This window comes from Halolamina pelagica, from assembly GCF_900115675.1.
Classification (GTDB): domain Archaea; phylum Halobacteriota; class Halobacteria; order Halobacteriales; family Haloferacaceae; genus Halolamina; species Halolamina pelagica.
Genome location: NZ_FOXI01000001.1, coordinates 159796 through 213552, shown reverse-complemented (window position 1 = coordinate 213552; position 53757 = coordinate 159796). Strand labels below are relative to the sequence as shown.

The following is a 53757-nucleotide window of genomic DNA, read 5'->3' as shown; positions in this document are numbered from 1 at the left end:
CGACCGTCGAGACGCGCCGGGACCCGCGGGGCGACGCGACCTACGAGTCCGAGGCGTGGCAACTGAAAGAGCAGATCCGCAGAGAGGAGGGCGTGCTGAAGCAGCGCCGGAGCTTCTTCAGGGACGCCTACCGCCGCGCGGACTGCCGACTGCTGTTCGTCGACGACGAGCTCGCGGGCTTCGTTTCGGCCCGCCAGGACGGCTACATCCTCTTTCTCGCAGTCTCGCCCGACTACCGCGGCGAGGGGTTCGGCGAGCGGCTCGTCGCCGCCATCGCCGAGGACCACGACTCGGTCACCTGCCACGCCCGGGCGACCAACGACCAGGCTCTGGCGTTCTACCGCCACATCGGCTTCGAGGACGTCCGCCGGATCGAGAACTACTACGAGGACGGCGGCGACGCCTACTACCTCAAACTCGGGGAGGACCGGTCGCTCTCGGAGAAGCTGTCGGAGTTCGTCCGTCGGTAACGGTCCTCACCAGAAGCCAGCGATCTCTCGTTTGCTGCCCGGAACCCTCGATCCCTGTCAGCATGAGCGTCGTCGCCACCCTCACTCGCTTCGCTCGGCCGTGGTGACCAGTGCTCTCCGACCTATGTCCGGACATCCGGACCGATTCAATACAGTGAGCGTTCCTCTCATCACTCACGGATGGTGGCATTTTTCGATTCTTCAGGAAACGCCGGTGCTATCTCCGTTTCGATAATTCGGAACCGAGACCTGTCACGGGAGAGCCCCGTCACACGACTCGAACGCCGTCGGGATCGGTCTCCCGACGTGTTTGTGATTCTGAGTGAAAACTGCAATAGCGAGTCCGCCCGAAGGTTTCCGCATGCGCACTTCGAGGCGGTTCGATCCAACACCCTCCAACCGGCCGCTCGAATCTCCAACTGGCTCTCCGTTCCCGGACCACTACTCGCCCCACTACCGGTCGAAACCGGATTGCTCGACTGCTGTCAACTGGCACGCATCCGACGGAGGGGAAGGTAATGCGTGACACCGTCGCGCTTTCAGGGGTTTCACGCCTCCGTAGCCACATTACCGCGCGGGATGGTCTCGTCGGTGTCTGGATGCTCGGGACGGTCCTCGCGTACTATCACAACTTCCTTTTCCTCCGATCGACGGTGCTCTCCTACCTCTACGCGTTCGTCTTCTATGGGGTCGGAGTGGCGTACGCAACGTTCGACGAAAGAGTTCGCCATCTGCTCGCGATCGGGACGATCGGCGGGGTTCTGGAGCTCCTTGGGGACCACTTTCTGGTCCACGTCGCCGGGACTCTCGTGTATCCATCGGGTTACCCGGTCCTGCTGAGTTCCCCCGCATACATGCCGTTCGCGTGGGCGATCCTCATCTCGTTCATGGGCTATGTGGGGATCCGCCTCCACGAGGAGATCGGCACCACCGCCGCGTACCTCGGGCCGGCAGTGTTCGCGTTCGTGGCCGAGAGCGGGTTCGAATCCCTCGCGAGCCAGGGCGGCGGCTGGATCTACGCGAGCGCGCCGCTGGGGTGGATCGGCCACGCGCCCCTGTTCATCGTCGTCGCGGAAGCCGTGATGTTCGCGTCCAGTTACTACTGGGCGAGACGGAGTGCTCTCGTGGGAGGGCTCGGGATCGGCGTTACGATCAACGCGAGCTACGTCGGCGTCTATTACCTGTTCAGACTGGTCGAGACGCTGGGGTAAGCTCCCCCAACTACTCCAGCGCTTCCTCGAACGCCTGCTCCAGATCGCCCTTCAGGTCGTCGACGTGCTCGACGCCGACGCTCACGCGGATCAGGCCGTCCTTCAGCCCCGCCGCCTCGCGCTCCGCCTTCGGGATCGCGGCGTGGGTCATCGTCGCCGGCTGCTCGATCAGGCTCTCGACGCCGCCGAGCGATTCGGCGAGCGTGAACACGTCGGTCTCCGAGACGACCGTCTGGGCCTCCTCCAGCGTGCCGTCGAGTTCGAAGCTGAGCATCCCGCCGAAGTCGTCCATCTGCTCGGCCGCGAGGTCGTGGTCCGGGTGGCTCTCCAGTCCGGGGTAGTAGACGCGGGCCACCGCGTCGTGGTCCTGCAGCCAGCCCGCCAGTTCGCTCGCGTTCTCACAGTGGCGGTCCATCCGCACCGGGAGCGTCTTCGTCCCGCGGAGGACGAGGAAGCAGTCGAAGGGCGACGGCGTCGCGCCGACGGAGTTCTGGTAGAAGCCGATTCGCTCGTCGAGCTCGGGGTCGTCGACGATCAGCGCGCCGCCGACCACGTCCGAGTGGCCGCCGAGGTACTTCGTCAGCGAGTGGGAGACGATGTCGGCCCCGTGCTCGAGGGGGCGCTGGAGCATCGGCGTCGCGAACGTGTTGTCGACCGCCGAGAGCGCGCCGTACTCCTCGGCGATGTCCGTCAGCGCGTCGATGTCGTTGACGTTCAGCAGCGGGTTGGTCGGCGTCTCGACCCAGAGCAGTTCCGTGTCCTCGGACATCGCGTCTCGCACTGCTTCGTGGTCGGTGGTGTCCACGAAGTCGAACTCCAGGTCGTAGTCCTCGTACACCTGCGTGAAGATGCGGTGGGTGCCGCCGTACACGTCGTCGCCGGCGACGACGTGGTCGCCGGATTCGAGCAGGTTGAGGACGGTGTTGATCGAACCCATCCCGGAGGAGAACGCGCGGCCGAACTCCCCGCCTTCGAGGGCTGCGAGGTTCTCCTCCAGGTCGGTCCGGGTCGGGTTGCCCGTCCGGGAGTACTCGTAGCCGCGGTGGTCGCCCGGCGCGTCCTGCTCGTACGTGGAGTTGGCGTAGATCGGCGTCATCAGCGCGCCGGTCTCCTCGTCCGGTTCCTGGCCCGCGTGGATGGCCCGGGTCTCGATGCGTTCGTCGTCGCCGCGGTCGTCGCTCATACCGGTGCCTCGGGCGGTGGGGGCGTCATAGTTCCGCTTCCGGCGTGGGTCGGTGGGGAGTCCAGTCGGTCCGCCGAGCAGGTCGCAGCCCCGACCCGAGAACGCATCGTTTATACGCCGACCGCCAGTACGCGGGAACAAGACCATGCCTAGCTCCAACGGGCCCAACACTGGCACTCGCGACAAGCTGTCCAACCACCCCCGGGACCGCGGCACGTCGCCGCCCCAGCGCGCCATCGCCGAGTACGACGAGGGGCAGAAGGTCCACCTCGTGCTCGACCCGTCGGTCGAGGACGGCCGGTTCCACGCCCGCTTCAGCGGTCACACCGGCGAGGTCATCGGCACGCAGGGCGACGCGTTCAAGGTCCAGATCACCGACGGCGGCAAGGAGAAGACGATCATCGCCAGCGCCGCCCACCTTCGCGCACAGGAGGAGTAATGACGATCTTCAAAGAGAAGCTCGACGAGGAGTACCTCACGGCCGCGGAGGTCAAGGAGGAGCTCCAGGACGTCGAGGAACAGCGCGCGGCGGAGGACGACCGTGAGCTCCGCTACGAGCTCGCGCGCGCCATCGAGCACGTGAACCGGTTCGCACTCCTCGACGCCGAGGAGTCACGCGAGCTGGTCGAGCGCCTGAAGGAGCTCGACAAGGTCGACGACGCCACCGCCCACAAGATCGCGGATCTGCTGCCCCGCGACCGGGACGAGCTCCGGACGGTGTACGCACAGGAGCGCTACTCGCTGTCGGGCGAGGAGCTCGACGCGATCCTCGACATCGTCGCCGAGTACGCCTGACTCCTCGCGGACCCGGTCCCACACCGGGCAACAGTTTATCCGTCGCGGTGACTTATCAGGGGCATGAGCGATGCCGAAGAGTCCGACACGGCCGAGGACGCGGCCGAGGACGCAGCCGTCGAGCACGCGGTCGTGCTCGACCACCTCCCCTACGGTCGCCCCGACGACGACCGGCCACAGCACCAGAAACCCGAGATCGCCTACGCCGTCGGCGAGGGGCAGTTCGACCTGTTCGAACTCACGCTCGCCGAGGGCGCCGACGTGAGCATCGGCGACCGGATCGTCGTCGCCCCCGACGCCGACCGCGATCTGGTCGATCGCTACCGCGAGATCGACCACGACGACCTCTCCAGAGGCGCCGAACAGGAACTCGAGTACGTGATCGAGGAGATCGTCGACCGCCACCCGCAGCGCTTCCTCGACTACTTCAACGACGCCCAGCCGCTGACGCTGCGGCTCCACCAGCTCAACGTCCTCCCCGGGATCGGCGACAAGCTCCGGGACGACATGCTCGAGAGCCGCAAGCGCGAGGGGCCCTTCGAGAGCTTCGAGGACCTGGAGGAGCGCATCTCCGGGCTCCACGACGCGAAAGGCGTCGTCGTCGAGCGGATCATCGAGGAACTCACCGAGGACGTGAAGTACCGAGCCTTCGTCGGGGAGGAGCAGTAGTTCCCCGCGACTCTGACAGCCGGCGAACAGATCGAACGACGCCGGAACGGGGCTTTTAACGCCGGCGGCACGCTATCGCGGGTAATGACTGGGCCCGACGACCCCCGGGACCCCGACGCCCTCATCCGCCGTGCCAAACGAGGGAACCCGGAGTTCGACCAACACTTCCTCGTCGACGACCGGGTGCTCGACCGGCTCCCGGACTACCTCCCGGAGTCCGCCGACCGCGCACACGTGCTGGAGATCGGCGGCGGGACGGGGGCGCTCACCGATCGACTGCTCGCGGCCGCGCCCGGAGGCGGCGAAGTGACCGTCGTCGAGCGCGACCCGGACCTCGTCGCGTTCTTGCGCGAGGAGTTCGCCGACGCCATCGGGGCCGGCGACCTGACCGTGATCGCGGGCGACGCGCTCGACGTGGAGCTCCCCGACTTCTCGGCATCGGTGTCGAACCTCCCCTACGGCGCCTCCTCGGAGATCGCGTTCGACCTGCTGCCCCGCAAGCGCCCGCTGGTGTTGATGTTCCAGCGGGAGTTCGCCGAGCGCATGATCGCCGAACCGGGCGAGGACGACTACGGGCGGCTCTCGGTCTCGGCCCAGCACTACGCCGACGTGGAGATCGTCGAGCACGTGCCCGCCGAGGCGTTCGACCCGCAGCCGCGTGTCGACAGCGCAGTCGTGCGCTGCACGCCGCGTGACCCCGAGTACGAGGTGGCCGACGAGGAGTTCTTCCTGCGGTTCGTGAAGGCGCTGTTCACGCAGCGCCGGAAGACGATGCGCAACGCGGTCCGCAACACCGCCCACATCTCCGGGCTCGAGGACCCGGACGCGGTGGTCGATGCGGCCGAGGAATCGCTGATGAGCCGGCGCGCGGGGACCGTCTCGCCGGGCGAGTTCGCCGAACTGGCGGCGCTGGCTCGACGGGTGGACCCCGGCGTCGTCGGGGGAGGTGGCTGAATGTCCACGCACTCCCTCCGCGAGCTGATCTGGGCGGCGACGGTGTCGACGGAGGCCCGGATCCTGGCGACGGTCCTCGTGTTGGCTCTGTTCGCGGGCGTCAGCGTCGGGGGCCGGTCGCTCGACGCCTGGTTGAAGCAGTACGTCGACGACGCCGTCGCGGACTCTGTCCAGGCGACCGTCGTCGCGCTCGCGACCGCACTGACGGCGATGTTCCTGGTGACGGTCTGGCGGGCGGGCTGGCTGCTCGAACAGGGGTTCGCCCAGATCGACCCCTCCAGACAGCAGGTCGTCGCGATCGTGCTGAGCGGCGTCATCTTCGTCGCCGCGTACCTGCTGACGCGGTTCACCAAGAACAGCATCCGGCGGCTCTCGAAGGAGCGCGGCGCCATCACCGACCACCAGCAGGAGGTCGCCCACCACATCGTCCAACTGCTCATCTTCGGGCTGGCGGTGCTCGTCGTGCTCGGGATCTGGAGGGTCGATCCGAGCCAACTGCTGCTCGGCGCCGGGGCCGCCGGGATCGTGATCGGTCTCGCAGCCCGGCAGACCCTCGGCGCGGTGCTCGCGGGGTTCGTCGTCCTGTTCTCCCGGCCGTTCGATCTCGGCGACTGGGTCATCATCGGCGACGAGGAGGGGATCGTCACCGACATCAGCGTGTTCAACACCCAGATCCGGACGTTCGACGAGGAGTACGTGATGATCCCCAACGACATCGTCACGGACACGGAGGTCCGCAACCGCTCCCGAAAGGGTCGGCTCCGCATCGAGACCGACGTGGGCGTCGACTACGACACCGACGTCGAACACGCGATGGACGTCGCCGCCGAGGCGATGGCCGGGACCGAGACGCCGATGGAGCGTCCCGGTCCCAACGTCGTGCTCGCGGAGTTCGGCGGCTCCAGCATCGTCCTCCGGTTGCGCTACTACATCGACAACCCCAGCGCCCGGAAGATGTGGAAGGCCCGGACGGAGGTCATCGCGGCGGTCAACGAGGCCTTCGCTACCGAGGGCATCAAGATCCCGTTCCCCCAGCGCGAACTCTCCGGACGCCCCCAGGGCGGCGACCTCGCGGTCTCGGGAATCAGTTCGGGTGCCGTGGCCGACAGCGAGACGGCCGACGCTGACGGGACCGGCGACGCCGACGACCGCGTCGAACGAGAGGACGCCGCCGCGGACGGCGCCGGCGGCGACACGGGGGACCAATGACCGACGAGGTCGACGACGGGACGACGGCGACCGACCTCGCCGAGCGCCGCGGGCAGGAGACGAAAGTGTACCAGCCGGCGGAGGACTCGGGACTGCTCGCCGACGCCGCCAAGGAGTTCGCCCGCGGGCGGACGCTGGAGGTCGGCACCGGCTCGGGCTGGGTCGCCGAGCAGGTCGCCCCCCAGGTCCCGGAAGTCGTCGCCGCCGACGTGAACCCCCACGCCTGCCGGCAGGCCCGCGAGCGCGGCATCGAAACGGTTCGAACGAACCTGACCGACGCGTTCGCCGACGGGAGCTTCGAGACGGTGCTGTTCAACCCGCCGTACCTCCCGACCGATCCCGAGAACGAGTGGGACGACTGGATGGAGCAGGCGCTCTCCGGCGGCGAGAGCGGCCGCGAGCTCATCGAACCGTTCCTCGACGACCTCGGGCGCGTGCTCGCACCCGGCGGGCAGGCGCTGCTGTTGGTCTCCTCGCTCGCGGGCTACGAGGAGGTCGAGGAGCTCGCCCGCGACGACGGCTTCGTCCCCGAGGAGGTCCGGCAGGAGTCCTACCCCTTCGAGACGCTGTCGATCCTACGGCTCACCCGTTTCACGCTGTGTGGGAAGCCCTCGGCCGGCCGGATCGAGTAGGCGTCGACGGCGATGGACGGGGCTGTCGCTGGTGGGTGGTTCCGGAATTTTGCGAGGGAAGAACGCTCTGTGAGCGCCCTCCCGCACTGTGTGCCAGTGCGAGGGAAGGGATTTGAACCCTTGGACCTCTACAGGAGCGGATCTTGAGTCCGCCGCCGTTTCCCAGCTTGGCTACCCTCGCACGCAGTCTGGGGAAACGGCCCATCGTGGTTTAAGCCACCGGTTCGGGCCGACTCCTCCCGGGCCCGCCGATAGTTTCACACTCGCCGCCTGCTCGGTCCGCCGATAATTTCACACTCGCCGCCTGCCCGGTCCGCCGATAGTTTCACACCTTCCCCGGTACTACCCGCCGACGATGGACGAGCACACCCGAGACCCCGGCGTCGCGCCGCCGCTGGGGAACCCCACCGGGTGGCGCGAGGACCGGCGCTGGGAGCACGCGACGCTCCGCCGGGCGGCCGAACACGGCGTCCGGCTCTACAACGACGGCGCCTACACCGAGAGCTACGACTGCTTCAAGTTCGAGTGGTACAACTACGGCCGCGGCACCGCGGAGTCGGCGTTCTGCCACGGGATGCAGCAGGTCGCCGCCGGCACGCACAAACACGCCGCCGACTGCGGCCGGGGCGCCGACGCCGGCGACACCGGGATGCGGTCGCTCTTTTCGACCGCACTCGACTACCTCCGGGGCGTCCCCGACGACTTCTACGGCGTCGACGTGGCCGCCGTCCGGCGACGCCTCCTCGTCGCGATCTTCGAACCGACCCTGATCGACGACTGGCGCATCGCCATCGACGACCACACCCCCGACGCCTACCCCGCCGACTACGAGTACGCGGCGGGGCTGGGGTAACGTGCTGGCGCCGGACCGCGTCGCGGCCGCCGAATACGCCAAACGACGCGTGCTCGCCGAGGGAACCGACACACGGTTCGGCACGTTCGTCCACGACCCGGCCCACGCCGACCGCGCGGCGGCGACCCAGTTGCTCGACGCGCGACTGCCGCCCGCCGACGCGCCGAACCCGCCGGAGCGCGATCCGGCCGCCCGCGCGCTTCTCGCCCGATTGGACACGCTGTTCGACCGCCACGAGCGCCCTCACCGCGTCGTCACCGGCGTCGACGCCGGGACGGCCGCCCGGCTCGCGCCGCTGGCCCGGGCGCGCGGCTACGAGCGGGAGGACTACTGGGCGCTGGCCGCCCACCGCGTCGACGCCCCGGCGATCCCGGACGAACGCCGTCTCGAAACGCGGTCCCACGGCAGCGACGCCGCCGGGACCGTTCACGAGTCCGTCGGTCGGGACCCCGCGGGCGTCGCGTACGCGGCCGAGGTCGCGAGCGCACTCGGAGGCCAGGAGGTGGTCGCGTTCCGTGACGGCGATCCGGTGGGGGCGGCGGGCTGGTATATCCACGGAGGCGCCGACGATCCGGTGGCTCGGCTGACCCACGTTGGCGTCCGGCCCGCAGTACAGAACGAGGGCGTGGGATCGACGCTGGTCCGGGCAGTCGTCGATCGGTGTCCGCTGCCCGCCGACCGCATCGTCGTCTGTGCGACCGCCGATCGGGCGGAGTTCTACGAGCGACTCGGATTCGTCCGGAACAACGCCCTCTGGCGGTTCGCCCGGCTCCCCTGAGCCGGCGACGGTCGCCCCGACCGGAGCGCCTTTGGCCTGGCCGGGACAGCCTCGGGTATGCACGACCGCGAACTCCTGTTCGATCTCTCCGCGGCGGCCGGCCCCGTGGGCTACGAGGACGGCGTCCGCGAGGTGGTCCGCGAGGCGCTCGCGCCGGACGTCGACCGACTCCAGACGGACGCGATGGGGAACGTCGTGGGGACGGTCGAAGGGGACGGCGACCGCGAGGTCGTCGTCGCCGCCCACGTCGACGAGATCGGCTTCATGGTCTCGGCGGTGACCGACGACGGGTTCCTCCAACTCGACTCGCTGGGGGGCTGGAACGCCCAGATCCTGCGTGCCCAGCCCGTGACCGTCCACACCGAGGACGGGACGGTTCCGGGCGTCATCGGCGCCGAACCGGCCCACACGCGCGACGAGGACGACGTGGAGGGGGTCGACGACCTCGCAGTGGACCTGGGGCTCGACGGCGACGACGCCGCCGACGCGGTCGCCGTCGGCGACGTGATCAGCCTCGACGCGACGCCCCGCGTCCTCGGTGACTGCGTGACCGGGAAGGCGCTCGACGACCGCGCGGGCGTGTACGCGATGCTCGCGGCCGCACGCGCCGCCGACCCGGACGCGACGGTCCACTTCTGTGCCACGGTGCAGGAGGAGGTCGGCCTGCGCGGCGCCCGCGCGGTCGCGACCGACGACCGGTTCGATCCGGACCTCGTGATCGCGCTCGACGGGACGCTCGAACGGAGCGTCCCGGACGTCGACGAGGCCGAGACGATCACGACGCTCGGCGACGGTGTGGGTATCAAGCGGAAGGACGCCTCCGTGATCCCGAGCCCGACGGTCGTCGACTGGCTGACGGACGTGGCCGAGGACGAGACGATCGAGCACCAGCGCGAGGTGGCGTGGAACATCGGCACCGACACCGGCGCGCTCCAGAACGCGGGCGGCGCAGTGCTGTCCGGGGCGCTCTCGATCCCGGTGCGCTACCACCACTCGCCGATCGAGACTGCCCACCGCGAGGATCTGACCGCGACGGTCGACCTGCTCGCGGCGGCGCTCGAACGGACCGGCGAGCTGGTCGACTGACACCGCGGGCCGCCCACTGGCGGCGACGCAGTCCGGAGCCGAGCCCTTCTTGCCCGTCCACCCCGTCCCACAGGTATGCAGATCCACCAGTTGGGCGAGGGACAGCCCGAACTGGCCGTCGTCGCCGGGATCCACGGGGACGAGCCCTGCGGCGTCGAGGCCGTCGAGCGCCTCGTCGCCGACGACCCCGATGTCGAGCGGCCGGTGAAGCTGATCGTCGCGAACGAGGAGGCGCTGGCGGCCGGCGAGCGGTTCCTCGAGGAGGACCTCAACCGGGCGTTCCCGGGCGATCTCGACGGCGACACGCACGAGTCACGGCTGGCCCACGAACTCGCCCGCGAGGTGCAGGGCTGTACGGTGCTGGCGCTGCACTCCACGCAGTCCTCCGCCGACCCCATCGCGGTCATCGACACCGTCGACGAGATCGCGCGCTCGCTCGCGCCGCTGCTCCCCGTCGACGTGCTGGTCGAGACGGACAACTACACCGACGGCCGACTGGTCGAACACGCTCACACGATCGAACTGGAGTGTGGCCTCCAGGGTAGCGAGGAGGCCGCCGACAACGCCTACTGGCTCACGCGGTCGTTCCTCTCGGCCACGAACGCGCTGTCGGTGCCGACCTCGGACGACCGGCTCGCCCAGCCCGGCCGCGACGAGGTGCAGGTGTTCCGGCTCGACGGCCCCATCGCCAAACCCCCGGGACGGGAGTACGACGTGGTCGTCCCGAACTTCGAGCGCGTCGAGGCCGGCGAGCGGTTCGCGCTGGCCGACGGCGAGGCACTGACCGCCGAGGAGCCGTTCTATCCGGTGTTGCTCTCCGCGGAGGGGTACGACGACATCTTCGGCTACGCCGCCGAGGCGGTCGGCACCATCGAATAGCCGGATCGACGCCAGCCGGACGACTCACGCGGCGTCGGCGGTTCGGTACGTTTATTTCCGGCACTTGGGTTTGACTGACCATGAGTGGACGCCCGCTCGACGTGCTCGAGGAATCGCTCACGGAGCCGGTGACGGTCCATCTGAAGGACGGCGAGTCCTTCTACGGGACGCTCGCGGGCTACGATCAGCACATGAACGTCGTGCTCGAAAGCGCCGACGCGAGCGACGCCGTGCTGGGCGAACTCGACGTCGAGGACGTGGACAACACAACGATTATCCGTGGGGACAACGTCGTTTCGGTAACTCTATGACCGGCGCAGGAACACCGAGCCAGGGGAAGAAGAACACCACGACCCACACGAAGTGCCGTCGCTGCGGCGAGAAATCCTACCACACCAAGAAGAAGGTATGCTCGTCGTGTGGCTTCGGGAAGTCCGCGAAGCGACGCGACTACGCGTGGCAGTCGAAGAGCGGCGACAACTAACGGTTCTCTCTGCGGCCGTTCTCCGGTTCCGTAGCGGCAGCGTTCACCGGCGGGCACGTAGTCGACGGCGTCCCACGGCGACCGCGTCGTCGACGGGCGAATATACACGTTCCTGTACACTCTACAGAGATATCGGCGAACATGTAGCACGATAGCGGGGGTTTTTGGTTCCAGAACCCGGAGCGGCAGGTATGCACGAGGGTTCGGCTGAGAGGCCGGCCGGCGAGGACGGGATGCGAGACAAATGCGGCGTCGTCGGCGTCGCGCTCGAGGACCGCGGGGCCGCCCGCCCCTGTTACTACGGGCTGTACGCGCTCCAGCACCGCGGGCAGGAGTCGGCGGGCATCGTGACCCACGACGGGTTCCAACAGCACGACCACGTCGAGATGGGGCTGGTCGGCGAGGCGTTCGAGGAGGACGACCTCGACGGCCTCCAGGGCGAGAACGGCGTCGGCCACGTCCGCTACCCCACGGCGGGCAGCGTCGACGAGGCCTGCGCCCAGCCCTTTACGGTCTCCTTCCGCTCGGGCTCGTTGGCGCTGAGCCACAACGGGAACCTAGTCAACGCCGGCGAGATCCGGGAGGAGCTGGCCGGCGAGGGCCACGCGTTCACCTCCGACGGCGACACCGAGGTGATCGCTCACGACCTCGCGCGCAACCTGCTCGATTCGGACCTCGTGCGCGCGGTCAAGCGCACGATGGACCGCATCCACGGCTCCTACGCGCTGACGGTGATGCACGACGAGACCGTCCTCGGGATTCGGGACCCGCAGGGGAACCGCCCGCTCTGTCTCGGGAAACTCGACGACGGGTACGTGCTCGCCAGCGAGTCGGCGGCGATCGACACGCTCGGCGGCGACCTGGTCCGGGACGTGAAGCCGGGCGAGCTCGTCCTGCTCGACCCCGACGGCGACGGCTACGAGAGCTACCAGTTGGTCGAGGAGGAGAACTCGGCCCACTGCTTCTTCGAGCACGTCTACTTCGCCCGGCCGGACTCGGTGATCGACGACGAACTCGTCTACGACACGCGCCGTGATCTCGGCGCGCGCCTCTGGGACGAGTCGGGCGTCGAGAGCGACGTGGTGATGCCCGTGCCGGACTCCGGCCGCGCGTTCGCGGCCGGCTACGCGGAGGCCGCGGCCGACGAACTCGGCGACGACGCCCCGGAGTTCGCGGAGGGGCTGATGAAGAACCGCTACGTCGGCCGGACGTTCATCATGCCGACCCAGGACCAGCGCGAGCAGGCGGTGCGGCTGAAGCTCAACCCCATCCGCTCGACGGTCGAGGGGAAGTCGGTCACGCTCATCGACGACAGCATCGTCCGCGGGACCACATCGACCCAGCTGGTCTCGCTGCTCGAGGACGCCGGCGCCGCGGAGGTTCACCTCCGCATCGGCGCGCCACAGATCGTCGCCCCCTGCTACATGGGCATCGACATGGCCTCACGGGAGGAGCTGATCGCGGCCGAGCAGGACACCGACGAGATCCGCGAGACCGTCGGCGCCGACTCGCTCGCCTACCTCTCGGTCGACGGCGTCGCCGAGGTGCTCGGCGAGTCACGCGCGGACCTCTGTCTGGGCTGTGTCACGGGGGAGTACCCCTACGACATCGACGGCGAGGAGACGGACCGGGACGTGACCCGGCCCGACATCGACGGCGCCGTCGTCGCCGACGACTGAGTCGCAGTCGCTTCTACCCGAGGACGTACACCATCAGGTACACCACGACGCCGAGGGCGAAGGAGGTCGCCCAGAGCGGCGCCGCGACCTTCCCCACTTTCCGGTGGTTCGTCGACGGGATCTCGCTGACGGGGTGGCTCCAGGCGAGCAGGAGCGTGTAGAACAGGAGCGGCACACAGACCACCGCGAGCGTGATGTGGATGCCGAGGATCGCGAAGTAGACGGTCTCGATCAGTCCCGTCCGGGGGAACTCCGTCGGGCCGATCAGCGCGACCCGGTAGAGGTAGCCGACGAGGAAGACCGCGAACAGGCCGAACGCCGAGCCCATTCGTTTCCGGTGGCCTTCGACGTTCCCCTCGTGGATGGCGCGGACGCCGAGGACGATCAGGACGAACGCGACGACACTGACTGCGGCGTTGACGTGCGGGATGGCGTCGACGACGGCCGCGGGCGCACGCGGCAACGCGTCGGCCGGGACGACCCGCAACGCGGCGGCGAAGACCAGTGCGAGCGCGACGGCAGAGAGGGCCGTCGCGGTACCGAGCGTGTGGTCTCGAACGGCGGCACGGAGGTTCATACCGAACCGTCGGACCGAGCGGGGATTAAACGTGTGGCGACGGCATCGACGGAGCGGTCGACCGGCCCTCCCGGTGGCGCCGTCGCCCGAGGGGAAAGGGAAGCCCTTTTACTGGCCCGACGGCAACGATGGAGTGCAGCAAGCACACGCGAGCGTGGGTAGCCAAGCTAGGCCAACGGCGCAGCGTTGAGGGCGCTGTCCTGTAGAGGTCCGCCGGTTCAAATCCGGTCCCACGCACTCTCCTAACGGTACAGATCCGCCAGCGTCCGCCATCTACCGCGGGGTGGGCGGCACGAGCCGCGGGCGGTTCCCACGGTTCAACGCCGCCGTTCTGCCTCGAGGCAGATGTCGGTCCCGGCGAGGCACCGCTCCACTTCGTGTGGGGTGGGCGCATGTGACGAAGGCGCCGGTTACCGCGTCTGTGGCACGGCGTCGACCGGCGAGGCACCGCTCACCTGGCCGTCGAGGTCACCGACGACAATCTCGATCAGGGGCGGCCGCTCTCGGCTTAGAGCCTGACCCGCGCCCCGTCTTCTGGGACGTGAACGTCCGCTATCGCCGCCCGGAGCTCGTCACGGGAAAGCAAGCAGTGGTTGACGGCTTCCATATGGACGACGACGACCGTGGCATCGGTCGCGTCACGGACAGCCGAGATGTCGTTGATGCCCATCGTGATGGGTTCACCCTGTTCGAAGCGTGCTTCGCCACCATTGAGGACGACCATGTCTGGTTCGAACCGGTCGAGCGTGTCCGCGACCGCCTCGTACCAGATCGTATCACCCGCGACGTACACCGTCTCGTCGGCCTCGAACACGAACCCCGAGACCGGCCCCATGTCCTCGGCTAACTCGTCGTGGCCGTGTCGACCGGGGGTCCGGTGAACGGCGACCGCTGCGAACGAGGCCTCGTCGTCGACCGGGCGCACGTCAGTAAAGCCCTCCTCGACGAACTCCTCGGCCTCCTCGGGCTGGCAGAACAGCGGGACGTCGGCGTCGAGTGCCGCTTTGGCCGCCTCGTCGAAGTGATCGGTGTGGCGGTGCGTGACGACGACGGCGTCGTAGGACAACTCGACAGCGGGCATCGGCACGAGCGGGTTTCGGCGATCGTTCGGCGTGTTCGGTACGGGTGGATCGTCACCCGGGTCCGCGAAGGTCGGGTCGACGAGGAACGTCGTGTCACCAACGTCCAGGAGGAGCGTAGCGTGGCGAACCAACTGCACGCTGGCGCCGGTCGGCGTTGACATACGAGAACAGCTAGGGGACCCATCGCGGTGTGATTTGCTTCGACGGCCCTGTTGGCCGATGCCGTCGCGGATGGAGACGCACCGACCTCCGCATTACGTGCCTCGAGTTGGTCGATTACGGCCCGTGACTTGGCGTCGATAGCCTCGGGGTTGCCCATCAAGTCGTCGGCGCTGCCGATCGTGAGATCGGAGAGGGCCTCCTCACTCCCGCTCCGGGCACTATCGACGTCCTCGCCGACGGTTGCGTCGTGGGTCTGTTCGTCAGCAGGCCGTAAGAATCCGGAGTGACCGCTACGGCAAAGGTACCGTGACAACGCGTCTGTTGTCAGAACCCATGTCGACGGCCTCGGCCGCGATGTCGTCGACGACTCCCGACGTTCAGCGAGGCGTTCAAACGGGCCCGTCAGTCGTTCCGTCGCGACACGGCGACGATGAGCGGCTGTACCGAGTGGTCCACCGCCGTCACCACGGTTTTACCGACACGACGCGTACCAGGCTGTATGATTCGAACAGTCGTCGTCGCCGGCGTCGGCCCGGGGCTCGGCGAATCGCTCGCGCGGAAGTTCGCCGCCGAGGGCTGTCAGGTCGCGCTGTTCGCTCGCTCGGCGGACTACATCGAGGAGCTCGCCGACGACCTCCCGGACCCCGGCGAGGGGGTTGCCGTAGAGACTGACCTCACCGACGTGGACCAGATCCGGGCGGGGTTCGACGCGGTCCGGGACGCGTTCGGGCCGGTCGACGTGCTGGTGAACCACGCCAGCGCCGCCTCGTGGACGGGGCTGATGGACACGAGCGTCGAGGATTTCGAGCGGGCCTGGGCGGTCAACGGCCGCGGCGCGTTCGTCTGCTCGCAGGAGGCCGTCGGCGACATGCTCGACACCGGCGGCGGGACGGTCATCTTCACCGGTGCGACCTCCGCGGTCCGGAGCCGCGGGGGCGCGATCGGGTTCACGGCCGCGAAGTTCGCGGCCCGGGGGATGGCGATGGACATCGCCCAGGAGTTCGGGCCGGAGGGCGTGCACGTCGCTCACGTCGTCATCGACGGGCAGATCGACACACCGGGTGCCCGCGACCGAGCGCCCGACCGCGATCCGGAGACGTTCCTCGATCCGGACGAGATGGCCGAGACCTACTGGCACCTCGTCGAACAGGACGACGTGAGCACCCAGCCGTTCGAGGTCCACATCACCAACGGCCCGAACACGACCGAGTTCATCTGACGCGCCGTCACCGTCATCGAGGTCCTCGGCCCAGTGGCAGCACGCTACTCGACGACGTGACGGCCGAGTCGGCGACCTGCTCGCGGCCGACGCCGAACCGTACGGTGAGTCGTCGCTGTTCGCCCGGGCAGTCGTGAACAACCCCGACGTGCTTCCTGTCCGTATGACGTACGTCGACGCCCTGCGCGACGCTGGATCGCTCGACGACCACGAACTCGGGGAGCTCGTCTCCCCGGCCGTCGCGGCGAACACTGTTGCGGACACGCTGAACGGCCACCCGACCGACCGGCCCGACGGGACCGGTAGGAGATAGGTTCTAAATCCCGTTCCGGGACCCCACAGACGGAATCGAGGAGCGATACGAGCATGGCGGTGTGGCTCACGATGCCGCCGGTATCGTCGATCGCCGGCACTCCCACGCCGGCGAGACGCTCCAAGCGGTGATCGTCTACGACGGCGAGAGCCACCGCGACCTCTACCGGCGGGAGGACGTGGGCGATCTCCACGGCTCAGAACTGGAGACGGAAGTGCTGGAGGAGATCCGAGCCGGTCGCCAACGCCGGGAAAGCACGCTCGCCGACCGCTACGAGGGAGCCACGGTCCGCGTCTTCGAGGCGCGGGTCTCGTTCCACTTCCCGCGCGACGACGGATCGGGGACCGTTGTCGTCCTCGACCCCGCCGCGGCACGGAACCTCGTCACGTTCGTCGACGACGTCCGGGGAGATATTTACGGGATTGACGACCGCCGTTGGAGAGCCACGTTCCTTGTTGGCCCGGTTGAAGCCCTCTTGGCCAGCCACGATCCGCGGTGAAGCAGCCGATAAGTTTGGTTGCACATCTACCGTTCCGGATGGTCTGTCTGTCAATTGGTCACCTTTTTTAATACCGTGTCTCGAGCGCAGTGATATGCAAGTACGCCGTATCGAACGGCAAGCCGACGTGGGAGGCATTATTAGGGTACACGGATCGGCGTGGCGAGAAGCGTACGATGGGTTGCTCCCTCCCGAGATCCTCCAAGACCAGACCATTACCCCAACCGAGGAGGACGTACAGCAGTGGCAGGAAGCGCTGCGTGAGAACCAGGAGGGTGTTCTGGTTGCCGCCGACGACGAGGGAGTCGTTCGAGGGTTCGTAGACGTTCGATGGGGTGATTCCGAGACGAAAGAGTTTGTCGGGGATGACGAAGCCGGTTTGAAGGCGATCTATGTGGATCCGGATTGGTGGGGAGAAGGGACCGGTACAGCCCTACTTGAACGAGGGCTGGAGATTCTTCCCGAGTCGATTGATACAGTACGACTTGAAACGTTTGCGGAAAACGACATCGCAAGTCAGTTCTACGAGTCAAAGGGGTTCGAACGGACGGACGTGGGAGAGTACGATATTGCGGGACGTTCGTATTCGACGATCGTCTACGCGCTTCAACTGTAACCTGCACTTCTCGAGAGTAGCGCACACCCTTGTCACGGTATGAAGAACGATCAGGAGGGGGAATTTGCGTATCCGGGGAAACGCGGCTCCGTTTAGCAAATATCACGGGACCGGATTACTCTTCAGCCTGTTCTAACTGGTCGATACGCTCGTTCAGCCTTTCGATAGCTGCCGCCAGTTCCGCGATCTCTGAATCGACGGGTCGTTCGTTCGGCTGAGCTTGGCTGTGCTGGGGCCAGTTTCCGTGGGGATGCACCTGACACCAGGGACAGTGGCGGTGGGGTGGCATACATTTGCGGTTTGTTACCGATTACCAATAAAGAACCGATGGATTCTTACATCGTGGGAATACGTCAGAAGTGCGGAGTGGACGAGCTGGACTTACCGATTCTCTCCAAGTCGATCAACAGCTGAAAACTTCAACGGAGCCTCCTCGTTCAGTCGTCGTAGGTGTGGAAGTCGACCGCCTGTTCGAGGAGTTCGTCCGGGATGCCCGGCACTTCCTCGGACCGGCCCCACCTCGACGCGCGGACGGACCAACGCGTTCCACGTCCGCGCCGACACGGACGACGATGACGCCGTCATGCTCGTCCGCCCGTTCGGGACGAACCTGCTTCTGGCCGGTGAGGGCTCCGAGGGGATGCTCCGTCGGGCGGCCACCGAGGACGTCGCCTATTCGAGTTTTCCCTCCAGGACCTTCGCGGCGGTGAGAACCGGATCCCACACCGGGCTGAACGGGGGCGCGTACGCCAGATCGAGGTAGGAGAGCTGGTGAGCCGTCATCTCGGTGTGCAGCGCCGCGGCGACCGTGTCGATCCGCTTGGCGACGCCCTCACGGCCGACCATGCTCGCCCCCAGGACGCGACCGCTCTCGCGGTCCCCGAGCATCGTGATCTCGATCTCGGACCCGCCGGGGTAGTAGTGGGCGCGCGAGCGCGTGGTGATCGTCACCGAGGCGGGATCGAAGCCGGCCTCGCGGGCCCGCTCCGCGTCGATCAGCCCGGTCCGGGCGACTTCGAGGTCGAAGGCCTTCACCGCGGCCGTGCCGACGATCTCGCCGACGGGCGTCGGGTCGCCGGCGAGCGTCCGGCCGATGGCGCGGCCGGCGCGGTTGGCGGTCAGCGCGAGGGGGACGTGATCGGGCTCGCCGGTCACGGCGTGGGTCGCCTCGGCGCAGTCACCGGCGGCGTAGACGTGCTCGTCGTTGGTTCGCCCGTACTCGTCGGTCGCGATCGCGCCCGTGTCGCCGAGTTCGATGCCCGCTTCTTCGGCGAGTTCCGTGTTCGGTGCGACGCCGACACCGACCAGGGCGAGGTCGACGGGGACGTCCGCGTCGCCGGCGGCGATGGCGGAGACGCGCTCGTCGCCACGGATCCCGTCGACCGCCGTGTCCAGATGCAGGTCGATCCCCTGCTCGCGGAGGTGATCCTCGACGGTGGCGGCCGCCTCGGCCCCGAACGGCTGGAGCGTGTGGGGCAACATTTCGAAGAGATGGACGTCGAGCCCGCGCTCGGCGAAGGCCTCGGCCATCTCGATGCCGACGTAGCCGCCGCCGATGATCCCGACCGACTCGGGGGACTCGGCGTCGGCGTAGTCCGCCGCCGCCTCGCGGGAGTCCACTGAGGGGGTCTCGACACCGAGCGCTTGCCTGATGTCGGCCCCCGCACCCATGCTGTGGAGGGTGAACACCCCCGCCTTGTCCATCCCGTCCAGCGGGGGCTCGACGGCGCGGGCCCCCGTCGCGACCAGCAGGTCGCTGTAGGACTGCTCGAACTCGCCGTCGGGGCCGTCGACGGTCACCGTCCGGGCCCCGCGGTCGATGGCCGTCACCTCGTGGTTCGTCCGGAGGTCGATCCCGCGCTCCTCGACGAACTCCTCGGGCGTCACCGAGACGAGGTCCTCCAGCGTCTCGACTGCGCCCTTCACGTAGTAGGGCAGGCCACACGCGCCGTAGGAGACCCACTCGCCGCGCTCGAACACGACGACCTCCCGGTCGGGCGCGTCACGTTTGAACTTGCTCGCAGCACTCATCCCTGCCGCGTCACCGCCGACCACGACTACTGGTGCTGTCATACGAGAGGCTACGACCGCACCGCTAATAAAGTATTGTGATTATTTCACAATAGTAATGGAGAGCGGCTCCGCAGCTCGTACCGAGAATCCTTACGACTCGATCCAATAGAGAGGGTCAAAAATCAGTTTCACACGGTGTCCCGGGCGACGCACTTTTTCGTATATAGCACAAAACCGTAGTGCATGGACCGCGCCCAGGACTGGATCGACGACATCGAGGCACAGCGACGCCAGAAAGACCGGTATTTCGGTGAGGACCCGCGGTCACCGATCCCCGAGGACGAGCGGGCGGCGTTCGACGGGCTGAACTACTACCCGGTCGACCCGGACTACCGGTTCGAGGTGGAGTTCGACGCCTACGACGACCCCGAACTGGTCGTCGTCGGAACCAGCACTGACGGCGAACAGGAGTATCTCGCGTGGGGGGAGTTCACCGTCGATCTCGACGGTGAACCGGTCACCGTGACTGCCTACAAGGGTGATCCTGAGGAGGATCGGCTCTGGGTGCCGTTCCGGGACGCGACCAGCGGCGAGGAGACCTACGGCGCGGGCCGGTACATCGACCTCGAACCCGACCACCACCGGACCGACGCGGGAACGTGGGTCCTCGATTTCAACGAGGCGTACAACCCGACCTGTGCGTACTCCGACCGGTACGAGTGTCCGCTTCCGCCGATGGAGAACTGGCTGGACGTCCCGATCGAAGCCGGTGAAAAGAACTCCGAGCACTGAGGGCGCGAGACGACGGCCGTTGCGTCCGCCTCACGCAACGCATCGTACCGCTGTCGACCAGTTCGTCCGTTCACTCCCGTCGGCGAATCAGCCCATGGCTCCTAACGAACGGACAATCCCTCCGGGATACCCCCATCGGAATCCCGGGGAGAGAGATCACCGGATCTCGGATCCTGGTGCACCTAACTGGGTCGAAAGCTCCTCAATCGACGCGATCTCCGTGAGATAGCCGGCGAGGAGGAGAGCGTATCAGGTGCTGGGGAGCACGTGTACTCGATCCGGTCGAGTCGTGGCTACCGCGTCGCACTCGTGATCAACCGACCACGGATCGAGGCGGGTGATCCCCCTTCGGGGCATCACCCGGACAGGACTTCCGAACGCTAACTCCGGAGCGGTCGCGCCGTCCTGTGAACCTATCCGTCACGAGCCCGAAACCCACAGCCATGCCCGGACGCTCCAGTACCGCTCCCGGTCTGTGGCTGCTCGGCCTCGTCGTCGCCGTCGTCGCGCTCGTCGGCACGACACAGCTCGGCTGGGAGTTCGGCGGGTTCGACGATCCAGTCCCGATCGCCATCGGCGTCGCCTGCGCGGTGCTGGCGGCGATCGCGTGGCTTCGCTAACTCCGAGCAGCGTCGCCACTCCCCGGTCGGCGTCGAAAGAAAACGGCACTGTCGGAGCGGTCGAGAGCGGAGAGCCGGTTAACCGAACAGCTCGCCGAGGCCTTCGCCGCCGTCCTCTTCTTCCTCGTCGTCCTCTTCCTCGGCCTCGGCCTCCTCCTCGTCGGCCTCGTCCGCTTCCTCGTCGGCCTCGGCGTCGCCCTCGCTGGCGCCGCCGGCGGCCGCACCGCCCGCGGCGGGCGCAGCGGCAGCCGTCTCGATAGCGTCCTCGATGTCGACGTCCTCCAGCGCGGCCACGAGGGCCTTGACGCGGGACTCCTCGACGTCGACGCCGGCGGCTTCGAGCACCGCCGTGACGTTCTCCTCGTTGATCTCCTCGCCCGATTCGTTCAGCGTGAGTGCAGCGTAAACGTATTCCATTGTACTGAGTTACCCGAACATCTCGCCGAGCCCTTCGCCGCCGTCGCTCTCGTCGTCGTCGGAGTCGTCCGCCGGCTCGGAGTCGTCGGCGTCCTCGGCGTCCGTTGCTTCGTCGTCCTGTGCGTCCTCCTCGTCGGTCTCCTCGTCGGTCTCCTCGGCCGCTGCCGGCGCTTCGACGCCCTGCAGCTCCTCGGGGAGCGCCTCCTGATCGTCGATCTGGGCCGCCAGCGCACGCAGCTGTGCGTCCGCCTTGCCGATCAGGTCGGGAGCGAGCTCCTCGTTGACGATCGTCGCCTCGAGGCCGACGGACTTGGCCTCGCCGGCCGCCTTCGCGAGCAGCGTGCCCGCGTTCCCGGCGGTCGGGTAGGCCGCGTTGACCGAGAGGTTGCGGGCGGCCGCGGCGGCAGCCTGCACGTCCTCGCGGTACTCGTCGACGTCGATGGCGAGCTCGTCGGGCTCGAACAGCACGCCGTCGGCGTAGACGGCGCGCAGGTCGAGGCCGACCTCCTTGGGCTCGATACCCATCTCGGCGAGCACGTTCGCCAGGTCCTGGTCGACGACCTCGCCGGCCTCGAGCACCTTCGAGTCCTCGGTGACCTTGATCGAGCCCTCCATGATCCGCGCGGACGCGCCGATCGACTGGAGTTCGCCCACGAACGGGCCGGGGTCGATCCCGGTGTCACCCTCGGGGATGACGATGTCGTTGGGCGCGGTCTCGCCGGCGCCGATCGGCGCCGGGGTCTTCGAGGCTTCGAGCTCCTTGAACAGCCCGAACGGGTTGTCGTTCGTGCCGACGAAGGCGACCTCGCCGGCGATCTCGGCGGCGAGCTGTTCGAGGCCCTCGTCGACCTGCTCGACGGCGCGGGTCATGAGCGTGTTGCGGCTCATGCGCACCTCGGCGGTGCCGTGGAGCCCGCGGCGCATGCTCTGGAGCTGTCGCGAGGGGATGCCCGTGACGCCGACGACGCCGACGGCGTCGTAGCGCTCGAGGAAGTCGACGAGCTCGTCGACCTCCGCCTGCTTCCACTCGGGAACCGTCTCGGTCTTGCGGACGTCCTGAGCTTCGCTCATGCGGGCACCTCCACGGCCGGCCCCATCGTCGTCTTCACGAAGATGGAGTCGATGTTGAGGGGCCCCTTCTCGAGGTCAGCCTCGAGCCGTCGGACGATCACGTCGATGTTGTTCGAGACATCCTCGGGCGTCATGTCCTGGGCACCGACGCGAGTGTGGAACGTCCGGCGGTCGCCGGAGCGGATCTGAACGGTGTTCTTCATCCGTTCGATCGTCTCCACGACGTCGTCGTCGGGCTGGAGCGGGGTCGGCATCTTCCCTCGCGGACCGAGCACGGTCCCGAGGTAGCGGCCGATGTCTTGCATCATCGCGGCCTCCGCGATGAAGAAATCCGTGTCGTCGGCGAGGTCTTTGGCCTCGTCGTCGTCGTCGCCGAGGTCCTCGAGCTCGTCGGGGCCGAGCACCTCGTCGGCGACGTCCTCCGCACGAACGGCGGTCTCACCGGTCGCGAAGACGACGATACGGGTCTCCTGTCCGGTACCGGACGGGAGAACGACACTTTCGTCGACCCGGTTGGACGGGTCGTTCAGGTCGATGTCGCGCAGGTTAATCGCGAGGTCGACCGTCTCGGTGAAGTTCCGAGCCGGGGCGTCCTCGAGTGCGCGGGATACTGCTTCCTCTATTGAATCTGCCATCTTTCACCTCCGTAGTACGCGTAGGCGGCTCCTACGGGTGAGTGAAACAGGCTACGCCTGTCTCGTCGGAGAAGACGGCGATGCTAGACTTAAAGCCGTCGAACTGGAGAGCCGTCGAAACCCCCGGACTGCGCCGTCTCGGACCCTGTGACCGCGTCCCGTGGGGCGGCGTCGACGACAGCTCGGGGGAGGCCGGAGCGCGCGACCGACAGCAAGGCCTAAACCCCGAACTGCACAAGCGGGCACAGAGATGGAGGACCGCACGCGCAACTACCTCCGGGGGCGCTTCGGCGACTACTACGCCGACGCCGAGCTCTCGGTCCCGCCAGTGCCCGACGCCCGCGAGTGGGGTCACATCCCCTACACCGAGAGCGCGGGGACGACGATGGTGCGCCACCGCTCGCTGCTCGACATGGGCGGGGACGCCAAGTCGATCCGGGAGTTCCTCGAACGCGAGGCGCCCCGACACGCCTACTTCTCGGCGGCGCGCTACGACGACCCCGGCGCCCGGCAGATGGCCGAGAAGGGCTGGCGCGGTGCGGACCTCGTGTTCGACTTGGACGCCGACCACCTCCCCGGCGTCGACGAGGACGAAGCCAGCTACGCCGAGATGCTTTCGGCCTGCAAGGACGCCCTGCAACGCCTGCTCGACCTGCTCCGGGACGACTTCGGCTTCGCGAACGACGACCTGCTGATCGTCTTCTCCGGCGGCCGGGGCTACCACGTCCACGTGCGCAACGACGCGCTGCTCGAACTCGACAGCGAGGCGCGCCGCGAGGTCGTCGACTACCTTCGCGCGGTCGACCTCGACCGCGACGACCTGATCCGCACGGTCTCCCACGGCGGCACGACCCGCCGCGAACTCAAGACCGGCGGCGGGTGGGGCCGCCGGGTCCACCGCGAACTCGTCGAGTTCGTCGCCGAACTGCGGGAGATGGACGAGGACGACGCGACGGACGAACTCACCGCGTTCGACGGGATCGGCGACGGCCGCGCGGGGACCATCCTCGACGCCGTCGAGCGCAACCCCGGCGCGATCCGCGACGGGAACGTCGAGGCCGGCGGCCCCGGCCTCCGGAAGCTGGTCGAAGCACTGACCGCACGGGTGATCCAGAACGAGACCGCGCCCATCGACGAGCCGGTCACGACCGACGTGCGCCGGCTGATCCGCCTGCCCGGGACGCTCCACGGCGGCACGGGGTTCGTCGTGAAACCGATAGCTCCGGACGACCTCGACGCGTTCGATCCCCTGGAGGACGGGGTCGCCGACCGCTTCCGCGGCCAGCGGATCATGGTGAACGTCACCGAGCCGGGACCGGTCGACGTTGGCGCCGAAACAGCTATGGACCCCGGTCCGCAATCAGTTGAAGAGTACGTCGGCGTGTTCCTCATGGCGAGGGGACGCGCCGAGAAAGCCACAGAGTAGTCGAACAGGCCCGCAGCCCCCCGGTACACGCGCGAACACACCACACATGGACATCGACGAACTCCAAACCGTCCAGAGCAAGGAGCGCCAGAAGGACAGCCTCCAGCACCTGCGGGATTCGTTCTACGAGGACGTGGCCGCCTACATCGACGAGCTGAAACAGGAGCGCAAGCGCGTCGCCGACGAGACCGACGACCCGTTCTCGGACCCGGAGGTCTCCCGGCTCACCGACGACATCGAGCGCGCGGAGGACGTCGTCGAGGCCATCTACGAGCGCCGGGTCGGCAAGGTCGTGAAGATGGCCTCCTTCGCGGCCGCGGACATGCCCGTCGAGGAGGAGGGGCTGACTACCCAGGAGCGTGACCTGTTCGAGGACATGGTCGGCCGCATCGGCGAGAACCGCTCGCGGGTGCTCGACATCCTCGCCGGCGAGGGCGACAGCGCGCCCGCGTCGTCCGGCGGTGCCCCCGGCACCCGGCCCGAGCAGACCGAGTCGACGGCGACCGACGAGCCGTCCCCGACGAGCGACGACCGGAACCCTCCCTCCCGCGACGAGCCGGCAGTCGGCACCGGCACGACGGCGGCCGACTCGCCCGCCGCCGCGCCCGACGAGCCGGACGACGTTCCCCCGGCGCCGCCCCGCGACGCCGAGGAGGCGCCGTCGCCGCCCGAGGAGGCGGCGGATCCGCGCTCCGACGGCGGGGTTACGGCCGACACCCGGTCGACCGGCGGCGAGGAGGCCGACGCGGACCGAACGACCGTCCGCGTCACCGAGGACGTGGGCCGACTGCTCGGCGTCGACGACCGCGAGTACGAACTCAGGAGCGAGGACGTGGTCTCGCTGCCCGAGGACAACGCCGAGGCGTTGCTCCAGCGCGAGGCCGCCGAGGAACTCTGGTAGCGAGGGCCACCCCGCCGGGGACTCACCCGTTCGGTTTCCGTTCCTGTTCGGGGTGTTCGGCGACGAACACGCTCGTGTCGTCCGGGACGTCCTCCGTCACCCACGAGTTCGCGCCGATGCTCACGTGGTCGCCCACCGAGACCGTTCCGAGCACGTTGCTCCCGGCGCCGATCACGACGTGGTCGCCGATGTCCGGGTGGCGCTTGTACCCTTTCGCCAGCATGTGTTCCTCCCCCTCCTCCGCCTCGAAGTGCAGCGCGCCGAGGGTGACGTTCTGGTAGATCCGGACCCAGTCGCCGACCGTCGCCGTCTCGCCGATCACCGTCCCGGTCCCGTGATCGACGAAGAAGTACTCCCCGATCTCCGCACCGGGGTGGATGTCGATCCCCGTCTCCGACTTCGAGTACTCGGCGAGCTCGCGGGCGTAACCGACGCATCCCTGCTCGTAGAGTCCGTGAGCGACGCGATGTGTGAGGATCGCGTGGAACCCCGGGTACGACCGGATGATCTCGCAGTACCGCGTCGCCGCCGGGTCGCCCTTGTACGCGGCCTCGGCGTCCCGCTTCAGCGTCCGCCTGACCGCCGGGAGCCGGTCGAGCGTCTCGTCGACGATCGCGGTCGCCGACGCCTCTCCCCCCGAGTAGGCCTCGATCCCCCGGCGGAGACGGCGCCCCAGCTCGGTCAGCAGGTCGCGCGTCGCTCGCGGGTCGTCCAGCAGCTCGTCCCCGTTCCAGCACCGCGGGAACAGGAGTCGCTTGAGCAGCGGGGGCTCCTCGCGGAGGGAGTCCCGGGGCGGGTAGTCCGCCGGCGCGCCCGTCGGGAACGGGGACTCGTCCGCGCGGTACGATTCGACGAGGGCCGTGTGTGCGTCACCGTCGTACTCGTAAGCCATTTCGTACACCCCTTCGTGGAGCCGCGTAATCCCTTTAGTGGCTCCCCCGATCGGTGAGCGTGCGCGTTCACGCCGCTGGTAGCGGAAAGCGTTAGTCCCCGCCGACCACACGTTAGCCCATGCTCGAACCCGGCGACGACGCACCCCAGTTCTCGCTCCCGAACCAGGACGGCGACGACGTGTCGCTCGACGGCCTCCCCGGCGAGCACGCGGTGGTCTACTTCTACCCCCGTGCGGACACCCCCGGCTGTACAACCGAGGCCTGCTCGTTCCGCGACGACTGGGACGCCTACGAGGACGCCGGCGTCTCGGTCGTCGGGATCAGCGACGACCCCGTCGAGGACCTCGCCGACTTCCGCGAGAAGTACGACCTCCCGTTCGACCTGCTCTCCGACGAGGACGGCGAAGTGTCGGCGGCGTACGACTCCTACGGCGAGAAGAACGTCTTCGGCAACGAGGTGACGGGCGTGTTCCGCAACACGTTCGTCGTCGACGACGACGGGGAGATCGTCGCCGTCTACGAGGGTGTCGACCCCGAGAACCACGCCGACGAGATCCTCGGCGATCTCGATCTGGCCTGAGTCCGTCGACGGGTCAGGCGCGAAGCGTCCGGAGTTCTTCCGCGACGACGGTCCGGTTCAGAACGAGGAAGCCGGCGAGGATACAGACGAACCCGGCGATCGCCAGCGGCGGCAACTGTTCGTCAAGCAGCGCCCACCCGGTGACTGACGCGACCGCGGGGACCGCATAGCTCACGAGGTTGGCGGTGAACGGCCCCCGGCGGCGCATCAGCGTGAAGTAGGCGCCGTAGCCCACCGAGCTCGCGACGACGCCGACGTAGCCGACGGCGACCCACGTCCAGGTCCCCGAGGGGAGCATCACCGACTCCCCGATCCCAAGGCTCGCGGCGTGGAGCATGAGCGCGCCCAGCGCCATCGCCCAGCCCGTGGTCGGGAGGCTCGCCATCGGCGCGTCGACCCGACGCAGCAGCACGCTGCCCGCGGCGACGGCGATAACCGCACAGAACACCAGCAGCGCGCCCAGCCCGTCGGGACCGAACAGCGCGAAGGCGCCGTCGAGGACGGCGGGCGCGCCAGCCGGCGGCTCGGCAACGGCGGTCGGCGAGGGGCGCGCGATCAGCACGACGCCGAGCAGCCCGAGCACGATCCCGACGGCGTCACGGGGGCCGAGCCCGCCACCCGAGAGCAGTACGGCGGCGAAGCCGACGGTCAGCACGGGGTTGAGGCTGTACACCACCGACGCGATCGAGCCGGAGGTGTAGAGCTGGCCGAAGAACAGGAAGAACACGTTGGCGAACACCAGCAGCGAGGCGGCGACGACGATCGCCCCCAAGTCGGCGCGGGTGGTCGGCCGGTCGAGACGCCCCAGCGCCGCGAGCGCGACGACCGTGACGGCGGCGCCGATGTCGAACCGGAAGGCCGCGAACAGGATCGGCGGGATCGTCTCCAGGCCGACCTCGATAGCCGAGAACCCCGCGCCCCACGCGATCGCGAGAACGACGAACAGGATCGCATCCTCGTAGCGAGACACGTCGGAACTCGTGGCGGGGACGGCTTGAGCGTGTTCATCGCGGCGCGAGCGGCGGGCGGGCTACCGCATGATCCGCTCGAACAGGGGGTCGACGTACTCCCACTTGGCGTCGACGACGAACGGCAGCGTGAACAGCGCGAGTACCGTGAGGCCGCTGATCACGTCTCCCGGCAGGCCGAACCGGGGGAGCGCCGAGCCGGCGAAGGCGCCCGTGTGGGCGCCGGCGATGACGAACAGCAGCGGGCGGACCGAGCGGCGACGGCGGTCGCTGGGCGTCGAATCCATACGTGCCCGTCGCCGGGGTCCGTAAAACCGATGCGGCTCGGGGGTCAGTAGCCCCGGTTGATCAGGTAGTCCGCCAGATCCGCGAGGAGGCGGCTCGCCTCGTTGTCCGGCAGCACGTCGAGGTGCTCCTTCGAGTTGGCGGTCAGCTCCTCGGCCTTCGAGCGGGCGTATTCGATGCTGCCCGCCTCCTCCAGCGTCGCCACGGCGTCGGCGACCTCCGTCTCGGTGAGGTCGTCGGCCGTCCCGGCGTCGACGAGGTTGTCCACGTCGACGCCCTGCTGACGGGCGTGCAGCGTGATCAGCGTCTCCTTCTCGCCGACGAGGTCCGAGCCGCGCTGCTTGCCCAGCTCCTCGCTGGGGACGGTGAGGTCGAGCACGTCGTCCTGAATCTGGAAGGCGCGCCCGGAGTCGATGCCGTACTGCCGGAGCGCCTCGATGGTCTCGTCGTCGGCGCCGAGCAGGATCGCGGGGATGGCCGCGGAGGCGCCGTAGAGCACCGCCGTCTTGAGTTCGACCATCTCCAGGTACTCCTCGGGGAGGACGCCCGAGCGGTTCTCGAACTCCACGTCGAGCGCCTGCCCCTCGCAGATCTCGGTGCAGGTTCGCGCGAGGCGGTTCGTGGCGGCGACGGAGAGTTCGGGCCGACTGCCCGTGTCGGTCATGAACTCGAACGCCTTGGCGTACAGCGTGTCGCCCGCGAGGATCGCGGTCTCCTCGTCGTACTCGCGGTGGACCGCCGGCACGCCCCGCCGGAGGTCGTCGTCGTCCATGATGTCGTCGTGGATCAGCGTGAACGACTGGATGACCTCGATGCTGACCGCGGCCCGCAGCAGGTCGACCTCGCCGTCGAACAGCGCGGGGAACTCGCGGTAGTCGGCGCTGCCGGGTTCAACGTCGGTCAGCGCCTCGCCGACCAGGAGGCAGACCGTCGGCCGCAGGCGCTTCCCGCCGGCGTCGAGGAGGTACCGTGAGGCCTCGTAGAGCCGTTCCGGATCCCGGATCGGGAGCTCCTCGGTGATAGCGTCGTTGACCCGCTCGCGGCGCTGTTTCACCGCGGCGAGCAGCCGTTCGACCGTCGCTTCGTCGCTCATCGTTACTCCGTGAGCTGGTGGACCTGCCCGTTGCGCGAGAGATGGATGTCCTCGCCGAGCGTGTACCCCTCGGAGGAAGCCAGGTCGACGTACTGCGCAGCGTTCTGGAGGTTCTGGTGGGCGGGGAACACGTGTTCGGGCTGGAGCGCGTCCAGCATCTGGTAGTGGCCCTCCTGGCTCAGGTGGCCCGAGACGTGGATCTCGTCGTAGATGTGCGCGCCCTGCATCCGGAGCAGCTGCTCGGACTGGTAGCGCTGGCCCTCGTTGGTCGGCTCCGGGATGACCCGGGCACTGAAGATGACCTTGTCGCCGTCCTCGATGTCGTAGGGCGTCTCGCCGCGGCCCATCCGGGTGAGCATCGCGCGGGGCTCGCCCTGGTGGCCGGTGACGATGGGGAGGTAGTTCTCCTTGCCCTCCTTCATGATCCGCTTGAACGTGCGGTCGACGGACTTGCGGTGGCCGTACATCCCGAGGTCGTCCGGGAAGTCGACGAAGCCGAGGCGCTCGGCCGTGCCGGAGTACTTCTCCATCGAGCGACCGAGCAGCACCGGCTCACGGCCGATCTCCTCGGCGAACTCGACGAGGCTCTTGACGCGGGCGATGTGGCTGGAGAACGTGGTGGCGACGATGCCGCCGTCGTAGTCCTTGATGCTCTCCATCACGTCGCGCAGGTGCTCACGAGCGACCCGCTCGGAGGGGGTGCGGCCCTTCTTCGACGCGTTGGTACAGTCCTCGATGTAGGCCAGCACGCCCTCGCCCTCGCGACCGATCTCGCGGAACCGCTCCATGTCGATCGGGTCGCCGATGACCGGCGTGTGGTCCATGCGCTTGTCCAGCCCGTATACCACGGCGCCCTCCGGCGTGTGGAGGACCGGGTTGATCGCGTCGATGATGGAGTGGGTGACGTTGACGAACTCGAGTTCGGTCTCGTCGCCGATCTGCATCGTCTCGCCCGCTTCCATCTTGATCAGGTCGTTGTCGACCTGGAACTTGGACTCGCTCTGGACCTGCTGTTTCACCAGTTCGATGGTGAAGGGGGCGCCGACGACGGGCGCGTCGTAGCGGTGAGCCAGCTTCGAGATGGCGCCGATGTGGTCGAGGTGGCCGTGCGTGGGCACGATGGCCTGCACGTCGCCCTCGATCTCGGACATGACCCGGTCGTCCGGGATGGCGCCCATGTCGATCAGGTCGAGGCTGTGCATCTGCTCGGTCTCGACGTTGTCGTGGATCAGGACCTTACTCAGGTTCAGGCCCATGTCGAAGATGACCACGTCCTGTCCCGCGCGGACCGCGGTACACTGTCTACCGACCTCTTCGTAGCCGCCGATTGTTGCGATTTCGACTTCCATGGTTGGATGCACTCAAAGCCACGTTGGTGGCGGTGTGCGTACTGAAACAGCCGCGAGTTCTGGGGGTCGTGGACCCCGGCGTCTTACAGCGCGTCGGTCACCGATCCCCGCAACGCCACACTGGCGTTTACCCGCGGGATGTTCTTACCCGTTCTTCTTGGCCAGGGGGTAAAAATGGCGCGGGTCGACGGTCGGGGTCGGCGGGGCGTGGTCGACGCCACCGCGTCGGCGCCCTCGACGCCGCCGGCCACCGCCTCAGACCCCGAACACCGAGCGCAGCAGGTCACGCGAGCCGGGGCCGAGCCCGACCGCGCTGACCGCGATCAACAGCAGCGTCGTGTACCGCGGCGTCTCCTCGACGAGTTCGGGTTCGAACACCCAGATCAGGAACGTCGCCGCCGCCATCTTCACCACGAGGAACGGCCACGCGGCGCCGAACAGGTCGACGATGAACCGGTTCGCGGGGTGTTTGGGCGTCAGGTTGTACGGCACGCCCAGCGCCATCAGGTAGTCGAGGCCGATCACGTTCGCGGCGCCGTCGACGGCATGGGCGACCAGCACCATCGCGCCGGCCAGGCCGGTCCCCTCGTTGATCTTCGGGGCGAACGTCTCGATGGCGTACCACGTCCCGGCGGCGGCGGCCGCGCTGAGCCCGACCATCGCGAGCAGCACCAGCGGGTAGAACGTCACCTGCGACTCGGTCGCCGCCAGCACCGAGAGGTACGCGACCGAGAGCAGGAACGCGGCACTCCCCATCGCCGCCAGCGGACGCACGTAGTCGTCGACGACGCCCCGTCGGGAGAGCCACAGCGCGAGGAGGACGCAGGCCACCGCGATCACGAAGATGGTGACGTAGATGATCGGGCTGATGAGCAGCGTGTTCAACGGGTAGTCGAACCAGCTGTCGCCGATCGCGTTGTGGGCGTCCTCGACGGTCCGGAGCGCGCCGCCGAGCAGCATGAACGGCACCATCGCCCAGAACAGCCCGCGGTCCTCGCCGATGTCCAGGTAGTCGAGCAGCAGCACGACGCCCGTGATCGTGATCAGCAGCGTGACGATGTAGCCGATCTCGCTGACCACCGTGTAGCCGGGTTCGGCGACGGGTTCGGCGGCCGCCTGGCAGGCCGACGTGCTGTAGAGGTACTCGACCGTGCTCCCGGGGCGGACCGCACAGACCGCGTTGTGGGCGTCGGCCTGCACCGGCCCCCAGAAGTAGTGCCAGATGAAGCCGTCGTACACCGTCTCGGGGAACAGGATCGAACCCCCGATGAGGGCAGCCAGAAGCGTCCCGACGACCGCGATCCAGGCTCGCGCCGGGTTCTCGTCGGCGCGCTCGCGGAGGGAGAACATACCCCAACAGCACACAGGGCGGGGCTTCAGGGTTGCGGTATCCCCGACCAGTAACGTTACCCCGGCCGCCGCCGCCAGCCTCGGTATGGTCTCGCCGACACCGATGTACGTCGCTGCCGGCGTCGCACTCGCCGCGCTCGTCGTCTTCGTCGCCTACCGGAAGGGGAAAGCCGACGGGATCCAGCAGGCCCAGCGAACCGCCTCCCGGGAGGCCCACGACGACGCGACCGAGCGCGAGCCGCCCGTCGACGTCGGGGATCGCGTCACGCTCGGCATCAAGGAGTTCAACGTCCACCACTCGGGCGAGCGAGTGGCGGTCTGCAAGCAGGAGGGGTTCGTCGTCTTCGTCGACGGCGTCCCCGACAGCGCCGACGTCGGCGACGTGATCGACGCCGAAGTCGTCTCGTTCGGTCCGGACCGCACCTCCGCGGAGGCGGAGTACGTCGGCAGCTGAACCTGGCCCGAGCGGTCAGATCGGGAGCCCCTCCGCCTCGTAATCGGTCCCGAGCACGACCATCGTCTGCGATCGCGTGAACCCCTCGGTGTCGGCGATGTGGTCGAACATCAGGTCCCGGAGCGCGTCGGTGTCCTCGGCGTGGAGTCGGACCATCACGTCCCACTGCCCCGTGGTGAGGTGAACCTCCTGCACCTCGGGGAGCCCGGCGAGGTGGGCGAGCGCCTCCTCCTCCCGGCCCTGTTCGGTCCGGAGGCCGACGAACGCGCTCACGCCGTAGCCGAGCGCCCGGGCGTCGACGTTGGCGTGGTACCCCTCGATGACGCCCGCGTCCTCCATGCGGTTCACCCGGTCGTGGACGGTCGCGCTGGACATGTCGATCCGGCGCGCCACCTCGCTGAAAGGGGTCCGGGCGTCCTCCTGGAGGATCCGGAGGATCTGCCGGTCCGTGTCGTCGAGTTCCATACCCGGAGGTGAGACGTGTGGCCTCTTTGGGTTTGCGACTGTGGCGGCGTCGACCGCGGGGTGGGTTCATCGGTCGGCGTCGATCTCCCGGGCCGCCGCCAGCATCTCGTCGTGGAGTTCCCCGTTCGAGACGACCAGCCCGCGGGCGTCGTGGCGCCACGGCTCGCCCCGGAGATCCGTCACCGTCCCGCCGGCCTGTCGCACGAGGTGGACCCCGGAAATCGTGTCCCAGGGCCTCGTCTGGACGTTGGTGATCACGCCCTCGACGGCGCCGGCGGCGACCATCGCGAGCGCGGCCTGTGCGCTGCCGGGCCGGCGGAGGTCCGCGAACCGGGAGACGATGGCCTCGCAGGCGCGGGCGTACTCGTCGCGGCGCTCGCGGGGCCACCAGACCGTCGGGACCACGGCGGCGCGCTCGGGGTCCGAGACCGTCGAGACCGAGATCTCGGCGCCGTTGCGGTACGCGGCCTCGCCGTCGGCGGTGTACACGTCGTCGAGCGCCGGCAGGACGTTACAGGCCGCGACTGGTTCGCCGCCGACGACGCAGGCGACGGCCGTCGCCCACGTCGTCAGCTCCCGGACGAAGCTGTTGGTGCCGTCGATCGGGTCGACGACCCACGCCGGCCCCGTCTCCGGCACCGACTTCAGCGCCTCGCCCTCCTCGCCGACGATCGGTTCCGCGGGATGGGCCGCGCGGATGGCCTCCTCGACCTCCCGCTGGGCCGCGCGGTCGGCCTCCGTCACCACGTCCGTCTTGCCGGCTTTCGTCTCGACGGCGACGCCGGTGCGGAAGAACTCCGCGGCGACCTCGCCGCCCGCGACCGCGGCGCTGCGGGCCAACGCGGCGCGATCGGTCGCTGCGTGTTCGTGCATGGTTCTCGGCATCCGTGAGCCAGCCCCAAGAACGCTCGGGTACGGATCCGGCAGCGACGCGCCGCCCGGCGGGCCGAGGCGTCGTCGGGGTTCGACCGATGTCGGCCGCGAGAGGGCGCTGAAGGTGGAAAGCCCGGGCGCTGGGACGCGGCGGCAACCTTCAAGGCACCTCCGGGAGAACGATTAGGTGTCTATGGACATCTCTGATATCGCCGTCAAGGAGTTCGTCGAGGTCGACGCCGACACCCGTGTCGCGAAGGTTCGGTCGCTGTTCGATCGGGAGAACCCGAAGGGGATCGTCGTCATGGACGACGGCGAGTGCATCGGCGTCATCCGCGAGAAACAGCTGATCCAGTCCCACGTCGAGGACGACACCAAGGCGGAGGCGATCGTCCGCTCCTCCCGCAGCGGCGGCAGCCCGCCGAACGTGCGACGCTACGACGACGTCCGCGAAGTCTCGCGCGTGCTCGTCGAGGGTGACGTGAAGATCGCGCCCGTCTACGAGGGCGACAACCTCTGGGGGGTCGTGACCGCCGACGACATCCTGCACGCGGTTCACGAGAACCTCGCGGCGATCACGGTCGGCGAGATCGCCTCCGAGTCCGTCGTCACCGTAACCGAGGACGACCACGTCGGGAGGGCGATCAACCGCCTGCGGGAGAACGGTATCTCCCGGCTCCCGGTCACCAACGAGAACGAGGAGCTCACCGGGATCATCAGCACCAACGACATCGTCGACTTCGCGGTCCGTGACGAGGAGCGACAGGGCTCCAAGGACCGCCGGGGGGAACTCGACCGGATGCTCGACATCCCCGCGTACGACCTGATGTCGAGTCCGGTCCAGACGATCACCTCGGGCGAGACCGTCGACGAGGCGGTGTCGGTCATGTTCGAGAACGGCATCTCCGGGCTGGTCGTGACGGCGACGCCCGACGGCTCCGAGATCGAGGGGGTCATCACCAAGACCGACGTGCTGCGTGCGCTGACCCACACCGAGGAGGAGTCGATGGACGTCCAGATCACGAACGTCAACCTGCTGGACGTGCTCACGCGGGAGGACATCGTCGACGACATCACCAGCGTCGCCGACAAGTTCCAGGAGATGAACGTGCTCCACGCCCACGTTCGCTTCACCCAGCACAAGGAGAAGCTCCGTGGCACGCCGCTGCTGCGGTGTCAGATCCGCCTGCGCACCACGCAGGGGCAGGTCGCCGGCTCCGGCGAGGGCTACGGCGCCGAGCACGCCTTCCACGTCGCGCTCGACCGGCTGGAGCGCAACGTGCTCGAACTCAAGGGCGTGAAGGCCGACGAGGAGTACCGCGGGCAGCTGCTCCGGAAGCTGAACGAGCTGTAGAACCGCGACCTTTTGCTGCGGTCGGCGCCTTCGGCGCTTCCCTGGCAAAATCTCGACCAAAAGCCTCCTCACTCCCGACGGTCGTTCGTCGGCCTGCTCGCTCACTTCGCTCGCTCGCAGTACTTGCCCGCCCTAGCAGCGTATCCACGACTGAACCGCGCGATTTTTCGGGCTGTTGCTACTCTGGTGGCAGCGTTCCCCTCTCACTGCCGGCTACATCGCCGGCGAGATCGGCCCGGCTAGCGGTACCGTTTGACGGAAAAGAGCCGGTCTAGAACTCCTCGGTCGACTCGAGCCCGCCCTCCGCGATCCGGAACGTCGCCGTCTCGCCGGTCGCTTTCGAGCGGTGTTTCTCCAGCCCGGCCCGGCGGTTGCCGCCACGGAACCGCTCCAGGCGGAGGACGACGCCGGTCCAGTGCTCCAGCGTGTTGCCGCCCAGCCCCCGGGTCCGGTCGGCGTCCGGATCGCGGAACACCTGGTTGGTGATGACGACCGCGAGGTCGTGTTTGCGGGCCAGCGAGAGCAGGTGGGTGACCTGGCTGGCGACCTTCCGCAGCGACTCGCCGCCGGCGTCGTCGCCGGCGCGTTCGAGCCGGTAGAACCCCGTCGCGGAGTCGAGGACGATCAGGTCCGCGGTCTCGGCGAGCTCGGCGGCGTCCCGGACGGCCTCGGACTGCTCCTCGAAGTCGTGGGCCTCGGAGACGACGATGCGGGAGGCGACCTCCTCGAAGTCGGCGTCGCCCGCGGTCTTGCCGTCGACGATCTGGCGGAACCGGTCGATCGAGAGCCCCTCGGTGTCGATGTACAGCGCGCGGCCGCCGTCGACGGCCGCCTCGACGGCCGCCGCGAGCGCGAGGTTGGTCTTCCCCGCGGCGGGTTCGCCGTACACCTGCGTGACGGTGCCGCGCTCGAAGCCGCCGCCGAGCAGGTCGTCGATGGGTCCACAGCCGGTGGGGACGGGGTCGCTCATTACGAACGGTTTACGCGGGGTGGTACGAAAGCGCTCGGGAGTCCTCCCGGGGGGCCGACCGATCACTCCCGGACCGCGTCCTCGGCCCGCCGTACCACTTCCCGGACCGGGGCCCCCGTCTCCCGGGCGACGGACAGCGCGTCGTCGTACTCCGCGCTGTAGTCGAACACGTCGCCGTCCTCGTCGCTCGCGATCTTCACCGCCACCTCGTACCGCTCGCCGTCGACCTCGACCGTGGCCGTCCCGAACTCGCGGTTCGCGACCCACCGGTGGCCGGCGCCGTGCTCCCGCACGCCGAGGGTCCCGGTCTCCTCGGCCAGCCGCCGCGCAACGCGCTCGGCGTCGTTCGGGCGGCAGATCACCTTCACCAGGTGACCGGGGCGGGACTTCTTCATCGTCGTCGGGACGATGGTCACGTCCCGCGCGCCCGCCTGGGTGAGCGTCTCCTGCAGGCTCCCCAGCACCTCCGGGGTGGCGTCGTCGAGGTTCGTTTCGAGGACCGAGATCCCCTCCCGAGTGAGGCCGCCCTCGGCCTCGCCGACCAGCGCGCGCACCACGTTCGGGTGCTGCTCGAACTCCTTCGCCCCGGCGCCGTAGCCGGAGGCGTCGACGCGCAGTTCGGGGAGGCTCTCGACCCCCTCCGCGACGGCGGCGAGGATCGCCGCGCCCGTGGGCGTGAGCAGTTCCGTCCCGATCGGGCCGCCGCGCATCGACCAGTCCGCGCGCTCGGCGATCTCGACCACCGCGGGCGAGGGGACGGGGTAGGTGCCGTGGGAGAACGTCACCTCGCCGCCGCCCGCCCGGACCGGCGTGGTCACGACGCGCTCGACGCCCTGCTCCCGGAGGTCATCGAGCAGGAGCATACACCCCACCACGTCGGCGATGGCGTCGTCGGTGCCGACCTCGTGGAAGCCCGTCTCCTCGAGTTCCATGCCGTGGACCGATGCTTCGGCCTCCCCGAGGATCCGGAACGCCGCCAGCGCGTCCGCCTCGACGGCCTCGGGGAGGGCCATCGACTCGACGAGGTCGACGACCTCCGCGTAGGTACGGGTGTGGCCATGCCCCTCGGCGTCGCCGCCGTGGGAGTGGTCGTGATCGTGCGGGTCGCCCTCGCCGTGGTCGTGACCGCCGTCGCCGTGATCGTGGGAGGGGCTGTGTGCGCCCTCCTCGTCGTCGTGGTCGGCGGCGTCCTCGTGCACCACCCGAACCCGGGTCGCGCGAATGGCGTTCCGCATGACCCGTTCAGTCTCGAACCGGACCGGGAGCGATTCCGTGACGCGGTCGAACACCGACCCGTCGGCGCCGGCCGCGAGCAGGGCGCCGAGCAGCATGTCGCCGGCGGCGCCGGTCCGGCCGTCGAACGCGAGCGTCTGCATACCGCCGCTGGGGCGCCGGCGGAGAAAGAGGCGACGATTCGACGTCCGGATTGGTGCAGAAAACTTCGCCCTAACGCCACACTTATGCGCCGACGACCCGTGGTTGTACGTAACTCACTCCGGGTCACTCATGAACGAAGTTCAACTGGAAGTCGCGAAAGCGTACCCGAACGATTCGGGCCGTGGCATCGCTCGGCTCGATCCCGACACCCTGCTGCACCTCAAGCTCTCCCCCGGGGACATCATCGAAATCGAGGGCGCCGAGACCACCGCCGCGAAGGTCTGGCGCGCCGATCGACAGGACTGGAACACCGACACGGTTCGCATCGACGGCTTCACGCGACAGAACGCCGACGTGAGCATCGGCGAGCGCGTCACCATCCGCAAGGCCGAAGCCGAGACCGCCGAGAAGCTCACCCTCGCGCCGCCGGAGGACGCCTCCGTACAGTTCGGCTCCGAGGCCGCCGGCATGGTCAAACGGCAGATCCTCAAGCGCCCGGTGGTCGAGCGCGACATCGTCCCCGTGATGTCGAGCACGAACCACCCGTTCATGCGCTCGCCCGGGCAGGCGATCCCGCTGATCGCCGTCGACACCGAGCCCGACGGCGTCTGCCTGATCACCGAGGAGACCGAGGTCGAACTCCGGGAGGAGCCCATCTCCGGGTTCGACAAGACCGGCGGCGGGATCACCTACGAGGACATCGGCGGCCTCGAGGACGAGATCCAGCGCGTCCGGGAGATGGTCGAACTGCCGATGAAACACCCCCAGATCTTCAAGAAACTCGGCATCGAGCCGCCCCAGGGGGTGTTGCTCCACGGGCCGCCCGGCACCGGGAAGACCCTGCTCGCGAAGGCCGTCGCCAACGAGACCTCCGCGAGCTTCTTCTCCATCGCCGGCCCGGAGATCATCTCGAAGTACTACGGCGAGTCCGAACAGCAACTGCGGGAGATCTTCGAGGACGCCAAAGACGAGAGCCCCGCCATCGTCTTCATCGACGAACTCGACTCGATCGCGCCCAAGCGTGAGGACGTGACCGGCGAGGTCGAGCGCCGCGTCGTCGCCCAGCTGCTGACGATGATGGACGGCCTCGACTCCCGCGGGCAGGTGATCGTCATCGGCGCCACCAACCGCGTCGACAGCGTCGATCCCGCGCTCCGCCGGCCGGGCCGGTTCGACCGCGAGATCGAGATCGGCGTCCCCGACGAGACCGGGCGCAAGGAGATCCTCCAGATCCACAGCCGCGGGATGCCGCTGTCGGACGACATCGACCTCGACCACCTCGCCGCCGAGACCCACGGCTTCGTCGGCGCCGACATCGAGAGCCTGAGCAAGGAGGCCGCGATGAAGGCGCTGCGGCGCTACCTCCCCGAGATCGATCTCGACGAGGAGGAGGTGCCGCCCAGCCTGATCGACCGCATGATCGTCAAGCGGGACGACTTCCGCGGCGCGCTTAACGAGGTCGAACCCAGCGCGATGCGGGAGGTGCTGGTCGAACTCCCCAAGATCACCTGGGACGACGTGGGCGGGCTCACCGACCCCAAACAGCAGGTGAAGGAGGCCGTCGAGTGGCCGCTCTCCAGCCCCGAGAAGTTCGAGCGCATGGGCGTCGAGGCGCCGAAGGGGGTGCTACTGTACGGCCCGCCCGGCACCGGGAAGACGCTGATGGCGAAAGCCGTCGCCAACGAGACCAACGCCAACTTCATCTCGGTCCGCGGCCCGCAACTCCTCTCGAAGTGGGTCGGCGAGTCCGAGAAGGCGATCCGGCAGACGTTCCGGAAGGCCCGGCAGGTCTCGCCCACGATCATCTTCTTCGACGAGCTCGACTCGCTCGCGCCGAGCCGGGGCGACCAGGCCGGCACGAACGTCTCCGAGCGCGTCGTCAACCAGCTGCTCACCGAGCTCGACGGCCTCGAGGAGATGGGCGAGGTGATGGTCATCGGCGCCACCAACCGCCCGGACATGATCGACCCGGCGCTGATCCGCTCGGGGCGGTTCGACCGGCTCGTGATGGTCGGCGCGCCCGACCAGGAGGGTCGCGAGCGGATCCTCGAGATCCACACCGAGAACACGCCGCTCGCCCCCGACGTGAGCCTCCGGGAGGTCGCCGAGATCACCGACGGCTACGTCGGCTCGGACCTGGAGTCGATCTGTCGGGAGGCCGCCATCGAGGCGCTCCGGGAGGACGACGACGCCGACGACGTGGAGATGCGTCACTTCCGGCAGGCCATCGAGGCGGTCCGGCCCACCATCACCGACGACCTGATGAGCTACTACGAGAGCGTCGAGGAGGAGTTCCGCGGCAGCTCCAGCGCGAACGTGGACCGGGGCAACCGCCTCGGCTTCCAGTAAGCGCAAACAGCCCTTTTCGTTTACACAACGGCCTTTAGCGGCCGGTCCCATCTGAGAGCATGCGACGACGTGCCCTCCTCACGACGCTCGCGAGCGGGAGCGCCCTGCTCGCCGGCTGTGCCGCCGGCGACCCGACCGGGACGGATCCGCGAACCGATACCGACACGTCGACGCCCGGCGGTACCGAGCCGTCGCCGACTGAACCGACCGGTGCCCCCGACGAAGTGGTCGAACTGGACGGCAACGCGCTGTTCGGCGCCAGCGTCGTCGACCTCGAGACGGCCGACCGCACGTACGCCCTCTCGCCGATGCGGTTCCGTACCGAAACCGGCGCCGAGGTCCGGATGCGGTTCGACGCGACGGCGACGGCCGAGCACCCCGCTCGGCTGGTCGCCTCCATCCAGAACGTCGACGAGTACCCCGAGCAGTTCGACCTCGACTGGCTGCCACCCTTCGGCCGGCCCAGCAGCGAACCGCCTCGCGAGCACCACGAGCGACTGATGGGCGCCGGCCTCCGCGACGAGGGGAGTCTGGTGCTCGCGCCGACGCCGAACCACGATCTCGTCAACGATCCGCCGGCGGTCGAGCGCGACGCCGACGGCCACTGGCGCCTGGCCGGCGGGATCGACCGCTGGCTGCCAGAGACGCTCACGCTCGACGTCGGGGAGGCAGTCCGCGGCGAGTACGCGGTCGTCGGCCACCCCGAGGGTTCGGGCCGGCCGACCGGCGTCTACGAGTTCCTCCGCCCCGGCGACGCGGCGGACGCGAGCGTCACGGTCTGGCAGACGAGCGCGCCCGGCCCCGACGGGGAGTCGCGATTCGCGGGCGAGTCGGTCCCGTCGATCGGCGGGGACGGCGAGGCCGGACTCGGCTGGTACCACACTGCCGACGCGTCCTCGGGCGCGTATCTCCGCCCCGAGACCGAGCGGGCCGACCTCCCCGCGGGGATCACGTTCCAGTTCGTCAACCACACCCGCGAGGAGCTGGGCTGTGGTCACTGGTACGTGTATAAACTCCACGACGGCGAGTGGTTCGATCTCGGTCCGTACGTCCGGACCGCCGAGTGCCGGATGGTCCCGCCCGCGGGGACGAAGTCCTGGACGCTGCACGCCTACCGCGGCGGCGGGAGCCTCCCGCCCGAGAACGGCCGCGCGTACCCCTTCCTCGGCGGCGGCCGCTACGCCGTCTCGGTCGGCTACGGCGACGAGTCGTCGTCGAGCACGGCGATGATCGAACTCACCGGCGACCCGATCGAGATCGTCCCGACCGACGACGTGACGAGCGACCGCGACGGGAGCACGGTCGTCGTGACTCACCCCGAGTGGAGGGAGGGAGGCGACGAGGCGGCGACGCTCACGCTCACGCGGGCCGACTCGGCCGGGGAGACGCTGATCAGCGAGCAGGTGATGCGCCGACGGTTCCGCAGCCTCCGGAACACGCTCGCGTTCGTCGAGGACGGCGTCGAAGCGGTTCGACTCAGAACCACCGAACGCGCCGCCCACGGCTCGATCGGCTACGACGGATCGACCCGGCGCTTCCGGGTCGACGGGCAGGCCTACGAACTCTCGGCGTCGGGGATGGAGTAGCGCTGCCGGTAGCACAACACCCAACCCCGGACCGACCCTCGATTCGTGTATGACGACCAACCAGAGCGACACGTTCGAGATCGGCGAGTACACCGTCCACCGACTCGGCTTCGGCGCGATGCGACTCTGTGGCGAGAACGTCATCGGCGCGCCCGACGACGAGGAAGCGGCCCGCGAGGTCGCACGCGAAGCGGTGGACCTCGGCGTGGACTTCGTCGACACGGCCGACTCCTACGGCCCCGGGACGAGCGAGCGCCTGCTGAGCGAGGCCGGCGTCGTCGACGACGCCCTCGTCGCGACGAAGGGGGGCCTGCTCCGGAACCCGGACGGGGACTGGCTGCCCCACGGCGATCCCGACTACCTCCGGAACGCCGCGCTGGCGTCGACGGACCGACTCGGCGTCGACAGCATCGACCTCTACCAACTCCACCGGCCGGATCCGGACACCGACTTCGAGGAGTCGGTCGCCACCCTCGGCGAACTCAAGGACGACGGGCTGGTCGAGAACGTCGGGCTGAGCAACGTCTCGGTCGAGCAGTTGGAGACCGCCCGGGACCACGTCGAGGTGGCGACCGTCCAGAACGAGTACAACCTCACGAACCGCGAGCACGAGGACGTGCTCGACGCCTGCGAGGCCGCCGGGATCGGATTCATCCCGTACTTCCCCGTCGGTGCTGGCGACCTCGACGGGAAAGCCGCGGCCGTCGACGCGGTCGCCGACGCCCACGACGCCTCGCGCTACCAGATCGCGCTGGCGTGGCTGCTCCAGCGGTCGGACGTGACGCTCCCGATCCCGGGGACGTCGAGCGTCGAGCACCTGCGGGAGAACGTCGCGGCGAGCGCGATCGACCTCGGCGACGGGGAGCTCGGGCGGCTGAGCGAGTAGCGCCGCCACGGCTTCGCCCGGTGTGGTCGGGCCCTACCGCTGGGAGCCACGGAGGATGAGCGGACCGATCGCGAGCGTCCGTTTGGCGACGGTCGCGATCCGGGAGATGTAGGAGACGAGCAGCAGGAACGGGAGCGAGGTCACGGTGAACCCGGCACCGACGACCCAGACGACGTTCTGGACGCCGAGAGTTACGCCCGGGATGGGGGCGGTCCCGAAGAAGCCGAGCATCGCGCCGGCGACGAGCAGGGCGGGTACCGACACGTAGAGGATCAGCTGGGAGAGGTCGATCAGCGCCCACTGGAAGTACAGCGTCTTGATGTGCTCCCGGGCCGGCCCCCACATCGAGAGCGCGGTTTTGAACTCGGACAACACCGTCTCGGTGTCCTCGTCGATCTCGTCGGCGTACTCGTCGGCGATCCGTTCGACCTGGAATATCTTCCAGCTATAGTTGAAGTTGAGCGCGCCGTACAGCACGTCGAAGCTGCCGAACCGTGCGCCGTCGAGCTCTTCCTGGACGGCGTCGGCGTTGCCGGTGACGCTGTCGGTGAACTCGTCGACCTCCGCCCGGAGATCGTTGTCGTCGCTCCCCGAGACCGACCCCCGCAGCGTCTCGGCACGCTCTTTCGTCTCGTTCACGAGTTCCTGGAGGAACGCCGAGGGATCGACGGGCACGGGCTCTTCGACCATGTCGCTCATGTAGTTGCGGAAATCCATCGTGTTGCTCATCCGCGCGTGTTGGTCGCCCAGCGGCCCGTTCTCCTGTGAGATGACGAGCTGGCTGATCGTGACGATCAGGGTGGTGCCGGTGATGATCGCTCCGAGCATCGTCGAGAAGATGGTCGCTTTCGTGTCGCCCGTGTTGAGGTTCTCGTAGAAGCCGCCGACGCTTCCGATCGCGACGAACGTGGCGAACAGGAGTAGCCCGAGCGCGGCAGTGACGACCAGCCTGTTCGCGCTCAGGATCACGTAGAGTTTCAGCCGGCTCTCGTCGGCCCGCTCACGCATCGTGTTCGCCGTCGAGATATCCGTGTCGCCGGACGTCTCTAACTCCGTCCCCGAGCCCGCTTCGGCGTCGACGCCGTCGTCCGGGTCGATGCTCATTCGTCGACCCGCCGTTTGAGGACGAGGAGGTTCGTCCCGCCCCCGACGTAGTCGATCGTGTCCGCGAGCTCCCAGCCCTCCTTCCCGAGTTCGTTGAGTGCCGCTTTCGGGTCAACCGATTCCTTCTTCGTCGCCCCGCGCGGCGGCTTCAGGGTCTCGTACTCCCACTGTTCGGACGCCATGGGCGTACCTCTTGACCACGACTGAAAAATCCGGGGTCGACGGCTCAGTAGATCAGTTCGTCGGAGTTCTCGACCATGTACAGCGTCCGGGCGGCGACGTTGACCGCGTGGTCGCCGACGCGTTCGAGGTCCCGAACCGTGAGCAGGAGGCGGGACACGTCGGCCATCAGGTCCTCGACCTCCTCCTGGTCGTTGGCTTCCTTCTCGATCAGGTCCCGGACGATGGTCTCGGAGGCGGCCTCACAGAGCGCGTCGAGGTCGTCGTCGCGCTCCGCGACCGCGAAGCAGCCGTCGGCGTCCTCGTCCTCGTAGGCCGCCATCGCCATCGCGAGCATCTCCAGGGTCTCGTCGCCGATGCGCTGGACGTCCACGTCGGGGAACACCTCGTAGCGGGCCTCCTTCGCGTACCCGCCGAGGTTCGTGGCCAGGTCGGCGATGCGTTCGAGGTCGGTGATGATCTTGAACGAGGAGGCGATGAAGCGCAGGTCCCCGGCGACGGGCTGCTGGAGCGCCAGCAGGTCGACGCAGTCCCGTTCGAGTTCGAGGTAGAGCTCGTTCACCTCGCTGTCGCGCTCGATCACCTCCTGGCCGAGTTCTTCGTCCTGCTGTTCGAGGGCGTCCAGTCCCATGCGGAGGCGCTCGGCGACGACCTCCCCCATGTAGAGCACGTCCTCGCGGAGCGATTCGAGCTGTCGTTGGTAGTCGTCTCGTGGCATTATCCGAACTTCCCCGTGATGTAGTCTTCGACCCGCTCGTTCTCCGGGTTCTCGAAGATCTTCTCCGTGTCGTCGAACTCCACCAGTTCCCCGCCGGTGAGGAACACGGCGGTCTTGTCGGAGATGCGGGCGGCCTGCTGCATGTTGTGCGTGACGATGACGACGGTGTACTCCTCGGCCATCTCGTCGATGAGGTCCTCGATCTTCGAGGTGGCGACGGGGTCGAGCGCCGACGCCGGCTCGTCCATCAGCACCACCTCGGGGTCGACGGCGATCGCGCGGGCGATGCAGAGTCGCTGCTGCTGTCCGCCCGAGAGGTCGAGCCCGGACTGATCGAGTTGGTCCTTCACCTCGTCCCACAGCGCCGCATTCCGCAGCGCGTCCTCGACTTTCTCGTCTAAGTTCTCGGTGCGGTCCTGCAGGCGCAGCCCGTAGGCGACGTTGTCGTAGATGCTCTTCGGGAAGGGGTTGGGCTGCTGGAACACCATCCCGATGCGCCGTCGCAGCGCCACGGGGTCCACGTCGTCGTCGTAGACGTTCTTCCCGTCGAACAGCATCTCGCCCTCGACGCGCGCGGCGTCGATCAGATCGTTCATCCGGTTGATGCTCCGGAGGTACGTCGACTTGCCACAGCCCGAGGGGCCGACCATCGCGGTCACCCGCTTCTCGGGGATCTCCATGCTCACCGACCGCAGCGCCTGGTTGTCGTTGTACCAGACGCTGAGGTCGCGGCTCTCGATGATCGTCGACGCCTCACCGTCGGCGTCCCGGTCGCGCCCCCGGCCCTCGGGGACGCCCACCGCGTACTCGTCGCCGCTCGATCCCTCGCTCACGTCAGTCCTCTTGTCAGCGTTGCTCATAGTGGTTGCGCACGTAGATCGCTATCGAGTTCATGCTCAGCATCGCCGTCAGCAGCACCACGATGCCCGCCGCGAGCACGGTGGTGTAGAACGCCGGGCTCGCGTACGTCGACGCCCAGACGTACAGCTGGAGCGGCATCGCGCCGATGGTGGAGGTCCAGGAGTCGGGGATCCCGAACACCTGCGCCGCGCCGATCACCAGCAGCGGCGCGGTCTCGCCGATCGCCCGCGAGAGCGCGAGGATCGTCCCCGTCAGGATCCCGGGGAACGCCCGGGGCAGCACGACGTTCTTCACGGTCTGCCAGCGGGTCGCGCCCATGCCGTAGGACGCCTGCCGCGCGGAGTCCGGGACCGCCCGGATCGCCTCGCGGGCGGAGATGATCACGATGGGGAAGACGAGCAGCGCGAGCGTCGCGCCGCCGACCAGCAGCGTCCCGGTCGGCTGGCCGGCGTATCGGACGAACAGGCCCAGCCCCAGCAGGCCGTACACGACGCTCGGTACCCCGGCGAGGTTGCTGATGTTCACGTCGATGATCCGGGTGAACGTCGTATCGGGGGCGTACTCCTCCAGATACACCGCGGCGCCGACGCCCGCCGGAACGGCGATGGCGGCGACGACGAACATCAGCAGGATCGTGCCCACGATGCCGGAGTAGATCCCCACCGAGCGGGGGTCGCCGCTCTGGGTCGTGCTGGTCAGGAAGCCCCAGTCGACCCAGGCCGCGGGCCCGGTCAAGCCGAGCGCGCCGACGAGCAGTTCGCCCGCGAGCGCGCCGCCGACGATCACCGCGGGCAGCAGGAGCCCGATCCGGCGCTCGGGTCGTTCCCGCAGAACGATCGTGACGTAGAGCGCGGTCGGAACGGCGGCGAACATCGTGAGGGCGACACCCGGGATCGCCCCGAACCCGGTCGCCGTCCCGAGGACGCCGCCGACGGCGCTCCCGAACAGGATCGCCGCGCCGGCGATCCAGCCGTCGCGACGGCCCCAGCGCCCCTCGATCCAGCGACCGAGCAGGAACGCCTCGGGGAGGCCGAGCGTCAGCACGAGCACCATCCAGTCCGCGGGCACCGTCGGCAGCCCCTGCACGAGCCCCGGGACGACCAGTAGGGAGCCGGCGGTGACGCCCAGCACCGCACCCAGTTCGGCGAGGAACGGGATCGAGCGGTCGGTCCGACGGAGCGCGACGACGACGCCGGCGGGGACCGCGAGCGCGATCACGAAGGAGAGCCAGACCAGCGTCGGGATCACGTCGATGAACAGCGCCGCCAGGCCGCCGGCGTACAGCGCCGCGATGCCCGGCATCACGGTGCCGAGCAGCCCCGTCGCGAGCGTACCGTAGCTCCGCCGGTAGCACCACCAGCCCGTCGCCACGGTGGGGACGACGAGCGTGAGGAGGAAGACGAGGTGCCAGCCCGGATCGGCCGACAGTGGCTGGAACGCGTCGTTGGCGACGTAGACGAGCAGCACCGCGAGCGTCAGGATCCCCGCCAACGTCGACGCGAACAGCACCGCGCGGAACAGCTTGCCGATCCGTCGACTGACCCGGCCGAACCGCTCGTCGGCGTTGCTCATTGGTACTCCTCCTGGTACCGCCGGGCGATCAGGTCACTCAGTACGTTCATGCCGAGGGTGATCACGAACAGCACCAGCCCGACCGCGAACAGGCTGCGGTAGGCCAGCCCCCCGCCGGTCACGTCGCCGGTCAGGAGCTGGATCATCGCCGCCGTCATCGTCATCCCGGGTTCGAGGTAGGAGTCGGGATCGAACAGCGAGAGGTAGGAGGCGAGGCTCGTCGGGTCGAAGCTCCGCGCCAGCGAGCCGCCGGCGAGGGTCACCGCCATCGTCTCGCCGATGGCTCGCGAGAGCGCGAGGATGAACGAGGAGAAGATGCCGGACGCCGCCGCGGGGACGACGATCCCCGTCGACACGTCGTACTTGGTCGCACCCATCCCGTAGCCGGCCTGTCGGAGGTCGTCGGGCACCGCCTGCATCGCGTCCTCGCTGACGGATGCGACCATCGGGAGGATCATGATGCCGACGACGATGCAGGCCGAGGCGACGTTGAACAGGCCGTCGACGCCGAACAACGTGTCGAGCACCGGCGTGATGTACGCCACCGCGAAGATCCCGTAGATGATCGAGGGGACGCCCGCCAGGATCTCCAGTGCGGGCTTGAGGTACGACCGCGCTCGCTCGCTCGCGTACTCGCTGAGGTAGAGCGCGGTCGCGACGCCCAGCGGGATCGCGATCAGCCCCGCACCGAAAGTCACCATCAGCGTCACCGCCACCAGCGGCATGACGCCGAGGTTCGGCCCCTGGAGGCCCCACTCGCTGCCGGTGAAGAACTCCGTCAGCGTCGCCGTCGGGCCGTCGATGCCCAAAAGCGGCGCCGTGATCGTGAAGAACTTCGCGGCCTCGTAGACGAGGAGGCCGATGATACTCAGCGTCGTCGCAACCGAGAGCGCCGCACACCCGAAGAAGAACGCTTTCGCGAGCAGTTCCCGCGAGGAGTTCTGCGTCCGTCGGGTCAGCCCCTCGGTCGCCGCGTCCCCGCTCATGTTGAGTTATTCATCGGCGTATCCCCGAAAAAACGCTTCGTTGTGAGGCGCACGACTCGAGGTTACTCCGAGGCGGCCTCGACTGCCGACTCGAGTCGGTCGAGCATCTCGTCGCGCTCGGATTCGGTGTTGGGCACGTAGCCCACTTCGTCGGCGACGATCGACTCGCTGGTGCTGTTCTCGAGCCAGAAGCGGGCGAACTCGGCGACGTGTTCATCCGCCAGCTCTGACTGCGCGGGGTACGTGAAGAGCGGCCGCGAGAGCGGCTGGTACTCGCCGCTGCTCGCCGTCTCGAGGGTCGGCTTCACGCAGCCGTCGCCGTTGTCGATCCCGAGCGCGGTCACGCGGTCGGTGTTCTCGGAGTAGTAGGCGAAGCCCATGTAGCCGATCGCGAACTCGCTGTTGGCGACGCCGTTGATGATCTGGTTGTCCTGCTCGGTCGACTGGTAGTCGGTCCGGTGTTGCTCTTCCTCGCCGAGGACCTCCTCGAGGAAGTAGTCGAACGTCCCGGAGGCGTCGGTCGGGCCGTAGAGCTGGATCTCCTCGTCGGGCCAGTCACCGTTCACGTCGCTCCAGGTCGTCGGCTTACTCTCGGCCGACCAGATCTCCGCGAGCTGCTCGACCGTGACGCACTCCTCGCCGTCCTCGCCGAACCAGCTGGCGTCGTTGTTGACGACGACGGTGAGCGCGTCGGTGGCGACCTTCAGTTCCACCGGCGTCACGTCGTTGCTCGAACACTGCTCCTCCTCGGTTTCGGTGATCGGGCGGGAGGCGTTGTTGAAGTCGGTGTCCCCCGTACAGAAGTAGTTCGTGAAGCCGCCGCCGCTCCCGGTTGAGTTGACCGAGATGTCGACGTTCGGGTGTACGTCTTCGGCAGTGAACTCCCCGCGCATCGCGACCGCGAGCGGGAACACCGTCGAGCTCCCCGAGATGTTGATGTCACCCGAGAGCCCGCCGTCGGTTTCGGTCCCCGTGTTGCTGGTACAGCCGGCTGCCGCGACCGCCCCCGTCGCGGCGGCGCCGGCCAGGAACGTTCGTCGGGAAACGCCGTCGGTCTGTTTTGCCATCACTGAGTGCCAGGACGTTCGAAGGTAAATACACTACTATGAAATCTATATAGACACACGTTTGCAAACTGTTCGCATGCACGGCTCCGCCCAGCGGGAACTGATCACCGCCGCGTCCCCGGTTTCCTTCTCCGGACCGTCGAATACCGACTACCGAACCGAGTCGGTATCCGGAGTTACGTTCCGGGGAGCGCCGCCCGATGGACGCCGACGTGCCGGAGTATATAGTTGAGAGGAACGTTTAACATCGGCGGCGCGTCTACGTACCGTCGATGGTCGAGACCCGGAAGGTGCAGGTGACCGGCGGTTCGACGTTCACCGTGTCGATTCCTAAAGACTGGGCCACCGGGAACGACGTCGGGGCCGGCACGCGCGTCGAGTTCCACCCGGAGGGCGACTCGCTGATCCTGACGCCCGTCAGCGAGGCCGAACGCACCGAGGGGAGCCTCGACGTGGCGGGGCTGGAGGGCGAGGAGCTCCGCCGCGCCGTGATGACGATGTACGTCTCGGGGTTCGACGTGATCTCCTTCGAGGCCGACCGGATCACGACCGATCAGCGCCGGACGATCCGGCAGGCGACCCAGAGCCTCGTCGGGCTGGAGGTGTTAGAGGAGACCGCCGACCGCATGGTCGTCCGGGACCTGCTCGACTCCTCGGAGCTGTCGATCCACAACGCGGTCGACCGGATGCGGCTGATCGCGTCGTCGATGCTCGACGACGCCGTCGAAGCCCTGGCCACTGGCGACGGGGACCTCGCGGCGGACGTGATCCAGCGCGACGACGACGTGGACCGCCTCTACATGGTGGTCTCCCGGATCTTCCGGGCGACGCTCCGGAGCCCGACCGCCGCCGAGGAGCTGGGCCTCCCCCGCGAGGTCTGTTTCGACTACCACTCGAGCGCCCGGCAGTTGGAGCGCGTCGCCGACCACGCGACGAAGATCGCCCACCTCTCGCGTGAACTCGAGGGCACGCCGCCCGAGGAGGTAACCGAGTCGCTCCGCGAGCTCCACGGCGCGGCCGCGACCGTGATCGAGGACGCGATGGCCGCGCTGGTCGCCGACGGGAACGACGAGGCGATCCGGCTGGCCAACGGCGCCCGCGAGCGCGTCCAGGAGATCGACGCGAGCGCCCGCGAGATCGACGAGCTACTGCGGGACCTCGATCCGGCACGGGCACAGCTCCTCGGACTCATCGTCGATTCGCTCACCCGGTCGGCGGACTACGGCGGGAACGTCGCCGAAACCGCGCTGCAGAAGGCGGCACCGACGCCCTGATCGGTCCACGGTGAACCTCGTCGACCGCTGTGTGACGCCGGAACGTTTCGCGTAGCTGTCGCTCCCCCTCGACGACCGGCCGCAGGAAACGAGACGCGTCCCTATTCGACGACGACGGCGCTCACCTGCCCGGACTGGCCGGGACGGGAGGTGACACGCGCCGTGCCGGCGCTGGTCTCGATGACCGCGCCCTTCGTGATGATGTTCCGCCGGACGTAGTTGACGTTGGCCGGGTTCTCGGTCACGTCCTCGATCTCTGCCTCGACGGTCTCCTCGCCGTCGGCGACCTGCGCCACGTTCGTCGAGAGCGCGCGGATCTTGCGCTCGTTCCCGCGGGCGTCGATGGTTCGGAACCGCGGCTCGGCGACGGTTGTCTCGGTGGGCTCGTTACCCAGCTGGTGGCGCTTCTTCTTTCGGGATCGGACGCGTCGCCCCCCGGTTCGCTTGCGCGGAGAGGGTCCCTGGTCTTGCATACTCGCGGGAACGGCCAGCGAGCACTTGAAGCGTTCGACTCCCGACGGCCGCTCCGCAACGCTTAGGCCCGCCGCCACACGCCACACGAGCATGAGTCTGGAGACCACCGTCGCCGTCCCGTTCCGGCAGGAGGGCCGGGACCGACTGGGCGACGGCGAGTTCGTCGTCGCGCTCTCGCTGGACCGGGACTGGTTCTCCCCGGACCAGGCCAAGCGCGTGGTCGACGTGGCACTGGGCCGGGGCCTGCTCGAACGCGATGACGGCGACCTGGTCGCGGCGTTCGATCCCGACGGCGTCGACGTGCCCGAGGAGTTCACCCCCGACGCCGACGTGCTGCGCGAACAGAGCGCCTTCGAGCAGGTGCTCGACCGCGTCACCGACGCCGGCGTGGAGAAGCAGGCCGCCGTCGCGGGCATCAACGAACTCCAGCGCGAGCTGGGACTGACCATCGAGGCCGCCGCCGTCGTCTACGCGCGCCGCGAGGGCGTCGACGTGAGCGATGCCGCGGGCGCGGCCCGCGACTCGGTGCTGAGCGAATGAGTACGGACCGGATCCGGGACGGCCACCGGATCGCCCAACTGCTGGCCTCCGAACTGGAGAGCGGCGCCAGCCCCGACGCGTTCGCGGTCACCGACGCCGACCCCGACGTGGAACCCACGCCCGAGGGAGCGCTGGCGTATCGCGTGCGCGACACCGCGACCGACGGGACGATCGCGACCGTCTACGTCCAGCCCGACCGCGTCCGCGTGGAGTTCCGCGCCGCGCCCGCGGCGGTCGCCGAGGCCGCGGAAGCCGAGGGGCTTCGAGTCCGACCGAAGGCCGCCGCCCCGCCCCGGACCGTCGTGTTCGTCGAGGACGGCGCCCAGGTCAAGCGCGTGCGGTCCGCCTTCGGCGCCGCGCTCGGCGACGGCTGATCGGGGTTCGAGGCGCTCGCTTCCCCGTCCCCCGCGGTCGGGACCCCAGCCGCTTCGCCTCCCGAACAGTTCACCGACGGCAACGCTTTTTCCGGGGCGGTGGGATGTGGGGGCGTGAACGTCGGTCAGTTCCCCGACCCGATACGGTTCGTCGGGTCGCTCATCGACAGGGTGGCCCCCCTCTTCCCCAACTGGGGGAACTCCCCAGCCGTGAGCTTCCTGATCCTGGTGCTGTTCACGGTCTTCGGCTACACGCTGTCGCGGTACGTCGTACGGCTCGTGGGCCGCCAGGTCGCCAAGCGCTTCCGGCGCCAGAGCGTCGCCCAACAGATACTCCGGCTGATCCGGGCGCTGGTCTCGCTCTTTTTCTTCCTGATCGGCGCCGGGCTGGTCGGCCTCGAACTGGGCAACGTCGTGCTCTCTGTCACGGTGTTCTCGGCCGTGATCGGGATCGTGCTGGCGCCGCTGGTCGGGTCGATGGTCAACGGCCTGTTCCTGTTGGCCGACGAGCCCTACGAGATCGGCGACATGATCGAACTGCCCGACGGCACCCGGGGGTTCATCGACGACATCACCATCCGGTACACCAAGATCTTCACGCTCGACAACACGTTCCTCGTGATCCCCAACGACGTGATCCGGCAGGACAAGGTGACGAACCTCTCGGCGGAGGACGAACGGACCCGGCTCTCGCTCTCCGTCGAGATAACGTACGAGAGCGACGTGGAAACCGCCCGGTCGCTCATCGAGAGCGCGGCGAGGAAGGTCGAGGAGGTGCTCGAGGGCGGCCCGGACATCCGGATCGGCTCGGCGCGCTACCCCGCACGGCCCACCTGCTACATCGACGAGTTCCACGACGACGGCGTGATCCTGACGCTTCGCTACTGGGTCGACCGCCCGTACAAGCTCATGACCGCCCGCTCGCGCGTCCAGACGGCGATCTGGGACCGGTTGAACGAGCAGGACGTCGACGTGGAGATCGCCTACCCCCACCGCCACATGGTGTTCGACGACACCAGCGGCGAGGCCCGGGTCGCGACCCGCGAGGCGGCCGAGCGGGAGGCCGTCGACTCCGCTGCCGTCCGTGGTGAGGCCAGCGGATCGGAGAGCGCGGACGCCGAGGGCGATCCCTGACTCGGCGCGCTTCCGCGCGGGCGCGCGCCTGAACCGTTACCTTTCTGCCTCGCCGGGTCCCAGTCCCGGGCATGACCACAGGGATCGCCGTGCTCAACTTCGGTGAGCCGGCCACGGCCGACCGGGAGGTCGTCGAGGACTACCTCGAACGCATCTTCTTCGCGAACATGGACATCGAGGGCGAGACCACCGAGGCGGCGGCCCGCGAACGCGCCAGCAAGCTGGCGGAACGCCGTGCGCCCGGCCTGATGGAGGAGTACGGCGATATCGGCGGCTCGCCGCTGAACGCCCACGCGCGGCGACAGGCCGAGCTCGTCGAGACCGAACTCCGGGACCGCGGCTACGACGTGGAGACGTACGTCGGCTACCAGTTCATGGAGCCGTTCATCGGCGACGCCGCCGAGGCCGCCCACGACGACGGCGTCGACCGGCTCATCGGCCTGCCGGTCTACCCGCTGTGTGGTCCGTCGACGACCGTGCAGGCCCTGGAGAAGCTCTCGAGCGCCGTCGACGACCTCGACTGGGACGTCGACTACACCGAGATCACGGGCTATCACACCCACTCCGCCTACGCCCGCCTCCGCGCGGACAACATCCGCCGGACGCTCGACCGCGAGGGGCTCGAACTCGGTTCGGACACGCGGCTGATCTTCTCGGCCCACGGCACCCCCACCTACTACCTCGACGAGGGGAGCCGCTACGTCCAGTACGTCGAGGAGTACTGCGACATGGTCGCGGGGATGTTGGGCAACCCCGACTACGAACTGGGGTACCAGAACCACGCGAACCGCGACGTGGAGTGGACCCAGCCCGACGTGGAGGACGTCGTCGAGGAGATCGACGCCGAGCGGATCGTCGTCGACCCCACGAGCTTCATGCACGAACAGAGCGAGACGCTCGGGGAGCTCGACGACGACCTGCGCGAGGAGGCCGAGGAAGCGGGGCTGGGCTTCACCCGCGTCCCGGTCCCCTACGACGACGAGCGGTTCGTCGGGCTGCTCGCCGACCTCACCGAACCGTTCATCGCCGACTTCGACCCGGACCTCTACGGCCTCCAGCAGTGTAAGTGCCGGCCGGAGCCGAACGCGATGTGTCTGAACGCCCGGCGCAACGAATGAGCGACGCCGAGGACGCGGCCGACGACGCCGGCACTGCCCCCAGCGTCGCGATCGTCGGCGCCGGGTTCACCGGCCTCTCGACGCTGCACGCGCTCGCGGAGCGGGGCGTCGACGCGGTGACGTACGAGGCGACCGACGAGGTCGGCGGCGTCGTCAAGAGCCGCGAGATCGGGGGGAAACTGCTCGAAGTCGGCCCCCAGCGACTGCGGATGACCGACGCGATCCGGGCGATGGTGACCGACCTCGACATCGCCGACGAGGTGCTCACGGCGGACGACGACCTGCCGCTGTTCGTCTA

The 53757-nt window shown here is 68.5% G+C and carries 60 protein-coding genes and 2 tRNA genes (2 of these 62 cut by a window edge); 36 read left to right on the top strand and 26 right to left on the bottom strand.

Annotated features, from left to right (window positions below; genetic code table 11):
* On the top strand, nt 1-470 hold the 3' portion of the coding sequence (locus BMZ83_RS01200) for a GNAT family N-acetyltransferase (protein WP_074874782.1). 7 nt of this gene lie to the left of the window's left edge; only the last 470 of its 477 coding nucleotides appear in the window; the start codon falls outside the window, past its left edge; its stop codon occupies nt 468-470.
* A gap of 518 nt (nt 471-988) precedes the next feature.
* A complete protein-coding gene (locus BMZ83_RS01195; RefSeq protein ID WP_143076868.1) occupies nt 989-1681 on the top strand; it encodes a DUF6989 domain-containing protein in 693 nt (230 codons plus the stop codon).
* A 10-nt stretch (nt 1682-1691) separates the two neighbouring features.
* On the opposite strand, the gene BMZ83_RS01190 is transcribed toward BMZ83_RS01195, so the two are convergent.
* Nucleotides 1692-2864 carry a cystathionine gamma-synthase gene (locus BMZ83_RS01190; RefSeq protein WP_074874778.1) on the bottom strand — a complete coding sequence of 391 codons (1173 nt, stop codon included), beginning with the start codon at nt 2862-2864 and terminating at the stop codon, nt 1692-1694.
* Nucleotides 2865-3009: 145 nt separating this feature from the next.
* Between BMZ83_RS01190 and BMZ83_RS01185 the strand changes: the two genes are divergently transcribed.
* The 6 genes from BMZ83_RS01185 (at nt 3010) to BMZ83_RS01160 (ending at nt 7123) form a co-directional block, all read left to right on the top strand.
* The gene (locus BMZ83_RS01185; protein ID WP_074874776.1) at nt 3010-3303 is read left to right on the top strand and encodes a 50S ribosomal protein L21e; all 294 of its coding nucleotides are present in this window, start codon (nt 3010-3012) and stop codon (nt 3301-3303) included.
* The gene (locus BMZ83_RS01180; RefSeq protein WP_074874774.1) at nt 3303-3659 is read left to right on the top strand and encodes an RNA polymerase Rpb4 family protein; all 357 of its coding nucleotides are present in this window, start codon (nt 3303-3305) and stop codon (nt 3657-3659) included. Before BMZ83_RS01185 ends, BMZ83_RS01180 begins: the two co-directional genes overlap by 1 nt.
* Nucleotides 3660-3722: 63 nt before the next feature.
* A complete protein-coding gene (locus tag BMZ83_RS01175) occupies nt 3723-4328 on the top strand; it encodes a DUF655 domain-containing protein (RefSeq protein WP_074874772.1) in 606 nt (201 codons plus the stop codon).
* An 84-nt stretch (nt 4329-4412) separates the two neighbouring features.
* Nucleotides 4413-5282 (top strand): 16S ribosomal RNA methyltransferase A, encoded by an 870-nt coding sequence (locus tag BMZ83_RS01170; protein ID WP_074874770.1) that lies wholly within the window; start codon nt 4413-4415, stop codon nt 5280-5282.
* Complete coding sequence (locus BMZ83_RS01165; protein ID WP_074874768.1) at nt 5283-6491, top strand: mechanosensitive ion channel family protein; 1209 nt, start codon at nt 5283-5285, stop codon at nt 6489-6491.
* Complete coding sequence (locus BMZ83_RS01160) at nt 6488-7123, top strand: HemK2/MTQ2 family protein methyltransferase (RefSeq protein WP_074874766.1); 636 nt, start codon at nt 6488-6490, stop codon at nt 7121-7123. The genes BMZ83_RS01165 and BMZ83_RS01160 overlap by 4 nt, the downstream gene beginning before the upstream one ends.
* Before the next feature lie 97 nt (nt 7124-7220).
* On the opposite strand, the gene BMZ83_RS01155 is transcribed toward BMZ83_RS01160, so the two are convergent.
* Nucleotides 7221-7304: transfer RNA gene (locus tag BMZ83_RS01155), tRNA-Leu, on the bottom strand.
* 174 nt (nt 7305-7478) lie between these two features.
* Between BMZ83_RS01155 and BMZ83_RS01150 the strand changes: the two genes are divergently transcribed.
* The 7 genes from BMZ83_RS01150 (at nt 7479) to purF (ending at nt 12882) form a co-directional block, all read left to right on the top strand.
* The gene (locus BMZ83_RS01150; protein WP_074874764.1) at nt 7479-7976 is read left to right on the top strand and encodes a DUF309 domain-containing protein; all 498 of its coding nucleotides are present in this window, start codon (nt 7479-7481) and stop codon (nt 7974-7976) included.
* Nucleotide 7977: 1 nt separating this feature from the next.
* Nucleotides 7978-8754, top strand: coding sequence for a GNAT family N-acetyltransferase (locus BMZ83_RS01145; RefSeq protein WP_074874762.1), 777 nt, complete (start codon nt 7978-7980; stop codon nt 8752-8754).
* A 57-nt stretch (nt 8755-8811) separates the two neighbouring features.
* Complete coding sequence (locus BMZ83_RS01140) at nt 8812-9840, top strand: M42 family metallopeptidase (protein ID WP_074874760.1); 1029 nt, start codon at nt 8812-8814, stop codon at nt 9838-9840.
* Nucleotides 9841-9915: 75 nt separating this feature from the next.
* The gene (locus BMZ83_RS01135; protein WP_074874758.1) at nt 9916-10719 is read left to right on the top strand and encodes a M14 family metallopeptidase; all 804 of its coding nucleotides are present in this window, start codon (nt 9916-9918) and stop codon (nt 10717-10719) included.
* Between the two features lie 80 nt (nt 10720-10799).
* A complete protein-coding gene (locus tag BMZ83_RS01130) occupies nt 10800-11030 on the top strand; it encodes an LSM domain-containing protein (RefSeq protein WP_074874756.1) in 231 nt (76 codons plus the stop codon).
* On the top strand, nt 11027-11203 hold the full coding sequence (locus BMZ83_RS01125; RefSeq protein WP_049980850.1) for a 50S ribosomal protein L37e: 177 nt from the start codon (nt 11027-11029) through the stop codon (nt 11201-11203). Before BMZ83_RS01130 ends, BMZ83_RS01125 begins: the two co-directional genes overlap by 4 nt.
* A gap of 233 nt (nt 11204-11436) precedes the next feature.
* Nucleotides 11437-12882 carry an amidophosphoribosyltransferase gene (purF, locus tag BMZ83_RS01120; RefSeq protein WP_074875333.1) on the top strand — a complete coding sequence of 482 codons (1446 nt, stop codon included), beginning with the start codon at nt 11437-11439 and terminating at the stop codon, nt 12880-12882.
* Between the two features lie 13 nt (nt 12883-12895).
* Here purF and BMZ83_RS01115 read toward each other — a convergent pair whose 3' ends face one another.
* Nucleotides 12896-13459 (bottom strand): DUF420 domain-containing protein, encoded by a 564-nt coding sequence (locus BMZ83_RS01115; RefSeq protein ID WP_074874754.1) that lies wholly within the window; start codon nt 13457-13459, stop codon nt 12896-12898.
* A gap of 152 nt (nt 13460-13611) precedes the next feature.
* On the opposite strand from BMZ83_RS01115, the gene BMZ83_RS01110 reads away from it, so the two are divergent.
* Nucleotides 13612-13696 (top strand) — tRNA-Leu (locus tag BMZ83_RS01110).
* A 271-nt stretch (nt 13697-13967) separates the two neighbouring features.
* On the opposite strand, the gene BMZ83_RS01105 is transcribed toward BMZ83_RS01110, so the two are convergent.
* Complete coding sequence (locus BMZ83_RS01105; protein ID WP_074874752.1) at nt 13968-14702, bottom strand: MBL fold metallo-hydrolase; 735 nt, start codon at nt 14700-14702, stop codon at nt 13968-13970.
* A 500-nt stretch (nt 14703-15202) separates the two neighbouring features.
* Between BMZ83_RS01105 and BMZ83_RS01100 the strand changes: the two genes are divergently transcribed.
* The 4 genes from BMZ83_RS01100 (at nt 15203) to BMZ83_RS01090 (ending at nt 17350) form a co-directional block, all read left to right on the top strand.
* The gene (locus BMZ83_RS01100; RefSeq protein ID WP_074874750.1) at nt 15203-15922 is read left to right on the top strand and encodes an SDR family NAD(P)-dependent oxidoreductase; all 720 of its coding nucleotides are present in this window, start codon (nt 15203-15205) and stop codon (nt 15920-15922) included.
* Between the two features lie 163 nt (nt 15923-16085).
* Nucleotides 16086-16235, top strand: a complete 150-nt coding sequence (locus tag BMZ83_RS16690; protein WP_166623240.1) for a hypothetical protein — start codon at nt 16086-16088, stop codon at nt 16233-16235.
* Nucleotides 16236-16296: 61 nt separating this feature from the next.
* The gene (locus BMZ83_RS01095) at nt 16297-16734 is read left to right on the top strand and encodes a hypothetical protein (protein WP_074874748.1); all 438 of its coding nucleotides are present in this window, start codon (nt 16297-16299) and stop codon (nt 16732-16734) included.
* Nucleotides 16735-16828: 94 nt separating this feature from the next.
* Entirely contained in the window at nt 16829-17350 is a 522-nt protein-coding gene (locus BMZ83_RS01090) for a GNAT family N-acetyltransferase (RefSeq protein ID WP_074874746.1), read from the top strand.
* 672 nt (nt 17351-18022) lie between these two features.
* On the opposite strand, the gene BMZ83_RS01085 is transcribed toward BMZ83_RS01090, so the two are convergent.
* The gene (locus tag BMZ83_RS01085) at nt 18023-19423 is read right to left on the bottom strand and encodes an FAD-dependent oxidoreductase (RefSeq protein ID WP_074874744.1); all 1401 of its coding nucleotides are present in this window, start codon (nt 19421-19423) and stop codon (nt 18023-18025) included.
* A gap of 183 nt (nt 19424-19606) precedes the next feature.
* On the opposite strand from BMZ83_RS01085, the gene BMZ83_RS01080 reads away from it, so the two are divergent.
* Together BMZ83_RS01080 and BMZ83_RS16155 are read left to right on the top strand one after the other, a co-directional pair.
* Entirely contained in the window at nt 19607-20155 is a 549-nt protein-coding gene (locus BMZ83_RS01080) for a DUF1684 domain-containing protein (protein ID WP_074874742.1), read from the top strand.
* Nucleotides 20156-20598: 443 nt separating this feature from the next.
* Nucleotides 20599-20775 (top strand): multidrug transporter, encoded by a 177-nt coding sequence (locus BMZ83_RS16155; protein WP_143076867.1) that lies wholly within the window; start codon nt 20599-20601, stop codon nt 20773-20775.
* 78 nt (nt 20776-20853) lie between these two features.
* On the opposite strand, the gene rpl12p is transcribed toward BMZ83_RS16155, so the two are convergent.
* The 3 genes from rpl12p to BMZ83_RS01065 are packed head-to-tail and all read right to left on the bottom strand — an operon-like array spanning nt 20854 to nt 22898.
* Nucleotides 20854-21192 carry a 50S ribosomal protein P1 gene (rpl12p, locus tag BMZ83_RS01075; RefSeq protein WP_074874740.1) on the bottom strand — a complete coding sequence of 113 codons (339 nt, stop codon included), beginning with the start codon at nt 21190-21192 and terminating at the stop codon, nt 20854-20856.
* 9 nt (nt 21193-21201) lie between these two features.
* Nucleotides 21202-22263 (bottom strand): 50S ribosomal protein L10, encoded by a 1062-nt coding sequence (locus BMZ83_RS01070; RefSeq protein WP_074874738.1) that lies wholly within the window; start codon nt 22261-22263, stop codon nt 21202-21204.
* The gene (locus tag BMZ83_RS01065; protein ID WP_074874736.1) at nt 22260-22898 is read right to left on the bottom strand and encodes a 50S ribosomal protein L1; all 639 of its coding nucleotides are present in this window, start codon (nt 22896-22898) and stop codon (nt 22260-22262) included. The genes BMZ83_RS01070 and BMZ83_RS01065 overlap by 4 nt, the downstream gene beginning before the upstream one ends.
* 250 nt (nt 22899-23148) lie before the next feature.
* On the opposite strand from BMZ83_RS01065, the gene priS reads away from it, so the two are divergent.
* Complete coding sequence (priS, locus tag BMZ83_RS01060) at nt 23149-24324, top strand: DNA primase small subunit PriS (RefSeq protein ID WP_074874734.1); 1176 nt, start codon at nt 23149-23151, stop codon at nt 24322-24324.
* A gap of 46 nt (nt 24325-24370) precedes the next feature.
* Complete coding sequence (locus tag BMZ83_RS01055) at nt 24371-25225, top strand: DNA replication complex subunit Gins51 (protein ID WP_074874732.1); 855 nt, start codon at nt 24371-24373, stop codon at nt 25223-25225.
* 22 nt (nt 25226-25247) lie between these two features.
* On the opposite strand, the gene epsC is transcribed toward BMZ83_RS01055, so the two are convergent.
* Nucleotides 25248-26117 (bottom strand): serine O-acetyltransferase EpsC, encoded by an 870-nt coding sequence (gene epsC, locus BMZ83_RS01050; RefSeq protein WP_074874730.1) that lies wholly within the window; start codon nt 26115-26117, stop codon nt 25248-25250.
* A gap of 119 nt (nt 26118-26236) precedes the next feature.
* Here epsC and bcp point away from each other — a divergent pair, with 119 nt between their 5' ends.
* Nucleotides 26237-26698 carry a thioredoxin-dependent thiol peroxidase gene (gene bcp / locus BMZ83_RS01045; RefSeq protein WP_074874728.1) on the top strand — a complete coding sequence of 154 codons (462 nt, stop codon included), beginning with the start codon at nt 26237-26239 and terminating at the stop codon, nt 26696-26698.
* A gap of 13 nt (nt 26699-26711) precedes the next feature.
* On the opposite strand, the gene BMZ83_RS01040 is transcribed toward bcp, so the two are convergent.
* The 5 genes from BMZ83_RS01040 to BMZ83_RS01020 all read right to left on the bottom strand — a co-directional run bounded on the left by BMZ83_RS01040 (nt 26712) and on the right by BMZ83_RS01020 (nt 31743).
* Complete coding sequence (locus BMZ83_RS01040; protein ID WP_074874726.1) at nt 26712-27668, bottom strand: DMT family transporter; 957 nt, start codon at nt 27666-27668, stop codon at nt 26712-26714.
* Between the two features lie 60 nt (nt 27669-27728).
* Nucleotides 27729-27953 (bottom strand): hypothetical protein, encoded by a 225-nt coding sequence (locus tag BMZ83_RS01035; protein WP_074874724.1) that lies wholly within the window; start codon nt 27951-27953, stop codon nt 27729-27731.
* 44 nt (nt 27954-27997) lie between these two features.
* Complete coding sequence (idsA3, locus tag BMZ83_RS01030; protein WP_074874722.1) at nt 27998-29044, bottom strand: geranylfarnesyl diphosphate synthase; 1047 nt, start codon at nt 29042-29044, stop codon at nt 27998-28000.
* Between the two features lie 2 nt (nt 29045-29046).
* Nucleotides 29047-30393 (bottom strand): ribonuclease J, encoded by a 1347-nt coding sequence (locus BMZ83_RS01025; protein ID WP_074874720.1) that lies wholly within the window; start codon nt 30391-30393, stop codon nt 29047-29049.
* A gap of 255 nt (nt 30394-30648) precedes the next feature.
* Nucleotides 30649-31743, bottom strand: a complete 1095-nt coding sequence (locus tag BMZ83_RS01020; protein WP_074874718.1) for a DUF63 family protein — start codon at nt 31741-31743, stop codon at nt 30649-30651.
* Nucleotides 31744-31828: 85 nt separating this feature from the next.
* On the opposite strand from BMZ83_RS01020, the gene BMZ83_RS01015 reads away from it, so the two are divergent.
* Entirely contained in the window at nt 31829-32197 is a 369-nt protein-coding gene (locus BMZ83_RS01015; RefSeq protein WP_074874715.1) for a hypothetical protein, read from the top strand.
* 15 nt (nt 32198-32212) lie between these two features.
* Here the strand turns inward: BMZ83_RS01015 and BMZ83_RS01010 are convergent, their stop codons facing one another.
* Both BMZ83_RS01010 and BMZ83_RS01005 read right to left on the bottom strand, forming a co-directional pair.
* Nucleotides 32213-32662 carry an Lrp/AsnC family transcriptional regulator gene (locus tag BMZ83_RS01010; RefSeq protein ID WP_074874713.1) on the bottom strand — a complete coding sequence of 150 codons (450 nt, stop codon included), beginning with the start codon at nt 32660-32662 and terminating at the stop codon, nt 32213-32215.
* Nucleotides 32663-32728: 66 nt separating this feature from the next.
* Complete coding sequence (locus tag BMZ83_RS01005) at nt 32729-33535, bottom strand: inositol monophosphatase family protein (RefSeq protein ID WP_074874710.1); 807 nt, start codon at nt 33533-33535, stop codon at nt 32729-32731.
* 193 nt (nt 33536-33728) lie between these two features.
* On the opposite strand from BMZ83_RS01005, the gene BMZ83_RS01000 reads away from it, so the two are divergent.
* Nucleotides 33729-34889 carry a CBS domain-containing protein gene (locus tag BMZ83_RS01000; protein ID WP_074874708.1) on the top strand — a complete coding sequence of 387 codons (1161 nt, stop codon included), beginning with the start codon at nt 33729-33731 and terminating at the stop codon, nt 34887-34889.
* Nucleotides 34890-35160: 271 nt separating this feature from the next.
* Here BMZ83_RS01000 and radB read toward each other — a convergent pair whose 3' ends face one another.
* Nucleotides 35161-35859, bottom strand: coding sequence for a DNA repair and recombination protein RadB (gene radB, locus BMZ83_RS00995; protein WP_074874706.1), 699 nt, complete (start codon nt 35857-35859; stop codon nt 35161-35163).
* A gap of 62 nt (nt 35860-35921) precedes the next feature.
* Nucleotides 35922-37235 (bottom strand): nickel pincer cofactor biosynthesis protein LarC, encoded by a 1314-nt coding sequence (gene larC, locus BMZ83_RS00990; RefSeq protein ID WP_074874704.1) that lies wholly within the window; start codon nt 37233-37235, stop codon nt 35922-35924.
* A gap of 130 nt (nt 37236-37365) precedes the next feature.
* Here larC and BMZ83_RS00985 point away from each other — a divergent pair, with 130 nt between their 5' ends.
* Genes BMZ83_RS00985 through BMZ83_RS00975 form a run of 3 tightly spaced genes read left to right on the top strand, consistent with a single transcriptional unit; the run spans nt 37366 to nt 42057 of the window.
* Entirely contained in the window at nt 37366-39585 is a 2220-nt protein-coding gene (locus BMZ83_RS00985) for a CDC48 family AAA ATPase (protein WP_074874702.1), read from the top strand.
* Nucleotides 39586-39644: 59 nt separating this feature from the next.
* The gene (locus tag BMZ83_RS00980) at nt 39645-41171 is read left to right on the top strand and encodes a hypothetical protein (RefSeq protein WP_074874700.1); all 1527 of its coding nucleotides are present in this window, start codon (nt 39645-39647) and stop codon (nt 41169-41171) included.
* Between the two features lie 49 nt (nt 41172-41220).
* Complete coding sequence (locus BMZ83_RS00975; RefSeq protein ID WP_074874698.1) at nt 41221-42057, top strand: aldo/keto reductase; 837 nt, start codon at nt 41221-41223, stop codon at nt 42055-42057.
* A 33-nt stretch (nt 42058-42090) separates the two neighbouring features.
* On the opposite strand, the gene BMZ83_RS00970 is transcribed toward BMZ83_RS00975, so the two are convergent.
* The 7 genes from BMZ83_RS00970 to BMZ83_RS00940 form a co-directional block, all read right to left on the bottom strand.
* Nucleotides 42091-43161: a hypothetical protein gene (locus tag BMZ83_RS00970; protein ID WP_074874696.1), complete on the bottom strand. Its 1071-nt coding sequence runs from the start codon at nt 43159-43161 to the stop codon at nt 42091-42093.
* A complete protein-coding gene (locus tag BMZ83_RS00965) occupies nt 43158-43343 on the bottom strand; it encodes a DUF4177 domain-containing protein (protein ID WP_074874694.1) in 186 nt (61 codons plus the stop codon). Before BMZ83_RS00965 ends, BMZ83_RS00970 begins: the two co-directional genes overlap by 4 nt.
* A 44-nt stretch (nt 43344-43387) precedes the next feature.
* Nucleotides 43388-44059 carry a phosphate signaling complex protein PhoU gene (phoU, locus tag BMZ83_RS00960; RefSeq protein ID WP_074874692.1) on the bottom strand — a complete coding sequence of 224 codons (672 nt, stop codon included), beginning with the start codon at nt 44057-44059 and terminating at the stop codon, nt 43388-43390.
* The gene (gene pstB / locus BMZ83_RS00955) at nt 44059-44919 is read right to left on the bottom strand and encodes a phosphate ABC transporter ATP-binding protein PstB (protein ID WP_074874690.1); all 861 of its coding nucleotides are present in this window, start codon (nt 44917-44919) and stop codon (nt 44059-44061) included. The genes phoU and pstB overlap by 1 nt, the downstream gene beginning before the upstream one ends.
* A complete protein-coding gene (pstA, locus tag BMZ83_RS00950; protein ID WP_074874688.1) occupies nt 44906-46492 on the bottom strand; it encodes a phosphate ABC transporter permease PstA in 1587 nt (528 codons plus the stop codon). The genes pstB and pstA overlap by 14 nt, the downstream gene beginning before the upstream one ends.
* Nucleotides 46489-47478, bottom strand: coding sequence for a phosphate ABC transporter permease subunit PstC (gene pstC, locus BMZ83_RS00945; protein WP_074874686.1), 990 nt, complete (start codon nt 47476-47478; stop codon nt 46489-46491). The genes pstA and pstC overlap by 4 nt, the downstream gene beginning before the upstream one ends.
* Before the next feature lie 62 nt (nt 47479-47540).
* Nucleotides 47541-48545 carry a PstS family phosphate ABC transporter substrate-binding protein gene (locus BMZ83_RS00940; RefSeq protein WP_074874684.1) on the bottom strand — a complete coding sequence of 335 codons (1005 nt, stop codon included), beginning with the start codon at nt 48543-48545 and terminating at the stop codon, nt 47541-47543.
* A gap of 272 nt (nt 48546-48817) precedes the next feature.
* Between BMZ83_RS00940 and BMZ83_RS00935 the strand changes: the two genes are divergently transcribed.
* A complete protein-coding gene (locus tag BMZ83_RS00935) occupies nt 48818-49819 on the top strand; it encodes a phosphate uptake regulator PhoU (protein WP_074874682.1) in 1002 nt (333 codons plus the stop codon).
* 101 nt (nt 49820-49920) lie between these two features.
* On the opposite strand, the gene BMZ83_RS00930 is transcribed toward BMZ83_RS00935, so the two are convergent.
* Nucleotides 49921-50292, bottom strand: a complete 372-nt coding sequence (locus BMZ83_RS00930; RefSeq protein ID WP_074874680.1) for a 30S ribosomal protein S8e — start codon at nt 50290-50292, stop codon at nt 49921-49923.
* A 91-nt stretch (nt 50293-50383) separates the two neighbouring features.
* Here BMZ83_RS00930 and BMZ83_RS00925 point away from each other — a divergent pair, with 91 nt between their 5' ends.
* From BMZ83_RS00925 to hemG, 5 genes are all read left to right on the top strand, one after another.
* Complete coding sequence (locus tag BMZ83_RS00925) at nt 50384-50833, top strand: DUF2240 family protein (RefSeq protein WP_074874678.1); 450 nt, start codon at nt 50384-50386, stop codon at nt 50831-50833.
* Nucleotides 50830-51207, top strand: coding sequence for a hypothetical protein (locus BMZ83_RS00920; protein WP_074874676.1), 378 nt, complete (start codon nt 50830-50832; stop codon nt 51205-51207). Before BMZ83_RS00925 ends, BMZ83_RS00920 begins: the two co-directional genes overlap by 4 nt.
* A 114-nt stretch (nt 51208-51321) precedes the next feature.
* Nucleotides 51322-52341, top strand: a complete 1020-nt coding sequence (locus BMZ83_RS00915) for a mechanosensitive ion channel family protein (RefSeq protein WP_074874674.1) — start codon at nt 51322-51324, stop codon at nt 52339-52341.
* Nucleotides 52342-52412: 71 nt separating this feature from the next.
* A complete protein-coding gene (gene hemH / locus BMZ83_RS00910; RefSeq protein WP_074874672.1) occupies nt 52413-53459 on the top strand; it encodes a ferrochelatase in 1047 nt (348 codons plus the stop codon).
* Nucleotides 53456-53757: the start of a protoporphyrinogen oxidase gene (gene hemG, locus BMZ83_RS00905; protein ID WP_074874669.1), read on the top strand. It continues 1030 nt past the right edge of the window; only the first 302 of its 1332 coding nucleotides appear in the window; it begins with the start codon at nt 53456-53458; the stop codon falls past the right edge of the window. The genes hemH and hemG overlap by 4 nt, the downstream gene beginning before the upstream one ends.

Bases quoted from the DNA above. Each gene is read 5' to 3' on its own strand.
- hemH (WP_074874672.1), top strand. From the start codon at position 52,413: ATGACCACAGGGATCGCCGTGCTCAACTTCGGTGAGCCGGCCACGGCC.
- BMZ83_RS00920 (WP_074874676.1), top strand. From the start codon at position 50,830: ATGAGTACGGACCGGATCCGGGACGGCCACCGGATCGCCCAACTGCTG.
- BMZ83_RS01035 (WP_074874724.1), bottom strand. From the start codon at position 27,953: ATGGATTCGACGCCCAGCGACCGCCGTCGCCGCTCGGTCCGCCCGCTG.
- BMZ83_RS01130 (WP_074874756.1), top strand. From the start codon at position 10,800: ATGAGTGGACGCCCGCTCGACGTGCTCGAGGAATCGCTCACGGAGCCG.
- BMZ83_RS01150 (WP_074874764.1), top strand. From the start codon at position 7,479: ATGGACGAGCACACCCGAGACCCCGGCGTCGCGCCGCCGCTGGGGAAC.
- pstB (WP_074874690.1), bottom strand. From the start codon at position 44,919: ATGAGCAACGCTGACAAGAGGACTGACGTGAGCGAGGGATCGAGCGGC.
- BMZ83_RS01015 (WP_074874715.1), top strand. From the start codon at position 31,829: ATGGTCTCGCCGACACCGATGTACGTCGCTGCCGGCGTCGCACTCGCC.
- BMZ83_RS01115 (WP_074874754.1), bottom strand. From the start codon at position 13,459: ATGAACCTCCGTGCCGCCGTTCGAGACCACACGCTCGGTACCGCGACG.
- BMZ83_RS01065 (WP_074874736.1), bottom strand. From the start codon at position 22,898: ATGGCAGATTCAATAGAGGAAGCAGTATCCCGCGCACTCGAGGACGCC.
- BMZ83_RS01135 (WP_074874758.1), top strand. From the start codon at position 9,916: ATGCAGATCCACCAGTTGGGCGAGGGACAGCCCGAACTGGCCGTCGTC.
- BMZ83_RS01000 (WP_074874708.1), top strand. From the start codon at position 33,729: ATGGACATCTCTGATATCGCCGTCAAGGAGTTCGTCGAGGTCGACGCC.
- BMZ83_RS01195 (WP_143076868.1), top strand. From the start codon at position 989: ATGCGTGACACCGTCGCGCTTTCAGGGGTTTCACGCCTCCGTAGCCAC.
- rpl12p (WP_074874740.1), bottom strand. From the start codon at position 21,192: ATGGAATACGTTTACGCTGCACTCACGCTGAACGAATCGGGCGAGGAG.
- BMZ83_RS00965 (WP_074874694.1), bottom strand. From the start codon at position 43,343: ATGGCGTCCGAACAGTGGGAGTACGAGACCCTGAAGCCGCCGCGCGGG.
- BMZ83_RS01160 (WP_074874766.1), top strand. From the start codon at position 6,488: ATGACCGACGAGGTCGACGACGGGACGACGGCGACCGACCTCGCCGAG.
- BMZ83_RS01020 (WP_074874718.1), bottom strand. From the start codon at position 31,743: ATGTTCTCCCTCCGCGAGCGCGCCGACGAGAACCCGGCGCGAGCCTGG.
- radB (WP_074874706.1), bottom strand. From the start codon at position 35,859: ATGAGCGACCCCGTCCCCACCGGCTGTGGACCCATCGACGACCTGCTC.
- priS (WP_074874734.1), top strand. From the start codon at position 23,149: ATGGAGGACCGCACGCGCAACTACCTCCGGGGGCGCTTCGGCGACTAC.
- BMZ83_RS01170 (WP_074874770.1), top strand. From the start codon at position 4,413: ATGACTGGGCCCGACGACCCCCGGGACCCCGACGCCCTCATCCGCCGT.
- idsA3 (WP_074874722.1), bottom strand. From the start codon at position 29,044: ATGAGCGACGAAGCGACGGTCGAACGGCTGCTCGCCGCGGTGAAACAG.
- BMZ83_RS01190 (WP_074874778.1), bottom strand. From the start codon at position 2,864: ATGAGCGACGACCGCGGCGACGACGAACGCATCGAGACCCGGGCCATC.
- phoU (WP_074874692.1), bottom strand. From the start codon at position 44,059: ATGCCACGAGACGACTACCAACGACAGCTCGAATCGCTCCGCGAGGAC.
- BMZ83_RS16690 (WP_166623240.1), top strand. From the start codon at position 16,086: ATGACGTACGTCGACGCCCTGCGCGACGCTGGATCGCTCGACGACCAC.
- BMZ83_RS00970 (WP_074874696.1), bottom strand. From the start codon at position 43,161: ATGAGCATCGACCCGGACGACGGCGTCGACGCCGAAGCGGGCTCGGGG.
- BMZ83_RS01005 (WP_074874710.1), bottom strand. From the start codon at position 33,535: ATGCACGAACACGCAGCGACCGATCGCGCCGCGTTGGCCCGCAGCGCC.
- BMZ83_RS01055 (WP_074874732.1), top strand. From the start codon at position 24,371: ATGGACATCGACGAACTCCAAACCGTCCAGAGCAAGGAGCGCCAGAAG.
- BMZ83_RS16155 (WP_143076867.1), top strand. From the start codon at position 20,599: ATGCCCGGACGCTCCAGTACCGCTCCCGGTCTGTGGCTGCTCGGCCTC.
- BMZ83_RS01125 (WP_049980850.1), top strand. From the start codon at position 11,027: ATGACCGGCGCAGGAACACCGAGCCAGGGGAAGAAGAACACCACGACC.
- BMZ83_RS01165 (WP_074874768.1), top strand. From the start codon at position 5,283: ATGTCCACGCACTCCCTCCGCGAGCTGATCTGGGCGGCGACGGTGTCG.
- BMZ83_RS00925 (WP_074874678.1), top strand. From the start codon at position 50,384: ATGAGTCTGGAGACCACCGTCGCCGTCCCGTTCCGGCAGGAGGGCCGG.
- pstA (WP_074874688.1), bottom strand. From the start codon at position 46,492: ATGAGCAACGCCGACGAGCGGTTCGGCCGGGTCAGTCGACGGATCGGC.
- BMZ83_RS01105 (WP_074874752.1), bottom strand. From the start codon at position 14,702: ATGTCAACGCCGACCGGCGCCAGCGTGCAGTTGGTTCGCCACGCTACG.
- BMZ83_RS01010 (WP_074874713.1), bottom strand. From the start codon at position 32,662: ATGGAACTCGACGACACGGACCGGCAGATCCTCCGGATCCTCCAGGAG.
- BMZ83_RS01140 (WP_074874760.1), top strand. From the start codon at position 8,812: ATGCACGACCGCGAACTCCTGTTCGATCTCTCCGCGGCGGCCGGCCCC.
- BMZ83_RS01090 (WP_074874746.1), top strand. From the start codon at position 16,829: ATGCAAGTACGCCGTATCGAACGGCAAGCCGACGTGGGAGGCATTATT.
- epsC (WP_074874730.1), bottom strand. From the start codon at position 26,117: ATGGCTTACGAGTACGACGGTGACGCACACACGGCCCTCGTCGAATCG.
- BMZ83_RS00940 (WP_074874684.1), bottom strand. From the start codon at position 48,545: ATGGCAAAACAGACCGACGGCGTTTCCCGACGAACGTTCCTGGCCGGC.
- BMZ83_RS01025 (WP_074874720.1), bottom strand. From the start codon at position 30,393: ATGGAAGTCGAAATCGCAACAATCGGCGGCTACGAAGAGGTCGGTAGA.
- BMZ83_RS01085 (WP_074874744.1), bottom strand. From the start codon at position 19,423: ATGACAGCACCAGTAGTCGTGGTCGGCGGTGACGCGGCAGGGATGAGT.
- BMZ83_RS01100 (WP_074874750.1), top strand. From the start codon at position 15,203: ATGATTCGAACAGTCGTCGTCGCCGGCGTCGGCCCGGGGCTCGGCGAA.
- BMZ83_RS00935 (WP_074874682.1), top strand. From the start codon at position 48,818: ATGGTCGAGACCCGGAAGGTGCAGGTGACCGGCGGTTCGACGTTCACC.
- BMZ83_RS01175 (WP_074874772.1), top strand. From the start codon at position 3,723: ATGAGCGATGCCGAAGAGTCCGACACGGCCGAGGACGCGGCCGAGGAC.
- BMZ83_RS01180 (WP_074874774.1), top strand. From the start codon at position 3,303: ATGACGATCTTCAAAGAGAAGCTCGACGAGGAGTACCTCACGGCCGCG.
- pstC (WP_074874686.1), bottom strand. From the start codon at position 47,478: ATGAGCGGGGACGCGGCGACCGAGGGGCTGACCCGACGGACGCAGAAC.
- BMZ83_RS00930 (WP_074874680.1), bottom strand. From the start codon at position 50,292: ATGCAAGACCAGGGACCCTCTCCGCGCAAGCGAACCGGGGGGCGACGC.
- BMZ83_RS01080 (WP_074874742.1), top strand. From the start codon at position 19,607: ATGGACCGCGCCCAGGACTGGATCGACGACATCGAGGCACAGCGACGC.
- BMZ83_RS00980 (WP_074874700.1), top strand. From the start codon at position 39,645: ATGCGACGACGTGCCCTCCTCACGACGCTCGCGAGCGGGAGCGCCCTG.
- BMZ83_RS01070 (WP_074874738.1), bottom strand. From the start codon at position 22,263: ATGAGCGAAGCTCAGGACGTCCGCAAGACCGAGACGGTTCCCGAGTGG.
- BMZ83_RS00975 (WP_074874698.1), top strand. From the start codon at position 41,221: ATGACGACCAACCAGAGCGACACGTTCGAGATCGGCGAGTACACCGTC.
- purF (WP_074875333.1), top strand. From the start codon at position 11,437: ATGCGAGACAAATGCGGCGTCGTCGGCGTCGCGCTCGAGGACCGCGGG.
- bcp (WP_074874728.1), top strand. From the start codon at position 26,237: ATGCTCGAACCCGGCGACGACGCACCCCAGTTCTCGCTCCCGAACCAG.
- BMZ83_RS00985 (WP_074874702.1), top strand. From the start codon at position 37,366: ATGAACGAAGTTCAACTGGAAGTCGCGAAAGCGTACCCGAACGATTCG.
- BMZ83_RS01185 (WP_074874776.1), top strand. From the start codon at position 3,010: ATGCCTAGCTCCAACGGGCCCAACACTGGCACTCGCGACAAGCTGTCC.
- larC (WP_074874704.1), bottom strand. From the start codon at position 37,235: ATGCAGACGCTCGCGTTCGACGGCCGGACCGGCGCCGCCGGCGACATG.